Consider the following 57,219-nt stretch of genomic DNA (forward strand, 5'->3'; position numbering starts at 1 on the left):
CTGAATTCAAGATTCGATGTCGAGTCCGCTTCCTGATTTACTTCGTGATCAAAAGATGACTTTTTGAACTACCTCTATCAGTATAGTACAGTTTGCTAAGGCAGGAGTGGTATAAATGGCAATTCGTTTTATCGTTAAAGAACCTGATGAAGTGCTTCATAAAGTGGCTAAGGAAGTTACGAAAATTACGCCCAACGTGCAGAAGCTGCTGGACGATATGGCAGACACGATGTATGACGCGGAGGGGGTCGGTCTGGCCGCCCCTCAGGTCGGTATTCTGAAGCGGCTGATCGTGGTGGACGCCGGCGACGAGCACGGGCTGATCAAAATGATCAATCCGGAAATTGTGGAAACGGAAGGCGAACAGTTCGGACCGGAGGGCTGCCTGAGCATCCCTGGATTAAACGGGGATGTGCGCCGTGCCGAGAAGGTGACAGTCAAAGGTCTTGACCGCGAAGGGAAGCCGCTGACTGTAACGGCTACCGGTCTTCTGTCCCGCGCTTTCCAGCATGAGATCGATCATCTGAATGGCGTTCTGTTTACGGATATTGCGGAAAAGGTGTATGACGCCACGGCAGATGAGGCGGGATCTAACAGCAAGTAAGGAGTGAGCATCCAAATGAAGGATGAAATTCGGATCGTCTTTATGGGCACACCCGGCTTCGCCGTGCCCTCCCTGGAGGCGCTGCTGGAGGATGGTTACAACGTCGTGGGCGTGGTGACCCAACCGGATAAGCCGCAGGGACGCAAAAAAATATTAACACCGCCGCCTGTCAAGGAGGCGGCTGTTAAGCATGGCCTCTCGGTGATGCAGCCCCAGCGGCTGCGTCTGCCGGAGGCTGTAGCCGAGCTGGCGCAATGGAAACCTGACGTCATTGTTACGGCGGCTTACGGGCAGATTCTGCCCAAGGCTGTGTTGGACATGCCTCAATTCGGCTGCCTGAACGTGCATGGCTCCCTGCTCCCGCGTTACCGCGGGGGGGCACCTATCCAGCGCGCCATTATCAACGGGGAGACCGTGACGGGCGTAACGCTGATGTACATGGCAGAGGGCCTTGATACGGGGGATATGATCGCCAAGGTGGAGGTACCCATCGAGCCTGAGGATACATCCGGCACGGTATTTGCCAAGCTGAGCACGGCTGGAGCACAGCTGCTGCGCGAGCAGCTGCCCCTGCTGCTGGCAGGCAAGGCCGGCAGAACGCCGCAGAACGAGGACGAAGCTACATATGCGCCCAACCTGACGCGCGAGGACGAGAAAATTGACTGGCAGCATTCCTCCCAGGCCATTTACAACCGAATTCGCGGGCTGGTTCCTTTTTCCGGCGCATTTACGCTGTGGGACGGAAATGTGTTCAAAATCTGGGCAGCCAAGCGCCCTGAAGCGGGGCGGGGATCAGCAGGCGGCGAATCGCCGGGAACCGTGCTGAAGCTGACGGATGAAGGGATTGAAGTGCGGACAGGTGACGGCTCCATCTGGCTGACCGAAGTTCAGCCCGCCGGCAAGAAGGCGATGGAGGCCGGACAGTTTGCACGTGGCGGCCAAATGAAGCCAGGTACGGTGCTTGCATGAAGGACGGATCGAACACCGGCGGCACGCGCAAATGGACAGCCCGTGAAGTGGCGCTGAATATCCTGACCGGAATCGAGCAGGAGGGGGCTTACAGCAACCTTGAGCTGAATAAAAGCCTGCAGCAGGCCCGGCTGTCGGCGGCGGATGCGGGCCTTGTTACCGAGCTGGTATACGGGGCAACCGCACGCCGCAATACGCTGGATTATTATCTGAACCGTTTCGTGCAAAAAGGAACGGCCAAGCTGCAGCCATGGGTGCGCAGTCTGCTGCGCATGAGCGTGTACCAGATCGTATATCTGGACCGGATCCCGGATCACGCCGTCGTGAGCGAAGCGGTGAAGCTGGCCAAACGGCGGGGGCATCAGGGCATCTCCGGCATGGTGAACGGTGTGCTGCGCAGCATGCTTCGTGAGCCGGAGAAGCTGCACCTGCCGGACAACCTGCCGGCGGCCGAGCGGATTGCGCTGGAGCATTCCCATCCGGAGTGGCTCGTCAAGCGCTGGATTGCGCAGTACGGGGAGGAGACGGCGGAAGCCATCTGCCGTGCCAACAACGAGCCGCCTGCGGTCAGCGTGCGGGTGAACACCACGATGATCAGCCGGGAACGGCTGCTGGAGGAGATGAAGGCCGCCGGACTCGACGCGGTTCCTTCAAGGGTCAGCCCGTACGGGATTATCGTGCGCAGCGGCGGCAACATGGCCCTGACCTCCTGGTACAGGGACGGGCTGCTCTCAGTTCAGGACGAGAGCTCCATGCTGGTCGCCGAGGCCGTTGCACCGGCGCCGGACATGCTTGTGCTGGACTGCTGCGCAGCTCCCGGCGGCAAAACGGCACATATGGGGGAGATCATGAAAGACCGCGGACGCATTGTTGCGAACGATCTCCATCCTCACAAAAAGAATCTGATCCGGGAGCAGGCGGACAGGCTTGGCCTGGAATGCATCGAAACGGTCACCGGCGATGCTTCCGCTCTGCCGGACCGCTATCCTGCGGCATCGTTTGACCGCATTTTACTGGATGCCCCCTGCTCGGGTTTCGGGGTAATCCGCCGCAAGCCTGACTTGCGCTGGAGCAAGTCGCCGGAGGATGTTGAAGCGATCGCCTGCCTGCAGGCGGAGCTGCTTGCCCGTGTATCGGCGCTCCTGAAGCCTGGCGGCCTGCTCGTTTACAGTACCTGTACGATTGAACCGGCCGAAAACGAAGGGCAAATCGAGCGTTTTCTGAAGGGGCATCCGGATTTCAGGCGTGTGGAGGAGCAAGATGCTGAGTGGGGAGGCGCGGCCGCAGAGCTGAGCGAGCGTGGAGCCCTGCAAATTCTGCCCCAGCATTTTCACAGTGACGGCTTTTATATTGCACGGCTGCAGCGCTGCAATAACTAACGGCGATCCTGGATTGTAACGATCTACATTGAATACCCTGCCGCCGGGCTGCAGTCCGGCGGTTTCCTCTTTTTTTGGCCGCCAAACAAGGGGCAGTATGAAAATTTTTTACCCCTTCTTTCATTTGTGCTAAAATAGGAAGAATGAAAAACACTATCCTCATGGTGAATAACATAAAAATGAAGAAAGAACAGGTGCGAAACGAACATGAAACCTTTTATATATGACTATTCTCTGGAGGAGCTGCAGGCTTGGGCCACCGAGAACGGAGAATCCGCTTTTCGCGGCGCTCAGATTTTCGAATGGCTCTATGTGAAGCGGGTCAATGATTTCAGCGAGATGACCAATCTGTCCAAGGCTTTGCGCGAGAAGCTTGACGAGCAGTTCAGCTTCGTAACGCTCCAGGAGATTACAAGGCTTGAATCCAAGGACGGAACCGTTAAGTTCCTGTTCGGTCTCCATGATGATCATGCGATTGAGACCGTCATCATGAAGCATAATTACGGCAACAGCATCTGTGTGACCACCCAGGTCGGCTGCCGCATCGGCTGCACGTTCTGTGCGTCTACGCTTGGAGGGCTCAAGCGGAATCTTACGGCTGGTGAAATTGTGGCTCAGGTCGTACAGGCGCAGAAGATTCTTGACCGCAGCGGCGAGCGGGTCAGCAGCATTGTGATCATGGGCTCGGGTGAGCCGTTTGAGAACTATGAGGCAACGATGAAGTTTTTGCGCATTATGATTCATGAAAAAGGGCTGAATATCGGGCAGCGTCATATCACGGTATCCACCAGCGGTATTGTGCCGAACATCTATAAATTTGCCGATGAGGATACGCAGATCAATCTGGCGATTTCCATCCATGCGCCGAATGATGCGCTGCGATCCAAGCTGATGCCTGTGAACCGGAGATATCCTTTCCAGGATGTTATGGAGGCTCTCCGCTATTATCTGGCCAAAACCGGCCGCCGCATCACGTTTGAATACGCGCTGATCGGCGGTGTAAATGATCAGGAGGAGCATGCCGATGAGCTGGGCGAGGTCCTGAAGGATATGCTGTGTCACGTTAATCTTATTCCGGTCAATCATGTGCCTGAACGCAAATATGTGCGCACTTCCCGGAACGATATTTTCAAATTTCAGCGCAAGCTGGCTGAGAAGGGGATTAACGTGACTATCCGCCGCGAGCAGGGGCATGATATCGCTGCCGCCTGCGGACAGCTGCGTGCAAAGCATATGGAGTTGAGGTGAGATCACTTGATTAAAACAGTTCATGTCAGCCATGTCGGACGCGTGCGTTCGGTCAATGAAGATTCAGCCTGGATCCGTCATCTGGAGCAGGGATATATTCTCGGGATTGTCGCAGATGGTATGGGCGGCCACCTGGCGGGAGATACCGCAAGCCGCCTGGCGGTCGAGACGCTTGCTGCCGATTTGGCTACGCTGGAGACCGGATTGTCAGTGCACTCCTTATCCGCCGCGCTCAGCGACGCTATTTTGCATGCCAACGAAGTTATTTACCAAACAGCGGACCGCAACGACCAGTACCACAATATGGGGACTACGGTCGTCGCTGTGCTGCTGAACGATACGAAAGGCGTCATCGGTCATATTGGCGACAGCAGGGCATATGTCATATCAGGGGGCACAACCACACAGATTACGGAAGATCACACGCTGGTAAACGAGCTGTACAAAAACGGCCAGATCAGCAGAGAAGAGGTCGGCACGCATCCGCGCAGAAATGTGCTCACCCGCGCGCTCGGCACCGATCAGGAAGTAGCTGTGGATTTGGACGCGGTTGAACTGAAAAAAGGCGATGTCCTGCTGCTCTGCAGCGACGGGCTCAGCAATCTGGTCAGCGAGGAGCAGATCAACACGGTGGTGGGCGCATCCGACCTGCCGCTTGAGGAGCGCGCGGACAGGCTGCTTCATCTCGCACTGCTGGCAGGAGGGGATGACAACATTACCGTCGCCCTGTTTGAGTTAACGCAGGAGGCTGCTACTGCGGAGGAAAAGGGGTATGAAGCATGATTGGACATCTGTTGGGCGGAAGGTATGACATTATCGAGCGCATAGGCGGGGGCGGCATGGCTCTTGTCTACAGGGCGCAGGATATTTTGCTGAACCGCAATGTCGCTGTCAAGGTGCTTCGTCAGCAGTTTGTCCATGATGAGGAATTTATCCGCCGCTTCCGGCGGGAGGCGCAGTCTGCAGCTTCATTGTCCCATCCGAATGTCGTCAGCATTTATGATGTGGGCCAGGAAGAGGACATCCATTATATTGTCATGGAGTACGTTGAAGGCAAAAATCTAAATGAAATTATTAAAGAACGGGCACCCTTGCAGGTGGAAGAGGCGGTACGCATTGCCTCACAGATCTGCGACGCGCTTGAGCACGCCCATCATAATCAGATCATTCACAGGGACATCAAGCCACACAACATATTGATCGGGCGCAACGGCCGGGTGAAGGTAACGGACTTCGGGATTGCGCGGGCTGTTACTTCCACCACCATTACCCAAACGGGCTCGGTAGTAGGCTCGGTTCATTATTTTTCTCCAGAGCATGCGAAGGGTGTTACGACTGGTGAAAAATCGGACTTATATTCATTAGGCATTGTAATTTATCAAATGCTGACGGCACAGCTTCCTTTTCTGGGGGAAAGCCCGATCAGCGTTGCCTTGAAGCATCTGCAGGAGGAGTTTGAGGAGCCGCGCAAAGTGAACCCTCTCATTCCGCAAAGTGTGGAGAATATCATTCTTAAATCCATGCGCAAAAACCCGCAGGAGCGGTATCAGTCAGCGGAAGAGATGATGGAGGATCTGGAGACCTGCCTGCTGCCCGATCGGCGAAATGAGCAGAAGATCGTGTTCGAGGATGAAGAGGACGAAGCGCAAACGCGGATTATACCCGCTATCAAACCTCTCCCCAATAACGGAATTTCCAGGGCGTCTGCGGACTGGCAGGATACGCCTGAGATGAAGGAGGAGGCTCCTGCCCGTCCTGCCAGGAGAAACAACAAAAAGCTGTACATCTGGGCGGGGGCTGTAATAGCGCTGCTCGTTGCCATGACGTTGCTGGTGATGTACGTGAACAAGCTTATGGAGGTCCCCGAGGTTACGGTGCCGGGTGTGATCAATATGACGGAGGAGCAGGCGCGGGCGGAGCTGGCCAAGGCTGGCCTGACGGTGAAGGAGCCGGTGCTTGAACAGTATAAGGATGGAGTAAATCCGGGGATTGTATTCAACCAGGATCAGCCGGAAGGCACGGTACTGAAAAAGGGTGCACAGATAGAACTCACGGTCGGAGCGGAGAAGCCTTTGGTCAAAATGCCGGATCTTACGGACGGCAAGACATATGAGCAGGCGGTGGCGGCCCTGGTGGCGGCGGGCGTGACCGAGGACCGGATTGAGAAGGCCGACGATCAGTACAGCGACAAGCCGGTCGGTACGGTCATCGATCAATCGCCGGCGGCGAATACGGATTATAATCCGGATGAGGTTCAGGTTATGCTTACTGTAAGCAAGGGACCGGAAACCGTTGAGATGCCCAACCTGAAGGGCCGTACCCAGGCAGAGGCGGAAAAAATGATCTCTGATGCGGGACTCAAGCTGGAAGAGGTCATTGAGGAGAGCAGCTTTACCGTCGAGAAGGGCAAGGTGATCAGCCAGTGGCCAGGTGAAGAGGGGACCCCGGTGGACCCGGGATCTAAAGTGAAAATCACTGTAAGCACCGGCCAGCCGGCTGAAGCGATCAGCTACTCGTATCAGCTGCCGGTCGTACCGGCGGAGGAAGGCAAAAACAGCGAAATCCGCATTACCTATAGCGATGCGCGCGGGGATGAAATGGAGTGGGGAAAACGGACGATCAACACAACCCAGGTTCTGTCCATTGACCTGCTGCTTGCCCCGAACAAGAATGGTGTTGTTTCCGTCTACAGGGATGGACAGTTTTTCGATACGTACCTTATCCCTTATATTGATGCCAAAAATGGAACCGTGCAGCCGCCTCAGGTTGCTCCGCCGGCCTCTGTCGAAACGGACCCCTCCGCCGGGGATGGATCGGACGGCGATTCGGAAGGGGATGGAGATAGCGGGGCTGCCGATTCCGCTGTGCTGAACGACAGCGGTCAGAGTGGTGAATGGCAAGGCCAATCAGACAATGAAGGCAAGAAGGAAAAACACAACGGGAATGGTCATGGGAAGAATAACAATTGAATCCCTGAATAATGAAGGAGGCCAGCTTATTTATGCCCGAAGGACTGATTGTCAAGGCGCTCAGCGGCTACTATTATGTCGCGCAGCTGGATGAAGAGGGAAAGCCTCTTTCCGGCGAGCAGGCTGTACAGTGCAGGGCACGTGGTATTTTCAAGAAAAGAGGCGAGTCGCCGCTCGTAGGCGACCGTGTGCAGTTCGCTCTCACCGAGAACGGTGAGGGAACCGTGGATCAAATTATGAAAAGGGACTCCGAGCTTGTGCGTCCGCCGGTAGCGAATGTTTCACTGGCTGTGCTGCTGTTCTCGGTCAAAGAGCCGGATCTGAACCTCACGCTGATGGATAAATTTCTGGTTCATATTGAACATGCCGGGCTGGATACGGTCATTTGCTTGACCAAAAGGGACCTGCTGGCAGAGGAGGAAACGGATGCTTCTCTTGAGCAGGTACGCCGCCTGTATGAGAAAGCGGGCTACGAAGTGCTGATCACGAGCTCAAAGACGGGCTTGGGAACAGAGCGTGTAAAGGAACTGCTGGCCGGCCGCATCAGCGTGTTCTCCGGACAGTCGGGGGTTGGCAAGTCTTCCATGCTGAATGCCCTGAAACCGGGTCTTGCACTGGAGACAAGCGCCATCAGTTCCAAGCTCGGGCGCGGACGGCATACGACAAGGCATGTCGAGCTGATCCCGCTCGATAACGGCGGCCTGGTTGCCGATACGCCAGGCTTCAGCCAGCTTGATTTTCTGGAGCTGGGTGTGGAGGAGCTGTCTTCCTGCTTCCGGGAATTTGTCTCGTATGCAGCTGAATGCAAATTCCGCGGCTGCACCCATATTCACGAGCCCGGATGTAAAGTGACAGAAGCTGTGGAGGCAGGGGAAATCGCCCGCAGCAGGTATGAGAACTATGTGCAATTCTTTGAGGAAATGAAAGAAAAGAAGCGGAGGTACTAACGATGATTAAAATCGCACCATCCATTCTGTCCGCGGATTTCGCCAAGCTGGGCAGCGAAGTGGCCGAGGCGGAAGCCGGCGGCGGGGACTGGATTCATGTGGATGTCATGGACGGGCATTTTGTCCCCAACATTACCCTGGGTCCGCCCATTGTGTCTGCCATTCGTCCGCATACAAAGCTTCCGCTTGATGTTCATTTAATGATTGAACAGCCTGAGCGGTATATTGCCGATTTTGTCAAGGCAGGAGCAGACGTCATTACAGTTCACGCCGAAGCGTGTGTGCATCTCCATCGTGTTGTTCACATGATTAAAGAGCAGGGGGTTATGGCCGGTGTTGCACTGAATCCCGGGACGCCCGCTTATGCGGTCAAAGAAGTTCTCTCCGACATCGACATGGTGCTTGTTATGACGGTAAACCCCGGCTTTGGCGGACAATCCTTCATTCCGGGAACCCTGTCCAAAATCAGACAAATCCGCTCGTGGCTGAATGAATTGGGCCGTCCGGATGTACATATTGAAGTGGACGGTGGCATAGCCGAAGAGACAGCCGCAGCGGTCGTGGCAGCGGGCGCGGATGTGCTGGTTGCCGGCAGCGCCGTATACAGCCGTCCTGACCGCGCAGCAGCCATTGCCTCCATCCGCAAGAGCGCGACTCAGCAGGCATGAAGCTGAAGGAATCACTGTGGATGGCACTCGCAGCCTGAGAACAGGCTGCGTCGTCACCGACCCCTTCCGTTTAAACGGCTTTGCCGCGTGCGTGTTGATCTGCTGGAATAGGCAAGGCACGCTATGCATAAACATGGTTACATGAGCAGTATTCTCATGTAACCCTTTTTTTTGTCGGGCACAACGTTAAAACAGGTGCATAGTCTATAGAGAACGGACGCATGAGGATTATGGGGAGGGTGAAGCATGAAGTTTTACACAATCAAGCTGCCGAAATTTCTGGGAGGCTTCGTAAAAGCGATTTTGAATACATTTCAGAAAAGCTAGGAAGCATCCGGTCAGGTGCAGGCTGACAGGCATGTTTCCCGTGCCGATTGCTGAGGGGGTAACCGGGAACGGAAAACGCGGGAGCATGCCGGGGGCTGAACCGAAGAAAATTCAACAAAAAAAGCACCCGTTGTTTAAACGAGGTGCCTTTTGCTTTTGCTTATGGTTATAGAATTTATAAGTTTTCAGCGGAGCTAAACAATTCTATAACCTCAAGAAAAACTTCCGCTAAACGCGGTCTGTCTTCTGTAAATGTACATCGATAGACGTTTGTCTTATTGTACGATTATACGCGAGTCACTTTGCCGGATTTCAGGGCACGAGTGCTGACATAAACACGTTTTGGTTTACCGTTAACGAGGATGCGAACTTTTTGTACATTGACACCCCAAGAACGGCGATTACGGTTGTTAGCGTGAGATACGTGGTTACCGCTGCCAGGCGCTTTACCTGTTACATAACATTTGCGAGACATAGATTCCACCTCCTATCTGGAAATCACCCTTGCCAGCAGGCTAAGGTTGAAACAATCAACTGAACAAAACAATACTTATATATAATATCACAGCCAAAAAAGCGGCGTCAACTGATCCAAAAACTTTATTTATTTCTATTGTTCATTATAGTACAATATCATTAGTTCATTATGCGTTTTTCCGCTGAATGCGGTCCGGCTTCTTTGAAAATACGCCGATAAACGTTTATATTTTATATTAATCATTGGAACATTAACTGATAAGCATACGTATTCATTTAGAAGCAGGAGGTTGAGCTCTATCTGTGTAAAATTGAGTATACCGGCCTGGGCCAGGCATGACCCGGGCTTTCGATGCTGACTTTATCATCTTGCGCCGTCTTTTGCGGAGTTTAAGATTACTGCGGCTTATGGACATGCGTATAAAGCGAGGAAGGGGAATTCTCATTGAGTAAACGTTCTTTGAATGGAACAGATTTTACCGCAATGGTGTTGGCCGGAGCGGAACAATTGCAGCAGCATGCGGAGCACGTCAATTCCCTGAATGTATTCCCGGTGCCTGACGGCGATACGGGAACGAATATGAATTTGACGATGAGTGCGGGCGTAGCCGAGATCAAGAAGGGGGACTTCGCTTCCATTGGCGTTATGTCCGGCATTCTTTCCAAAGGGCTGTTAATGGGAGCCCGCGGCAATTCCGGGGTTATCCTGTCGCAGTTGTTTCGCGGCTTTAGCCGTTACGCTGCCCCATACGAGGAATTAAATACCCTTCAGTTTGCGTCGGCTCTGCAGAGCGGCGTGGATGCAGCATATAAGGCGGTCGTCAAGCCGGTTGAGGGCACGATACTGACCGTGGCCAAGGAAGCGGCCAAACACGCTGTTTATTACGCCCGCCGCGCCAATGATATGACGGAGCTTATGGAAGAAGTGCTGGGCAAAGCGAAGGAAGCACTTGCCATGACCCAGGAGATGCTGCCTGTGTTAAAGCAGGTCGGCGTTGTTGACTCCGGCGGACAGGGACTTGTTTATATTTATGAAGGTTTTGTGCAGTATTTGCGCAGCGGGATATCTTATCCTGCAGCACAGTCGAAGCCGCCGGAGCAGAAGCCTGCCGCGTATATTCCCGGCGGAACAGCGATTCCTGCAGCCGTTATGGTTGCCCCTGACGGGCCGATGTCGGCGCAGGCGAAGCTGGAAACGGAAAACATCGAGTTTTTATACGATATGGAGTTTTTTATTAATCGCCAATTAGGCGAATCCGCCCATTCTGACTTTCATGAGGAACAATTCCGGAAAGCGTTGTCAGCTAACGGGGATTCGATCATTGTCATTGCGGACGATGATATCATCAAAGTGCATGTGCATTCCAAGGCCCCTGGCGAGGTGCTGAATTTGGCTCTGCAGCACGGTGAGATTACACAAATCCGCATTTTGAATATGCGCGAGCAGCATCGCGAGCTGCTGTCGGCAGGCAGGGACGTTGCTCCGGAGCCGGAATGGTTTGCCGACATCCCGGCAGAGCCGGCGCGGGAGGAAGAGCCTTCCGAGCCGCCTGCGCATGAGCTGGCGCCTTTCGGGTTTATCGCCGTGTCGTCAGGTCAGGGCATTACGGATATATTCTCTAGCCTGGGCGTGGACGTTGTGCTGTCCGGGGGACAGACGATGAATCCGAGCACGGAGGATTTTGTCAATGCGGCCCGGGCGATTGCGGCCCAGCATATTTTTATTCTTCCAAACAACTCGAACATCGTGCTGGCTGCCGAGCAGGCCCGCGAGCTGCTGGAGGGAGAACGGCTGGTAACGGTCATTCCGAGCAAGACGATTCCGCAGGGAATCGCGGCCGCTTTTGCCTTTGAGGAGGAAGAAACGGCCGAGATGAACCGTGAAAACATGCTGGACGCCGTCAGCCGGGTCAAATCAGGACAGATTACCAATGCCGTACGGGATACGGTCATTGAAGATATCCAGATTAAAGAAGGTCATTATATCGGTATCCACAATTCGAAGATTGTGGCCTCCGAAGAGGAACTGCTGCCAACCTGCCGCGAGCTGCTCTCCCAGATGATTGTCAGCGGTGACGAAGTCGTCATGATTCTGACCGGGGCTGACAGCAGCGAAGCCGAGACGGAGGCTCTCGTTACCTGGCTGGGCCAGGAATATCCGGATACGGAAGTGGAAGTGCATGAAGGCGGACAACCCATCTATTCTTACCTCTTCTCCGTTGAGAGTTAAGAACGGCATTTACAAGGCCGGAGAGGAGAGTAAAGCATGCGCAGAGCATTCATAGTGACTGACAGTACGGCGGATATACCGAAAGTGCTCGCCGATGAGCTGCACATCCGGATTGTGCCGCTGACGGTGATGTTCGGTGAGGAGGCGTATCTGGACGGGATTGAAATGCCCGCCGAGCGCTTTTATCCGGAGCTGGTAAGGTCGAAGGAGCTTCCGACCACGTCGCAGCCCTCCCCGGCTGAATTTGCCCATGCCTACGAGACGATTCTCAAAGCACAGCCTGATGCCCAGATTGTATCCATACACCTGTCCTCCGGGGTAAGCGGAACGTATCAATCGGCTGTCATCGGCCGCTCCATGCTGGATGATGATCAGCCTGTAACGGTATATGATTCGAAGTCTGCTTCTTACGGATACGGCTATCTGGTAGTGCATGCCGCCCGAATGGCGGCGGCAGGCCGGGAAGCGGCGGAAATTATACGCTCACTGGAGGAGCTTGGCCGTCAGCGGCAGCTGTATTTTCTCGTGGATACGCTGGAATATTTGCAAAAGGGCGGACGGATCGGCAAAGCCGCGGCAGCCATTGGGACGCTGCTGAATATCAAGCCGATTTTGTCCATAGATCAGGATGGGATGATCTATTCTGTAGAAAAGGCAAGAGGCCACAAAAAAGCGATGAACCGTATTGTCGAAATGCTGGAGCAAAAGGTTAAAGGCCAAAGGATCCATGTGGTGCTGGGGCATACGGCTGACCCTTCCACAGTGGCGGGCTTGACGGAGATGCTGCGCAGCCGCTTCGATGTCGCCGATGTGCTGTATACGGAAATCGGGTCCGTGATCGGCACCCATGTTGGCCCCGGTACGATTGCTGTCTTTGTGTGGCCTGCCGGGGATGAGGGATGAATATGAAGCTGGATCATATTGCATTAAAGCAAATCAACGGCGTGAGCGTCCTCAAGGAAGGGGAGCTTCACGCCTTTGGCATCTCTAATGTCAGAGAGCTGCTGGAATATTACCCGTTCCGTTATGAGGATTACAGGCTCCGTTCCTTAACGGAGGTCAAGGATGGGGATAAGATCACCGTTCAGGCGAAAATTATGGGCATTCCTGTACTGCAGCGTTATGGCAAAAAGTCGCGTCTAACCTGCAAGCTTATGGCTGATGAATGGATGTTTACGGCCACCTGGTTTAACCGGCATTTTTTGAAGGATCAGCTTACTGCCGGCAGGGAAATTATCGTGTCAGGCAAATGGGACGGCAAGCGCATGCAGCTTACAGCCTCCGATACTGAATTCCCGGATAAAGGAACGACGCGTTCGGGAACCCTGCAGCCAGTCTATTCCGTCGGGGGTAAAATTACGCAGAGCTGGATGCGCAAAACGATCAACCAGGCCCTGCAGCAGTTTGGTGAGATGATTCCCGAGCTGCTGCCGCAGCAGCTGATCCGCAAATACAATCTGATTGCCCGCAAGCAGGCGATCGCCGCCATTCATCGGCCCCAGGATAACCGGGAAGGGCAGGAGGCCCGGCGCAGGATGGTGTTTGAGGAGCTGTTCCTGTTCCAACTCAAGATGCAGGCGTTTCGCGCGCTGAATCGAGGCAAAATGAACGGGGTTGTACATACAGCAGACAATGCCACCATCCGCGAGTTTGTGCGCAGCCTGCCGTTTGAGCTGACGGATGCCCAGAAGAAGGTGGAGCTGGAAATTCTTCATGATATGCGCTCAGCCTACTGTATGAACAGGCTTTTGCAGGGAGATGTCGGATCGGGCAAAACCGTCATTGCCGCCATTGCGCTGTTCGCCACGGTCCGTTCCGGCTTTCAGGGAGCCCTCATGGTGCCGACGGAAATTTTGGCAGAGCAGCATACCCGCTCATTGCAGAGGCTGTTTGAGCCGTTCGGAATTACGGTTGCCCTGCTGACCGGAAGTGTTACCGGCCGGAAGCGCAAGGATCTGCTGGTCTCCCTGCAGATGGGAATGATCGATATCGTCGTAGGCACGCATGCGCTTATTCAGGAGGACGTCTATTTCCGGCAGCTTGGGCTGGTCGTAACCGACGAGCAGCACCGCTTCGGGGTCAACCAGCGCAGTGTGCTGCGCCGCAAAGGGTATAATCCGGACGTGCTGACCATGACGGCGACTCCCATTCCGCGGACGCTGGCCATTACGGCTTTTGGAGATATGGACGTGTCGACGATTTCGGAGCGGCCCAAAGGGCGGATTCCGATCTCAACGTACTGGGTGAAGCATGACAAGATGGACAGGGTGCTTGGCTTTATTTCACGTGAAGTGAACCAGGGCAGACAAGCCTATCTGATCTGTCCGCTAATCGAGGAATCGGACAAGCTTGATGTACAGAACGCTATTGATCTTCATATCCAGATGCAGCAGGCATTTCCTGATTTCAAGGTAGGTCTGCTGCATGGCCGTATGACCGCGACGGAAAAGGAAGAGGTCATGCGTTCATTTTACGCGAATGAGGTACAGCTGCTCGTTTCGACGACGGTTGTGGAAGTTGGGGTCGATGTGCCCAACGCGACGCTGATGGTCATCATGGATGCCGACCGGTTCGGGCTGTCTCAGCTGCATCAGCTGCGCGGCCGTGTCGGACGGGGGGAGCATGCTTCGTACTGCGTGCTGATCGCCGATCCGAAGTCGGAGGTCGGTCAGGAACGGATGAAGGCCATGACCGAAACGGATGACGGATTCGAGGTCGCGCGCCGTGATTTGGAATTGCGCGGTCCCGGTGACTTTTTCGGCACGAAGCAGAGCGGGCTGCCGGAGTTCCGCCTGGCCGATATGGTAGCGGATTTCGAGGTGTTGGAGCAGGCGCGCGAAGACGCCGTCAGCCTTATTCAGGATTCGTCCTTCTGGACTTCTCGGGCGTATGAAGGGCTGCGTGATTATTTGCAGCAGGAACAAATTTTCCAGGGAGATTTGATCGACTAGGCACATTGGACCGGCTCTCGTCATATATTATAGACGGATGCTTTTGACGGGAGGCTGGTACAAGTGGGCTATCAACAGTACGGAATCAGTCCGCAGCTGGTGGAGCGGGTAAAACTGAAGATGAAAAACCCTGCCGCCAAGGAGCGGGTCAAGAAACTGATTGAAGGCGTTACGAAGGCGGATCTGCAAAACAAGGCGGTCGTGCAGCGGCTGGTGAAATCATCGGCTGCCATTCTCCATGAGAAGCTGTCGCCAGCGCAGGAGGAGCAGCTGGTAGCGTTTGTTATCGGCCAGCGCATCGATCCGAAAAATACGCTTCACCTGATCAAGCTGTGGGGCATGTTCAGGTAAGGAAAACAGGGCGTTTCCCGGCCTTTAGGGCTGAGGAACGCCCTGTTTTGTATTTGTCTGTATCAGGAGTGGTTGGGTGCATTCACCCGTTCGTGTTATGATAATACCTAAACAATTTGTAGGAGCGCCGCAATGGATGAGAAAGACTGCCTGATGTTAATTTATATCGAAGAAGAACGAAGTCTGGCCCGGGCGGCAGAACGGCTTTATATTACACAGCCTGCCCTTACATACCGTCTTAACCAGCTTGAAAAATCGTTTGGCGTTCCCGTGATCGTCCGGGGGGCCAAAGGGGGACGGCTGACCCCCGAGGGAGAGCGGCTGGCGGAGTACGCGAAGCGCCATCTTGCAGAGCTTGCTGAATTAAGGGAGGCTGTGGTTCATCTTCGCAATGAGGTGAGAGGAACGCTGCGTCTGGGAATTTCCAGCTATTTTGGCCTGTACAAGCTGCCTCCGATTCTAAAGACATTTAAGGACAGTTATCCTGATGTGCAATTTTCCGTTACCTGCGGGCTGAGCGCGGAAATTTACACCATGCTGCAGAATGACGAGGTTCATGTAGGTGTGCTCCGCAACGAGTATCCCTGGACTGAAGGCAAGGATATACTGCAGCAGGAAAGCATCTGTGTGATCTCCACCGAGCCGGTAGAGCTGAACAAGCTGCCGTCGCTCCCCATGATCCGTTATAAGGCCCCCAAGACGGCAGGCGCCCTGTATTCCTCGTCATTCAGTGAGGCCGTGCAAGCCTGGTGGAGTGAGAAGCAGGACAAGCCTCCCCTCATTTCGATGGAAGTGGACAGCTATGAAACCTGCAAGGAAATGGTCAGACATGGCCTGGGATATTCCATCGTGCCCCGCATATTTGTATCTCCTGCCGATCAGCTGTATACGATGGATTTGGTGATGGATAACGGAGAACCGATTGTCCGCACAACCTGGATGCTGTATAAAAACAAGTCGATACAGCTCGCGGTCGTCAGCCGCTTTGTGGAATGGATGAAGCAGGCGATGGCTCGCCCGGACGGAATTTAACCAAATAAAGCTTAGCGACAGAGACGGTGTTCTCCATCAAGCATGGAAAGACCGTCCTTTTTATTTTCCGCCATATTTTTCTTACTTAAATAAAATTTAAGAAAATCAATAAAAAACATTAAATTTACTTATTGCAACATTCTCTTTACAATACACCTATCGAATATTTATTCAAATAAACGAATTAACTTACATGTGTGTGTCATGTTTTTCAGTGCATACTGATCAAGCTTTAAGCTTTAGGCATACATTTTTATTCAATTTGGAAGGTGGAAACAGCTTTGAACGAAACATCAATTTTAAATTACAGTGGGGAAGATGCCGGAAAGAAAGCACTCATTCAGGCGGTGGACAAGCATGATCCCGAGCTGCGCATCCTTGCGAAGCAAATCCATAGTCATCCGGAGCTCAGCTTCCATGAGCATCAGGCACAGCAGTGGCTTACCGAGCGGCTTGCTGCCGGCGGTTTTACAGTGGAGAAGGGCATTGCCGGACTGGATACCTCCTTTCGGGCCGTATGGGAAGGCTCAGCGGAAGGGCCGACGGTGGCGCTGTTGGCCGAATATGATGCCCTGCCAGCGATCGGCCATGCCTGCGGTCATAATCTGATCTGTACGGCGGCTGTGGGTGCTGCGCTGGCTCTCAAGGATGGGCTGCCAGAGCTGCCCGGTCGGCTTATTGTGCTTGGCACCCCGGCTGAAGAGGAAGGCGGCGGCAAAATTATCATGTGTGAGCATGGTGTCTTTGATGATGTTGATGCCGTCATGATGGTGCATCCGCAGAACAAAACGATGGTGCTGCGCGGAGCCTTGGCCTGTGTGGATGTCACTTTTACGTTCCACGGAAAACAGGCCCACGCTTCTTCAGCGCCGGAGAAGGGGATCAGCGCCCTGGATGCCATGATCAACGCTTTTGTCGCCATCAATTCCGTTCGCCAGTTCGTGACGAGCGACGTCCGGATTCATGGCATCATTACCAAGGGAGGCGACGCTCCCAACGTTGTGCCTGAGCTGTGTGAGGCGGTATTTATTTTGCGCGCGGAGACGGTGGTCGGCCTGGCTGCCGTGCAGAAAAAGGTGTACCGGGCCGTTCAGGCTGCTGCGGATGGGCTTGGCGCAACCGTGGATATCAAGGAAGGGCTCGTCTACGCAGAGCGTAATACAAACCGTCAGCTGGCTGAGCTGTTCAGACAAAATTTGGAGGACATGGGGCTGGAGGTACATGACCCGCCTGCACAGGGCGGCATCGGCTCCTCGGATATCGGCAATGTCAGCCAGGTAACGGCGGCGATCCATCCTTATATCCGTCTTGGCGATGCCACGACACATACTCCGGAGTTTGCCGCCCTTGCCGGCTCGGAGGAAGGCATGATCGAAATGAATGCCGCTGCCAAAGCACTTGCTTTAACGGCTTATGATCTGTATACAAAACCGGAGGCTTTACAGGCTGTCCGGACGGAGTTTGAACAGTGGAAAAAACAGAGAGACGAGGGGTTACAGCATGAATAGTACCGCAGCACAGAACGGAAAAAAGAAATGGCTGAAGATGCCGCATACGTTTGTTATTCTTATTATTCTTACTTTGATTGCGGGCATCCTGACCTATGCTGTGCCTGCGGGGGAATTTAAGCGGGTAGAGGACGAGGCCAGCGGACGCACCCTGCTCGTACCCGGTTCTTACAGTGCTGTCGACCCCAATCCGGTTACATTGTGGGATATTCCGAAGTCCATTGTCGGCGGGCTGGTGGATTCGGCGGATATTGTTTTTTTCATCCTGATTATCGGCGGTACCTTCCACATTATTAACTCCACGGGAACCATCGAAGCGATTACCGGAAGGGTGGCGCGGGCATTCGCGGATAAAGGGCTGTGGGTCATCCCCGTGTTTATTACGCTGTTCTCTGTGGGCGGCTTTACGATGGGCATGTCAACGGAAGTGATGGTTTTCGTGCCGATCGGCATCGCAATCGCACGGGCGCTGAAGTTCGATGCTTTAACCGGAACGGCGATGATCTCACTCGGTGCTTCCTGCGGTTTTACGGCGGGCCTGCTGAATCCGTTTAATGTCGGGCTCGCACAGGCAATTGCCCAAATTCCTGTTTTCTCCGGCTTATGGTTGCGGGCGATCATTCTTGTCGTCCTGATTGCGGTGACGAGCCTGTATCTCATGAGATATGCAGCCAAAGTGAAGAAGAACCCGGAACAAGGCTTGATCTATGATCTGGAAAAGGGAGCTGAGGAAAAGGAGGTCGATTTCTCCAACCTGCCTCCCATGCAGCTGAAGCATTATTTGACGATCCTGACGATTGCTGCCGGCTTTGCGCTGCTGATCTGGGGTGTATCCAAACAGGACTGGTGGATGGAGGAGCTGGCTGCGCTGTTTCTGTCCATGGGTGTTGTGGCCGGATTCTGCGCAGGCTACGGTCCAAGCCGAATCGCCTCCGAATTTGTCAAAGGCGCAAGCGCCATCACCTATGGTGCGCTAATCATCGGGCTTGCCCGTTCCATCGTTGTTGTGCTGGATCATGGCAATGTCATTGACTCGATTGTATACGGCCTGTCCATGCTGGTGGGCGAGCTGCCGGCTTCTGTTCAAGTGCTGGGCATGTACGTATTCCAGAACATTATGAACGTTTTTATCACCTCCGGCTCGGGAATGGCTGCAACCACGATGCCGATTATGGTGCCGCTGTCCGACCTGCTCGGCATTACACGGCAGACGACCGTACTTGCCTTCCAGCTTGGCGACGGGTTCTCCAACATGATTCTCCCGACCTCCTCGGCGCTGATGGGCAGCCTGGCCGTATCCGGGATTCCTTATCAGAAATGGGTCCGCTTCTTCTGGCCGCTGCTGGCCATCTGGTTCGTATTGGGTGCGGTGTTTGTCGTCATCGCACAGGCGATAGGATATCATTGAATTTAAAAAATGGGACGTCTCTTAAGGCCAATGGCTTTGAGGCGTCCCTTCGCTTTTCTGGACTGTATAAAAATTTTTTAAATTAGTTATTGACTGATCACTATCCAAGAATGTATGATGAAACCAAGTTAGTGATTGATTAATCACAAAATTAAAAAAGAGAGGCTGATACATGATGAAAAAAGCGATTGTCGTAGGTGCAACAGGCGGAACAGGAGCGGTGATTACGGCCGAGTTGGCAAAGCGGGGAATATCTGTCATAGCATTTGGCCGTTCCCGGCAAAAGTTGGAGGAGCTTGCCGCTCGCCTCGGAAATCCAGCACATCTGTCACTTGCCGTGGGCAACGCATCCCGGCCGGATGACATTGCGGCCGCGGCAAAGGATGCCGACGTTTTGTTTCATTGCGCCAATGTCCCTTACCATGAGATGGAGACCAAATTGATTCCGCTGGGTGAGTCCATCATGGAAGCTGCCAACCGGCTGGGTGTAAAGGTCGTCGCGATCGACGGCATTTATCCTTATGGGAAAAGACAAATGGATAAGGTTACCGAGGACCATCCCAAGCAGCCCCACACGAGAAAAGGCAAAACTCGCCTTGCCTTCGAACAGATGATCTTCAGCAGCCGCTGGAATAATGTGAGAGCCATGATTGTCCGTTTGCCGGATTATTACGGGCCGACGGCGAATCAGGCTTCTTATCTTGGCGGCACACTCGAAGCCATCGCTGCAGGGAAAATGGCCTTTTTCATCGGCAACATGAAGGTACCGCGTGAATATGTGTATCTGCCTGATGCGGCAAGTATGGTTGTGGAGCTTGCGCAACATGATCATGCCTACGGGCAGAACTGGAACATTCCCGGCACGGGTATTATTTCCGGACGTGAGATTGTACAGATTGCCCGGCAGGCAAGCGGAACGAAGAAGCCTGTGATCCCGCTCGGCAGAATAGGATTATCGCTGCTTGGATTGTTTGTTCCGGTGATGAAGGAGATTGTTGAAATGCTTTATTTAACGGAAGAGCCTCTGCGCTTGAGCGGTGAAAAATATAAACGTTATATCGGGAAGATTCCTGCTACAAGCTATGCAGACGGGATCACGGCAACAATTCGAGAACTGCAGCAGAGAAAGTAAAGAATTATTTTGCAGCGTATAGTAATTGATTAATCACTAATAATTAAAAAGCTTATTCATGTGCAAGCTGGGTGGAAGGGAGAAGCCGGTTTTGCTTTGTTGGGGATAAGAGATATGAAAAAGAGGACGTCTCAAAGCCAAACGGCCCGGGACGTCCCATGTGTTTTGGAGGCGTCATTTTGCGCAGAATTTATTTATTTTCCCACGGCAAGTTAGTATAGGAAGGAAGATCAACGGCCCAATTGACTTCGGTGAATTTTTTATCGACCACAGTACGTTTTAAAGTCAATTCGGATAATTCGGGGCTTATGCCTTTCATCACAAAATCCATCTCCCACTCGGCGCCGTCTTCATTCTCGCTGCCCATTCCCTCAATCTCAACAGGATATTCTTTGCCGTTTCCGTCTAAGGCTAACCATTCGTCTCTTGTTACTTTATTCTTGTAAAAACCTTTGGCATGCAGCCGGAGAACGTTGTCATTGGATTCCGTATCCTGTTCAACACTGGCGCCCGAGATGGTAATTCGGTCTCCGTTATCTTCAAATTCAACGGGTGCCTGCTTCAGTTTCTTGGTATCAATCTGGACAGTAGCCTCTTCCTTTACAGGAAGGCTGTATCCGTCCAATACGAACCGTATTTTCTTCGTCTCGGGCGGAACTTGGGCAGTGTACCATGTTTCAGACCATGGTAATGTACCATTCTCCTTATTAACACTCTGCAGCATCATGATTTTGGCCATGCTTCTTCCGATTCCGTCCCCAAAATACAATTTTTCCTGGGAAGTATCCGTTTCAAGATGGTACCAAATGTGGAGGTCGCTTCCCCAGTCGGCAGTTGTTTTTTGGGCAAGTTCATCCGTTAATTTAAAGTTCATATCCAGGCGAATACCGTTCGGGGTACGGATCATCTGTTCCATGCTCATCTCTAGCCCATCAGGAGTAGTATACTCCGCTTGCAGAACGTCGCGTGTTTGCAGCTTCTTGGCTCTGGTCATGTCGATCTGAAATTGGAAATTCCAGTTAACCTCGACTTTTTTACGTTCAAAACGGCCGGTCTCCTCATTATTCACCGATTCTCTGATATATTCGGGGTTCCCTGTAACGAGGATCTGGTCAGGTACTGTTTTATCGAATAAAAAGACATATTCCTCCATGCCGTCCATCATGTTGATTCCTCTTGCCAGCGAAGCAACCACATTGCCTTCAAGATCGGTTACCTGGAGACCGCCGTCCTCCAAGGGGCTTTGCAGCTCACTGCCATCCGGACCAAGCTGTTTTGCATTGATTACAAGCCGTGAGCTGTCCAGCATCACATTTACAATTTCAAAGCTGTAGCCTTTGTCTTCCACCTTGATATTCGGTTTTTGTACAAGACCAAGCGGTTTAGATCTTTCATAATCATCGAGCCAGCTCCATTCCTTCCTTTCTTCCCAGGCCTTAAATTCCGGGGGCACAGTCTCTTCATTACCCTGTGGTTGTGGACTGAAGATGCTCATGACATGGTGTATCAGGTGAGGCTGCTTCCAGGCCAGCAGTGAACCGCCAATCACAATCACCGAGGCGGCCGCAGCTGCCGTGAATACCCGTCTTGTCTGTCTGTTTCGTTTCGAACGTTTATGGCTGCTCTGCCTGCTGTAATCCATCTCGACCCCTTCCAGGCCTTGCATGACCCTTTGCGTAAAGTCGGCATCCGTGCCCTGACTGAACAAAATATGCTCCCACATTTGATCTTTCTCATTTGATTTTGGCCTCAAGCAGAATCCCTCCTTTACGCTCGATTCTTTTTTTCAGCATTTTTTTGCCGCGGTACAGGGCATTTTTTACTTGAGAGGTACTCATATTGGCAATGTCGGCTATTTCCTCATAGCTTAGCTCGTTGGTATATTTCAGCAGCAGGACAAGCCGATATTGCTCGGGGAGCTCATCCAATTGATGATAGATTTCCCGTTTCATCTCCTGCTGCAGCAATTGCTGTTCAGGCGTCTTGTCATCAAGCGTTACAGCTTCAGGGGTAACCGATGTCAGAATCGGCTGCTTTTTCCGCAGCTGGTCTCTCATCAAATTCACGGCAATCGTGTACATCCATGAGAAAAAACTGCTGCCTTGACTGTGGCTGGGCAAGCTGCGGTAAACGCGGATAAAGGTCTCCTGCGCCAAATCCTGCGCATCCTGATGAGTGGCCCCCATTCCGCAAAAGATTCCATATATTTTGTTCTTGTAACGGTCAACAAGCACAGCGAATAGCTGCTTGTCCCCGTCAATTATGCGTTCAATTAGCTCCGCGTCCTGCGGCGGTTGAGTCATGTTATTCCTCCTAACTGTCAGAGCTCATGCATGGTCTGTACTCTATAGACGTAAATGGCTGATAAATTTCTCACTTTGACTTTAAAAGAAAATGAATCAAACGGCACACCGATATTACTCATTTTGTAAGAGGTCTGAGCAGAAAGGATGTCATTTGCTTCGAGGTCCTGAAAGAGAGAGAGAGAGATTTTTCCTGAAGATGCCAAGGCTGACTATAGATAACTGAGATTGAAAAAAACAGAGGCTTAAAGGGAAATTAACCCCTTGTTCAGCGCTGCTTTCTTGTAAGATATTCGAAATTGTTCTTTAAGCACTCCCCAGTATCTATCCGGCATAGACATAGAAGGAGGGGATGTACCATAACTCCAGTCTATCCTATGCTTTGGCTATCTTTTTGCGGGGAATAAAAACCGGTTGTTCTATACGTTAGGACCCAAAAAAGCAGAGTGCCCACGCTTACCACAGCTCCAAGCAGGCATACTCCCGTCCATGCTGCCCAGGAGTAAATCAGGGTCGAGGCAACGGCGCCCGCTGCACTTCCACAGGAATAGAAGATCATGTATCCGGCGGTTAACCGGCTCCGCGCCTCCGGACGAACGCTTAAGATCATGCTTTGATTGGTCACGTGTACGGCCTGTACCGCAAAATCCAGCATGACCACCCCTGCAGCAAAAAGCCAGAGCGATGTTCCCAATAAACCGATCGGCAGCCAGGATATGAGTAACAGAAGGAGCGCAATACCGGTCGTCCGCTGTCCCAAACCACGGTCAGCCAGCCGTCCGGCCCGGCCTGCCGCCACCGCGCCCGCTGCGCCTGCCAGTCCGAACAGCCCGACAGCGGTATGACTTAACGAAAGAGGCGGAGCGCTGAGCGGCAGCACCATGGAGGACCATAATATGCTGAAATCGGTAAAGATCAAAAATGCGAGCAGCGCGCGAACTCTTAATAGCGGAATTTGCACAAAGAGGCCTTTAACAGAACGCAGCAGTTCCGTGTAGGAAATTCGCCGGGGCGGGGACGGGGCGGCAGGTGTGACGCGCAGGAATACACAGGCCATGACCAGCATAATTAAAGCGGAGACCAGGTACACCGACCGCCATCCAGCCAAATCCGCAAGAGCACCGGCGAAAGTGCGTGCAAGCAAAATTCCGATGACGATTCCGCTTGTTACAAGACCGATGTTTTGGCCGCGGCGGCTCGCTGAAGAGCGATGGGCGGCAAGTGCTACGAGCACCTGGGCAACTACGGCCAGAAACCCGGTCAAGCCAATCCCGAGAAATAACAGCACAGCATTCGAAGAAAATGCCACAATGCTTAAAGCAGCCGCTGAACCAACCATCATTCCGGTCACGAGGCGGCGCGGGTCCAGTAAATCGCCAAGAGGGACAACGAAAAACAAACCCAAGGCATAACACAGCTGAGTCACTGTGACGACAATCCCGATGACGGCAGGGGAGATGCCGAATTCTTCGGCAATCGCTTCAAGCAATGGCTGGGCAAAATAAACCGTCGCTACAGCAGAGCCGCACACAATTGCATATAACACAGCTGCAAACCGTGGCAGCTCTGTGGGAAGCTCCGCGTTATGCGGTTTAGGCAAGGATGGAAAGCTGGACATGCTGGCAACTCCTTTTTATACTGTTTGGTATTTTATTTTGGATTTATATTACTTTCTATTTTCTCGATTTGTCAACAGATGATTGACATTAAAGGGGGAGTTGGATACTATTGTTTTATACCAATCGGTACGATTAGACCCGATTAATTAGTGGAGGTCATATGGCTAGAATTCGTGAATTTGACGAACAAAAGGCTTTGACAGAGGCCATGCATCTTTTTTGGGAAAAGGGATATGAGGCAACGTCGCTAAGCGACTTGACCACCCGGATGGGGATTCAGAAACCGAGTATATATGCGGCTTTTGGCGATAAGTCCTCTTTGTTCGAAGCGGCGCTGCGCAAATATAATCAGCTTCATGCCATGAATGTCCGTTCGAAGCTGAATAAGACAGCAAGCGTAAAAGAGGCTTTCAAATTGCTGTTTTCAGAGGGGGCGTTTTCAGACAACATGATGATGCAAAACGGCTGCTTTTGTGTCAACACGATGGTGGAGCTGGCACCGCATGATTCCAGATTTGAAGTGTTGACCCGTGAGCATCAGCAATATTTGGCGGTGATTTTTGAAGAAACGATCAAGCGAGGGATTGCTTCCGGCGAACTTCAGACAGGAATCGACTGTAAGGCAACAGCCCATGCCCTTGTAGCTTCGTTTATCGGCATTACTGTTTTGAAAAAATCGAATCCAGGGCCTGTCTGGATGGATAGCTGCATCAGTGCGGCAATGAAGCTGCTCCCTGCAGCCGGCGAAGCCGTGGGCTAATGTCGCCGGTGATCCGGAGCCTGTCTGAAGCTTGTCAGTGCAGGGAGGACAAGTGTTTTTTCAATCGCCACGCTGCGCTACCCGCAGTAAAGCCTGAGATTTTCCTTCAGAATCTCCAGGCCTCTTTTTAACTCCTCCAAAGAATTTGTGGATGAAAGGGCTACTCTCAAGTAGTTGTCCGGTGTGCCAGCGCCGCTTAAAAAGCGGTCGGAGTGAAAGACACGGATTCCCTTGTCCAATAGATAACTCTCCAGCTGTGATCCATTGACCTTGTCCGGCAAGGGAAGCCATCTATAAAAGCTTAATGGATGTCCGGTGTGCAGGGGCTGCGGGAAGAGCTCGGTGTATAAAAGGTTGGCGGACTGCGCCAGCTGCTTCTTTTTCGCCACAATTTCATTTGCTTTTCCGGACAAAATGAGCTCCGTAATGATCTCGGCGTCCAATGAAGAGGTCTTCACATTAATATTAAAAATGGCTCTCATAATCTTTTCTTGAAATGCGTCGCCAAACACCATATATGCCACCCGCAGGCCGGAGCAGATGGATTTGGAGGTGCTGCAAATATAAACGGTTTGATCCGGGAGAAGCTGATACATAGGCTGGCCGTAATCATCTGTAATACCGGCTGAGAGAAAGGCATGAACATCATCTTCAATCAAGATCAAATGATGCTTTCGTATGACAGCAGCCAATTCTTTTTTGCGGTAATCCGGAATCATCACTGTAGTGGGATTGCCACAAGAAGGCATCAGAAATACGCCATGCACCCCCCATTGCAGGCACTGCTGTTCAAGCTCATGAGGCAGCATGCCATGCTCGTCCCCAGGTATGGGGACTAACTTAACCCGCAGTGATTTCGAAATCTCTATAAAATTTGCATATGTGTACTTATCAACCGCGATCCGGTTACCCGGTTCAAACAGCGCGAGCAGCGCAATCGTCAACGCATTCAGTGCCCCGGAAACAATGGCCACATGTTCTGTATTCGCATGGATGCCAAAAGCCCGCATCCAATTCAGCGCAGCCGCTTTTTGATGAACTATTCCTGTAGGCTCATTGTAATTAAAGAGCTGCTCCAGATAGCTTTTCTCCATCACTTTCTTGGCAGCCTCGGCGACAATGCTGTTGGTTTGCTCAAAGGATTCGGCAAAACCCAAATCAATACATTCCTTGGAAATTCGATCCTTGGAAATAGTGATGGAACGTGCCGCATTGGGGGAAACGAATGTGCCGCTTCCCGTAATCGCATAAATTAAACCTTTAAGCTCACATAGCTTGTAAGCACGTGTAATGGTCGTAAAATTGACATCCAGAAAATCGGCCAGCTCCCGTTGGGGCGGAAGCTTGGTACCTGGTGCCAAATATCCATTGATAATGTCATGTTCCAATAATGAGGCAAGCGACAGATAAAATGGCCGTTTCAAAACGTCTCTGTCAGGTTTCCACGACATGGGGTAATCGGTAAAAGAATTGATCGGCATGAACATCCCTCACAATATTGTAATCCATACAATTCTAGCATTGATTGTATGGATTTGCACTGTTAAAATGACGTGGACAAGTTAACGTTTTAAGGAGATGCAAGCCATTCATGATGAACAAACACGAGCTTCAATTGGCATTTCGAACAGCTTTTCCCGCTACACTCCCCATTTTGGCAGGCTTTTTATTTTTGGGCATTGCCTACGGCATCTTTATGAATGTGTCCGGTTTTGGTGTCGGGTACGCCTTCTTTATGAGCCTGCTTATTTTTGCCGGTTCCATGGAATTTGTGGCGGTCAATCTGCTGCTGGGTGCTTTTAATCCATTAGGGGCATTGCTGCTTGCTTTAATGGTATGTGCGCGTCATCTGTTCTATGGAATATCCATGCTGGAAAAGTACAAAGGAACCGGGTTCAAAAAGATATATCTGATTTTCGGCATGTGCGACGAATCCTTCTCCATCAATTACACGGCCAATATACCGCAAGGGGTGAACAAGGGCTGGTACATGTTCTTCGTGACTCTGCTAAACCACGGCTACTGGGTGATCGGGGCTACCATTGGCGGGCTGTTCGGGGCGCTGGTGCAAGTCAATATGGAAGGGCTTGAGTTTGTAATGACTGCTCTGTTTGTTGTTATTTTTATTGAGCAGTGGATGAAAGAGAGTAAACATCACAGCGCATTAATGGGGCTGGGGATCGCGGTTGTGTGTCTTTTTATGTTTGGCAGCGGCAGCTTTATTATCCCGTCCATGATCATCATCCTCATCGCGCTTACTTTGATGAGAAAGCAGCTTGAGAAGAAAACGGGTGAAAGTGCATGTCCATGACGTTATTCGAACAAATGGTCACGATTGCAATGGTTGTTTTGGGAACGATGCTGACCAGATTTCTTCCCTTTCTTATTTTCCCTCCGGGCCGTCCCACTCCGCGTTATGTGCAGTATCTCGGTCAGGTGCTGCCTTCGGCGGCGCTGGGTTTGCTGGTTGTTTACAGTATCAAGGACGCCCAATTTCTATCCGGCAATCACGGCTTGCCCGAATTCATTTCAATTGCCATAGTTGTGTTTCTCCATATATGGAAGAAAAATATGTTTTTATCCATTGCAAGCGGCACGATCGTTTATATGTTTTTAGTTCAGTATGTATTTAGCTGATCCAATTGGAAAAGAGCAATTTGCTTCCTTAATGGGAATGCTATAAAATTTCTGCAAATGCAGGTTAAACGATGAACCTTCAGATGAAGGGTGATGTATGTGCAAATTCAAGCAACTGAGATTCTTGCCAAAAAAATTCTTACAGAAGCAAAGGGTTACCTGGATGTCGGATTCACGCATTCTCTTAATCCGTACAGCGGCTGCGCATTTTCTTGTATATATTGTTACGTGCGGGAAATGCCCATCCAGCGGTTCAAGGAGATTCCTTGGGGGCAATGGTTGGACATCAAAGTCAACGCGGCCGATAATTATCGGAAGGAAATAGGGAAGCTGCGCAAACAAAATAAGACTGTTCATATTTTCATGTCTTCGGCAACAGACCCATATCAGCCAATTGAACGGAAAACGGAAATTACACGCGCCATCCTGCAAGAAATGCTGGACCACCCGCCGGATATGCTGCAAATCCAGACAAGAAGCCCGCTGATTACACGGGATCTGGACCTGCTGATTCAGCTGAAAAGCAAATGCAGGCTGCTGGTATCCATGACCGTCGAAACGGATCGTGAGGATGTAAAACGTATTTTCGCTCCTTATGCGCCCGGAATCCGCTTGCGGATCAAAGCCTTGCGGGACCTCCATGAACAGGGCATCACTACCCAGGCGTCGGTTTCTCCTGTGCTGCCATTTACACCGGAATTCCCGCAAGCATTGATTGGAGCGGCCGATCACATCTGGATCGACACGCTGAACATTGGCGATGGAGCCATGGGGAAACGTTCGAAGAGATTAGGGATGCCGCAACTATTTGCGGAGCAGGATTTTCAAGACTGGTACCGGGAGGATATTCACATCAGGGTCGCCAAATATTTTAAAAAATACTTTGCAGACGAGATGGTACGGGTGTCTAAAGATGAGGCTTTTTTAGTGGACTGAGTTCTTTGGAAAAGAGGGGCTGTATGAAGTTTTTAAATCAATCCCTGGCTCAGGAAATCGTGAACCGAACCATGCAAATTATAAACCGGAATATTAATGTCATGAATGAGGAAGGGCTCATTATTGGCTCAGGGGATCAAAAAAGGATCCATTCTATTCATGAGGGAGCGGTAAAGGTCATAGAAACCCGGTCCGGTTTTGAAATTAATGAATCCGCAGCGGAGCATCTTCATGGAGTTAAAGCCGGCATTAATTTGCCGATTAACTTCCATGATGAAGTCGTGGGAGTCATCGGGATTACGGGGGAGCCTGAGGAGATCCGGAATTACGGAGAATTGGTCAAAATGGCGGCAGAAATGATTCTTCAGCAGGCGGTTCTCATGGAGGAAATGCAATGGGATGAACGGTTAAAAGAAGAATTGACCAACCAGCTGCTGCACGGAGCGGAAAATTTAAATTCATTGTATTTTGAAAGGGTGAAGCGGCTCGGGATTAATTTAGACATTCCGCGGGTTGCTGTCATCCTGACGGTTGAAAGCCATTCAAATGGGTATAAGTGGATTCACAATAAAATGGAAAAAGACGATTTATATGTGATACATCCTGATTATATCGTTATATTAAAAAAAGCGGTTATGTCGGAAACGGAATGGGACTATTCAAAAACCTTACATCAAATGCAAAAATGGGCTGATGAATTGGAAAAATATCAACGGTTGCCATGCAAAATTGCCATCGGCAGCTATCATCCATCTTTCGAAGGGGTTTCCGAGTCTTACCGGGAGGCAGACTACACTTTGAAAGTGGGACAGAAATTGGATCCTCATAAAACTATATATTGTTTTGAGGATTATAAATTACCTGTTTTCCTGGCTCGGGCCAATGAACTTGGAATTGGAGAGGGAGTTGGGCCATATTTCCAACAATTAAAACACCATGATAAAAAAGGGGAATTATTGGATACATTGGCGGCATACGTAGAGGAGAATGGAGATGTCAATAAAGTAGCTGATAGACTCTTCATTCACCGCAATACGCTTCGCTACCGGCTGGATCGGATTGCTAAGTTGACAGGCAAGGACCCTCGTAAAGTTAAGGATTTACTCGAACTTTATCTTTCTATTTTGCAACATCAAATTAAATAGTTTTGTGCAAATACACAAAAAGGCTTGGTCGCTCCAAGTCTTTTTTTGGTGTATGGAACAATGTATTACACTAGGGAAACGCTTACAATAGATGTAGAACAACCAAGGAGAGGGAAAAGATGAAGATTGTCATTGCACCAGACTCATTTAAGGAAAGTTTATCGGCATTAGAGGTGGCTGAGGCTATCGAAAAAGGCTTCAAACGGGTCATTCCCGGTGCTGAATATGTCAAAGTACCCATGGCCGACGGAGGAGAGGGTACGGTCCAGTCTTTGGTGGACGCAACCGGCGGTGAGTTGATTACCAAAACCGTAACAGGGCCCCTGGGTGAACCGGTAGCTGCTTTCTTCGGAATACTTGGCAATAAAACAACAGCCGTCATCGAGATGGCTGCCGCTTCAGGTTTGCATTTGGTACCGGCTGAGAAACGAAACCCCCTCATGACAACGACCAGAGGGACCGGTGAATTAATTGCTGCCGCTCTTGATTACGGTGTCAACCATATCATTATCGGTATAGGCGGGAGCGCTACAAATGACGGCGGTGCAGGAATGGCAAAAGCTCTTGGAGCACTTCTGCTGGATGAGCATGGAAAGGAAATCGGAGAAGGAGGCGGGGCTTTACGCAACCTGGCCTCTATCCAGCTCTCTGAATTAGATTCGCGTCTGGCAAATATTAAAATCGAGGTCGCATGTGATGTCGATAATCCGCTTACCGGGGAAAAGGGAGCATCCGCCATCTTTGGACCACAAAAAGGAGCGACTCCGGAAATGGTATTACAATTGGATCACAATCTTGGCCATTTCGCGGCGATTATTGAACGGGATCTTGGCAAAACCATAAATGATGTGCCCGGTGCCGGTGCTGCAGGCGGCCTTGGGGGAGGATTGCTGGCCTTTTTGCCTTCGGAATTAAAGCGCGGCGTCGAGATTGTGATCGAAGCAACCGGTCTGTCTCAAATTATAGCAGACGCGGATTTGGTGATCACCGGAGAAGGCAGGATTGACGGACAAACCGTCTTTGGCAAAACTCCGGTTGGTGTTGCTAAAACGGCTAAAAAACATGGAGTCCCTGTAATAGCGATTGCCGGAAATGTATCGAAGGATAGTCATGTTGTTTATGAACATGGGATTGATGCCATATTCAGTATTGTCCCTGGGGTGACCACATTGGAGGATGCCTTTGCACATGCGGGGGATTATGTAGAGAGTACTGCTTCAAATATTGCTGCTGTTTGGAAAATGGTAAATTAAAAAATGGACACGCCAAGCTTATCAACATTCTCGCTCATGTATAATCTATTTACACGAACCAGGGAGCAGTTATATGTGCAACTGCTCCTCAACAAATATATTACCCAAGGGGCGCTCCTTCTGACCCGCGATGATTCACCAGAGATTTTTCGAGAGGCAGAGTAAGAGTAAATTTAAAAATGTCTTTTTCATGATTCAGGGTTAAGGTTCCCCCATGCAGCTCAATAATGTTTCTGGCGATAGAGAGGCCTAATCCGGCTCCTGTTTGAATACCTTCGCTGCTTCGTGAATGGTCAACTTTATAAAAACGCTCAAAGAGTTTATGTTCTTGTTCTTGCGTTATGGGCTTGCCTTTATTTTCGACCTCAATATGAATTTGTTCATGACCCGATTTCATTAAAATACGAACGGTTCCCGGTTTTACAGAGTACTTAAGGGCGTTCATCAGCAGATTATCGATCGCCCTGGCGATTTTTCCACTGTCCATGAGGGCTATAACCGGAGAGCTTCCTATCTCTTTTACAATATGGATCCCGTTTTCCTGGGCGATCGGTTCAAATTCAAAAAGCAATTGATCGAGAAGCTGAAATACATCGATCTTCTTCAGATCCAAGCGGGTTTCGATCGAACTAAGGCGGGTATACTCGAACAGATCATCAAGCAATTTTTTTAGGTGAACAGCTTTGTTATAGGTGTTTTGCACAAATCGCGTATATTCCTCTTTATTTTGGAATGAATTTGTTCTTAAAAGCTCCAGATAACCGATAATACTTGTAAGCGGCGTACGCAGGTCGTGCGAAATGCCTGTGATCATTTCCATCTTGGAGTTTTCCAGTTCACGTTCCTTTTCAATCTGCTGCTGTAAGCGTTCCGCCATCAAATTAATGTTATGTGCGACCCTCCCGAGTTCATCCTTTCGCTTCACATTCACCCGGTATTTTAAATCTCCTTCAGAAATCATTTGCAGCCCATGTTCCAATGTGATTAAGTCTTTAACGATTCGTCGTGTCAAAACAAAAAAAGTAAATATAAAGATAACAATAAACAGGGGAGTGAGAAAATAAGGGAAGAAATTGAGAAACCATTGCCATTCCATTGCATTACCAACTTTTGAGAAAAGTAAAATGAGACAATCATTGATAGCAATAGCAATAATTAAACTTAGCACCATTCTGATTAAAATGTTGACCTGGATCTTCTTTTTTCTCTTTGGCTCTTGCAAATGTTCATTCAATTTTATAGCCAACTCCCCAAACCGTTTTAATGTACTTTGGCTCTCTTGGAGATTCCTCTATTTTTTCCCGCAAATTACGAATATGGACCATGACTGTATTATCTGAATATCCGTATGGCTCTTTCCACACGCTTTCGTAAATCTTCTCGGAGCTGAATACTTGCCCGGGGTGGCTTGCAAGCAGCTCCAGAATTGCAAACTCAAGAGGGGTCAGTGAAATGTTGTTTCCTTTCAATGTAACAGAATGTTTGGCCTTATCTATAACAAGATCTTTGATGAGGATCAGGGAATTATATTTTTCTTTTCCTATTAATGATTGCCGCCGCAGTTGAGCTTTTACCCGAGCGAGCAATTCCAGCGGATTAAAGGGTTTGATCATGTAATCGTCCGCTCCGGTCGTAAGACCTGTGATTTTATCAATATCTTCTTCTTTGGCCGATAGCATGATAATGGGTGTGCTCGATATTTCCCTTATTTTAATGCATGCCTGAATACCATCCATTTGTGGCATCATGACATCCAGGATGACCAGCTGGACGGAGGTTGTTTTTATGATTTCCAGCGCTTCCACACCATCTGCAGCTTCGATGACATGGTATCCCTCATTGCGTAAATATACGTGAATGACATCGCGAATTTCCGGATCATCATCTACGACAAGCACTGTATTCATTTCATGCTGCTCCTTTTCTGTTTTTTAATTTGAAGCATTTCCCTTTTTGCGGCAGATATAAACGAAGGCTGGAGGGAAATTGAAGGGTACAAACTCGATTTTTTCAATGATCAGTTCTTCGGCCAATTGTTTTTTCATTTGCAGAGAGTACTGATAGGCGACAAACATTCCTCCTGGTTTGAGTGCCTTCATAATCTGATGAAGTAAAGTTTCCCGCATTTCACTCGTGAAATTAAAGAATGGCAACCCGCTAATAATGCAGTCAAGCTGACCGATGCCTTCCTCATTCATTTTTTTATCCAGGTGGCAGGCGTTTGAATGACATGCGAAGTCCGGATATTCTATCCTCAAATTATTTCTCATTTTCTTATCCATTTCAAACAATAACACTTTTGTTGATCCAGTTGCCTGTGTTTTGATGAAACGTGTAATGGCACCTGTGCCTGACCCGAGCTCTGCGACAGCCTTGACCTCATTCCATGGTACGGCTTGCACCATTTTAGCCGCTAAAAATCGTGAACTTGGAATAACACTTCCCACTCGTTTTGGATTTTTGAGAAAGCCTTGCAAAAAAAGAAAATTTTCATTGATGCTCAACTGTTATTCCCCCTCGTTTTGTTTTCGACATAAACATAGTAACGAAAGAATCTAAGGATTTTGCGGGGATAAAACTAAAGAAAATCTGAAGATAAAACTGCTTAACACAAAAAGTGTTTTGGGATTGTAAAAAGAGGCTCAACCCGTAATGGAAGTTAGTCTATACAGAAATGAGGATTGATACATATGCTCTTTAATATACTCAAAACTAACAAGAGAAGAGGATATGAATGGCTGTCGGCAAAATGAAGAAGTATCGGGAAATGCTGCGGAACCCTGTCTTGCGCCCGCATTTACCTGAAACTCACTGGATGACAGACGCAAGGGCTTTGGGGATGCTGAAAACTTATTCATCCATCTTCATAAAACCCAATCAAGGGAGTGGTGGCAGCGGAATTATACGTGTCAAGAGATTGAAAAGCGGATATGAGGTACGTTGCGGCCCAAGCATGAAGCTTGCAGGGGCATCTTCTGTCTTAAAAGCGATTCATTCATACCGGAAATCAAATGACCGGTATTTGGTGCAAAGAGATCTCCGATTAGCCAAGTATCATGGGGTGATCTTCGATATCCGTGTATACCTGCAAAAGCCAAAGCACAAGTGGATGATTTCGGGGATGACGGCCCGTGTTGCTGCCCCTCATAAGTTTGTGACCAATGTTCATAAAGGGGGACATGCGGCACCTTTGCGGGAAGTTCTCTTAAGCATTTTTCACAACAATTCAGCTAAAGTGGATAACTGTTATCGCAAAATTGAACAACTATCCATTGTCATTGCCAAAACGATTAATAAATGGCATCCGATTCATGAACTGGGTGTTGATCTGGCCATAGATGGAACCGGCCGCATTTGGATCATTGAAGCGAATTCACGTCCAGGCCACATGCTGTTCACCCAACTGCCTGACCGAACCATGATCAGAACCATTCTGGCAAACAAACGAAGCCTTGGGAGAACAACCTCATGATATTTTAACGGGAAGGAGAACAGCCCCAATGAATAAAACAAAGCAGCTCAGAAGCTTGATCGACTCCGGCAAACCGGGGTTTATCATGGAGGCTCACAATGGACTGTCCGCCAAAATTGTTGAGGAGGCAGGCTTTAAAGGAATTTGGGCAAGCGGGTTATCCATCTCGGCGGCGCTGGGGGTAAGGGATAATAACGAAGCCTCCTGGACCCAGGTGCTGGAAGTTCTGGAGTTCATGAGTGACGCAACGTCTATCCCGATTTTACTGGATGGGGATACGGGGTACGGTAATTTCAATAATGCAAGACGCCTGGTGAAAAAACTGGAGCAGCGGGGGATTGCAGGGGTCTGTATTGAAGATAAGCAATTTCCCAAAATGAACTCTTTCATAAACGGTCAACTGCAGCCTTTGGCTGATATCGAAGAATTTTGCGGTAAAATCAAGGCGATGAAGGATACGCAAACAGATGATGATTTTGTAGTTGTAGCCAGGGTGGAGGCATTTATCACCGGCAGAGGACTTGACGAGGCGTTGCGGCGGGCGGAAGCATACCGGAAGGCAGGCGCCGATGCGGTGCTAATTCACAGCAAACGGCCGGATATTATGGAGATTGAGGCATTTATGAAGGAATGGGCGGGAAGATTGCCTGTAGTCATCGTACCCACGAAGTATTATTTAACCCCAACCGCCAAGTTTCGGGATCTCGGGATCAGCCTGGTAATTTGGGCAAATCATAACCTGCGCTCATCCATTGAAGCCATGAAACAAGTATCCCGCACAATTTATCGGGCGGAGAGCCTTGTGCAAGTCGAAGGGGAAGTGGCGACATTGGAAGAGGTGTTCAGGCTTCAAGGGGCAGAAGAGCTGGAAGCTGCAGAACGGCAATATCTCCCGTCATCGAAATCCAATTCGAATCATGAGGGGATATAATGGATACCAGGCTGTTTGGCGAAGAGCTGCGCAAATCAGGATTTGCCTTTTTCAGCGGTGTGCCGTGCTCCTATCTCAAAAATTTAATCAATTATGCTATTAACGAAACGGATTACGTTGCTGCAGCCAACGAAGGAGATGCAGTTGCCATTGCTGCCGCTGCTTCTATTGGAGGACAGAAGTCCGTTGTGCTGATGCAAAATTCAGGGCTAACAAATGCTGTCTCCCCGTTAACCTCCCTGATCTATCCCTTTCGTATTCCGCTGCTCGGGTTTGTCAGCCTGCGTGGAGAGCCCGGTGTCCCCGACGAGCCTCAGCATGAGCTTATGGGCAGAATCACAACACAGCTGCTGGAGCTAATGAACGTGGAGTGGCAGTATCTTTCTCAGGATTTGCAGGAGGCCAAAAGGCAGCTGATCCAGGCCAATGAGCAAATAACCCGGAACCGGCCGTTCTTCTTTGTTGTCAAGAAAGGGACCTTTGACACAGTGCCTTTGCAAAAGCAGCAAAACTCCATTCATGCCAACCAGATCATTCGGCATGCCCATAAAGACAATCAGATGCCTGCCCGGTATGAGGCGTTGTCTGTAATTCATTCATTAAAGGACAGGAATACGATACAGCTTGCGACAACAGGCAAAACGGGACGGGAATTGTATGAAATTGAAGATGCGGATAACAACCTGTATATGGTCGGATCGATGGGATGTGTGGGCTCTTTCGGACTTGGGCTAGCTTTAAGCCAGCCCGGCAAGAACATTGTTGTGATTGACGGAGACGGGTCCCTGCTGATGCGCATGGGAAGCCTTGCGACGAACGGGTATTATAACCCTGGCAATATGATTCATATTCTGCTTGATAATAATGCCCATGAATCCACAGGAGGGCAGAGCACCGTTTCACATAATACGGATTTCGTAAGCATTGCTGCCTCCTGCGGGTATACAATGTCGATTCACGTCCATGATCTTCAGGAACTGAAGACTTGTTTACAAGAATGGAAAGAGACCAAAGGGCTTACTTTTCTGTATATGAAAATATCCATGCAATCCAGGGAGAAGCTGGCCCGCCCCGCCATAAAACCTCACGAGGTTAGAGAGCGCTTGCAGGAATTCATTCAAAACCATCCGTGAAGAGCAAGGAAGTGAACAGCTTATGTATCCTGCCGTAAAGAGGAATATCTTGCTTACTCCAGGACCGACAACCACTACAGACAGTGTAAAATGGGCACAGGTGGTTCCGGATATATGCCCGCGTGAAGCCGAGTTTGGTGCGGTCATGGAGCATATTTCCACAGAGCTGACCCGTCTGGTGGCCGAGCCGGAGTACTATCAGACCATATTGTTTGGCGGATCAGGAACTGCGGCCGTTGAAGCCATGATCAGTTCCGTCCCTGGCAGCGAAGCCGTGGTTATTGTCAATAACGGTGCCTACGGTAAACGGATGTGTGAAATCGCCGCGGTGTATGGAATCGATTATTTGGAATTCAAAAGCCCCTTTGACGATGCGATTGATATCGCAGAATTGGAGAGATATATCCAGGCTTCCGGCCGAGAGATATCTCATCTTGCGGTAGTGCATCATGAGACAACAACCGGTCTGCTTAACAAAGTGAAGGAAATCGGAAAATTATGCAAAAGGTATCACATCGACATGCTGGTCGATGCCATGAGTTCATTTGCTGCCATTCCGATGGACATGAAGGAAATGAACATTTCCTTTCTGGCCTCCAGCTCCAACAAGAACCTGCAGGGCATGCCCGGGGTTTCGTTCGTCATCGCCAAGAAAAGCAAACTCGAGAAGCTGAAAGACCGGAAACCAAGAAATTATTATTTGAATCTGTACGCCCAATATCAATATTTTGTGGAACATGCGCAAATGCGGTTTACACCGCCTGTACAGACCTTATACGCGCTAAGGCAAGCCATAGAGGAATTAAAGCAGGAAAGTATAAGCAAACGCTACGACAGATACACAACATCCTGGAAAACTTTGATCAGCGGTCTGAAAAGGCTGGGATTAACCCATATCGTTCCTGAAGAGCATCATTCCAGGATCATTACCTCCATTCATGAACCACATACAGATTTTGATTTCCAATCTATGCATGATTATTTCTACAGTAAAGGCATGATGATCTACCCCGGTAAATTAGAGGGGCTGAAGACGTTCCGGATTGCCAATATCGGGGACATTACGGCAAAGGATATGGAGCTTTTCCTGGAATTGCTTGAGGAGTATATCTCGCGGTTATGAATTCAACATGAGAAAGGTGGGTTTCCATGGGAACGGTAGCCAAAAATAAATGGGTAAAGTATGTGTTTATGAAAAAGAGTACCGCCTTGTCGCCCTATTTACCGGAAACTAGGATGATGAGCCAGCAATCGCTTTGGGGTCTTCTGGAAAGACACCGGCATGTCATGGTTAAACCGGTTTGGGGGAGCCGCGGCAGGGGAGTTATTCAAGTTTCGGATCTGGGGCATGACAGGTATGCCATACATTATGAGAGCATGAAAACGGTGATACAGGGTAGAGAGAATACCTATCGTTATATTAAAAGTAAAACCGGATCTGCCCAATATATGGTTCAACAGAGAATTGACAGGCCGACGATACACAAACAGCCCTTTGATCTGAGAGTGATCGTGCAGCGGAAAAAGAATTCATCCAGGTGGACAGTGACGGGAAAGGTGATCAAAGTTGCAGGCAAAGGTTATATTGTTTCCAACAATACACGCAGCAGCGGAAAACTGCTTAAGTTTAATCCGGGTATAAAGAGTTCAACGATCAGCTACTTGCCAGCTGCCGCATTGGAAGCGGAAATAGATAAAGTTTCACTTCTTTCTGTCAGAAGATTAGAAGCGTTGTTCCCCGAACATCGTATTTATGGCCTGGATGTTGCAGCAGACAGGCAAGGGCGTGTTTCTATTATTGAAGCCAATCTTTTTCCGGCAATGTCCCATTTCCGCAAGCTGAAGGATGAAAAGACGTATCGCCGCATACTCTCCTATAAAAGAGGTTAAGAAAAAGCGACCACTTTATAAATGCTCTACTTATAATGTCCCCCGATCTTCAAAGATCTTTCCATGGCCTGCCCGGCGTGGGTAAGAGAGGAGGCTCTTACGATGGCCGCACTGCCGTAGCGTTCCTTGATGCTGTCCGTGGTTTTTTCCAGAGAGCGGGCCCGTTCCTCATCCTCAAAGAAGGAGAGCTGGTATGTCTCCGCATCCGTCAAGCCGCTCAGGCTGACGCCCAGGCGCCTTACCGGCATATGATTCCAGAACTTATAAAAAATCTCCTTCACGGTTTTGTAAACTTTATTCGTATTGTTGGTTGGATCGGGCAGCTTCATCTGGCGTGAAAATCCGGTCGGCGCTTCGTAGGGGCTGCACATGCAGCCGACGGTCACGACAGATCCCATATAGCCCTTGCGGCGGGTGTCGCGGCATACTTCCTCCGTGAGCTCCAGCAGAATGGTCTCGACCTCATTCGGCTCCAGATAGTCCTTGGGCAGGGTCATCATATGGCCGATCGATTTCTGCTGTGTGCTGAACGTATGCGGGGCGACAGGACTGTCGTCCAGACCGTTGGCCGTTCTCCACATGACTTCGGCCTGAATATCCGACTGCTTGCCAAAATGGGCGCGGAATTTGCGCTTCAGTTCCGGCAAGGGCGTTCTGGCGATATCCCCGATGGTGGTCATGCCAAGCTTCGCAAAATGGGCCGTCATGCGCGAGCCCACCCCGAACATTTTGTTGACCGGCTGCGGCCACAGCAGAGGTTCGATCTCGCTCCTGGGCAGGGTAAAGAGGCCGCTCTCGTTTTTCTTGGCCCAGATATCTGTTGCGATTTTGGCCAGGATCTTGTTGGAGCTGACGCCAATCCGCACCCATACCCCGGTCTGCAGCAGAACCTCTTGCTGAATCTTCCGGGCCATGGCCATAGGATCGCCGCCGAATATGTGCATGCTTTTGGACACATCCAGGAACTGCTCGTCTACGCTGAAAACCTCCACCAAGTCCGTATATTCCCTGTATATCTCGGTGATGCTGAGAGAAACATCAATATAGTATTTCATGCGGGGACGTACAACGACCAGATCAGGGCACTTCTTGAGCGCCTCGCCAAGACGTTCTGCGGTAGTTACGCCGTGTTTTTTTGCTATAGGACATGCTGCTAAAATAATCCCCGATCTGCGTGCGGGGTCTCCCGCCACAGCAAGCGGTTTATTTTCGTACTCCGGATGCGAAGCCTTTTCCACACTTGCGTAAAAGCTCTGACAATCCGCTAAAAAAATTGTCCGCTCATTTGTCTTAGCCATCTTGCTCCCTCCAACTCAAGGAAAGAATGCGAACGTGTGTTCCTATACATTATAGATCAAACATTTGTTCTGTATACAAGGTAATTGTTGGTTTCTAAAAATGAACAGCTATACCACTTGACTAAATACGCATATGTAACTAAAATGATGACATGTAACTAATAAAGTTACAATTGATTCGAATAATAATCACTACGAAAGAGGGCAGATTTTTAATGAAAACATTAGTTATTGTGGCGCATCCCCATTTGGAGCAATCCCGTATCAACAAACGGTGGGTCGAAGAGCTTCAAGGCAAGCCAAACGTGACCGTACATAATCTGTATGAGGAATATCCGTCCGAACAGATTGATGTGGAGCGAGAGCAGCAGCTGCTGGAAGAACATGACCGTATTGTTTTCCAATTCCCGTTTTATTGGTACAGCACGCCGCCACTTTTGAAAAAATGGGAGGATATGGTCCTGACTTATGGTTGGGAATTTGCGAGGGCGGAACAAAGCTGCACGGCAAAGAGCTGCAGTTGGCTGTTTCCACAGGCAGCCCGAAGGAAAACTATCAGCCTGAAGGCTTGACCAAATATACAATGGAGGAGCTCTTAAGACCTTTGGAAGCCACCAGTAACCTGATTGGCACCAAGCTCAAGCCATACTTTATTTTAAATGGCATCAGAACGGTAACGGACGGGGAGCTTGAAGCTTCAGCAAAGGAATATGCGAAGGTCGTGACAGAGTAATCATCCATTTTAATAGAGCGGGTATTGGCGGGAACCAGTCCCCCGATATCCGCTCTTTTTGTCATTGCCATGCTTTATAGAAAAAATGATGTAATGGCTGACCTGCCGTTTACGGCAGATTTAACGCGGTCTCCGCGTACTTCAATCCAGCCGCAGCTGCTCATTTACGCTGTACGGATGATAGAAGCCCCTCTTCATCATATAGTTCGTAATCTGCTCATGAGTCGTAATGGCTTCTTCCAGCTGCCGGCGCAGTATCGCTTTGATTTCCGGGGTGGCGCACTCGGTAACGGCTGCCGCATAATTTCTGATTCCCGCCTTGGCGGTGATCAGAAAGTCGCCGGCGATCACCTGATCGGTCATATCGCCCATGCCTGTTAAATTTTTTATGATCGAGTTCATAGGTTCCTCCTATTGCAGCCTGGAAGACAGAATGCCGGACAGCTCCTGAAGCTGTCGGGTGGCAAGCTGCACATCCTGCTGCAAAATTTGCTTGAGTTCCGGGTCTGCGGCAAGCATCTGCATCGTCTTGGATTTGGTCATGCACAGGCTTTTGAATACCGTCATTTCATGAACTTCAAGCGTTTCGTGAAGACCATAGGTCGGATACTGCATAAAAAATACCTCCTTCATCCCGTGGATGCCGATACTGAATTTACACAGATTTTGACGCTAAGGTTTGAGCACCACTTTGATGCAGTTGTCCGTTTTTGTATCAAATATTTCGTAACCCCGCTTAGCCTCATCGAGGGGCAGGACATGTGTAATAATATCGCCGGGATCCACTTTGCCGGAGGAAACCAGCTCATACATATGCGGCATGTAGTGAATGACGGGAGCCTGTCCTGTACGCAGATTGACGTTGCGCTGAAAAATATCACCAAGCGGGAACGCATTGTATCTCGTCCCGTAAACGCCTGTAATTTGAATGGTTCCTCCCTTGCGCACCGCCTGCGCCGCGGCGACCAAAGCGCCCATGGCTCCTCCCTGGAGCTTGAGTCCTGTCGCCAGAAATTCCATCGGCGTCATTTTTCCGTCCATTCCCACGCAGTCAATGACGATATCCGCGCCGCCCTTGGTCATTTCTTTCAGATGGCTGCCGATGTTATCTTCTTTTTCAAAATTGACGGTTTCAACCTTATTATGTTTATGTGCATGTTCCAGACGGTAATCAATGTAATCCACCGCAATTACGCGTTTGGCCCCTTTGAGCCATGCGAATTTCTGGGCCAGCAGACCGACGGGGCCGCAGCCCATTACAATTACCGTATCCCCTTCCTTGACGCCGGCATTGTCCACGCTCCAGAAGGCGGTCGTCATGGCGTCAGCGATCAGCACCAGCTTTTCATCCTCCACCTCACTGTCCTCGGGAATTTTGAAGGAGGTAAAGTTGGCGTAAGGCACACGCATATATTCGGCCTGTCCGCCCGGATATCCGCCTGTCGTCTCCGAGTAGCCGAAATAAGCGCCCATATCGCCGTTAGCATTGGAATTATCGCATTGGCTTTCCAGGTGATTTTTGCAGTAATAGCATTCTCCGCAGCTGATGTTAAACGGGATAATGACCCGGTCGCCCTTCTTCAGCTTGGAGACAGCTGACCCCACTTCTTCAACAATGCCCAGCGGTTCGTGGCCAATGATGTAATTTGTCGGCAGATTTGGAATCATCCCGTGGATGAGATGAAGGTCTGAGCCGCAAATGGCCGTGGAGGTCAATTTGACAATCATATCATCCGGTTTGACGATGGTGGGGGCTTCGACTTCCTTGACCTGCACGTTCTTAATTCCTTGGTAGGTGACGGCCTTCATTCAAATTCCTCTTTCTCATTTATTGGGTGTGGCAAAATTGCCCAGCCGGTCTGTGTCCCTCGGATACAGCTGCATGTCGGCAATTTGGGTGATCATGTCTGCGGCTTTCTCGTCCAGCTGCACCTGCTGGCTGAGCTCATACGGATTGAGCCATTCGTTTTTGATCATGAGACCCGCGATTTCTTCATGCAGATTGATAGCCTGGGTAAGCTGCTTGCGCAGTACGGCCCTGACTTCGGGCGATGCTGTTTCGGACAGGGCGTAGGCGCAATTGCGCACGCTGTTTTTGGCTGCCAGCAGAAAATCTATCGCAAACAGGCTGTCTGCCATATGCGGCATGCCTTCCGCCTGGATCGGGTCCAAATCATCCTTTTGCTTCATGCTCAGGTTTCCTCCATTTAATGTATAGGGGCGTGTTCGTACAGAGCCTGCAATTCACGGATGTCCAGCAGGGACTGCTGAATGTCCTTTTCCATTAATGCTTTCAGCTCGTTATCGAACACAATGCCCTGCATCAGCTTCGTTTTCGCCAGACAGACGGTTTTAAAGTTCAGCATTTCATGAATTTCCAGCGATTCATGAGGCGCCAGACGTTGTTCTTGCATTCGTTTCACCTCCTGTCAAAATTGGCGGCAAGTGCTTGATCCCGGCTATTTTTCCTCGTGGCTGCAGCAGCTATGCACTTCCGGGCGAAAAACTCTTTTGTCATGCTTACCTTAACGCTGCGTCAATGTTCTATAATATATGGACAAGGAAAGGGGAGCGGAGCATGCAGGGAATGAAAATTAACGAGCTGGCCCGCCAGCTGAATATATCCGCGCGGGCGATCCGGTTTTATGAGGAAAAAGGGATGATCCGGCCCGGCAAGGACCCGGGAAACGGCTACCGGCTGTTCAGCCAGCGGGATGCGCTGCGTCTGCGCATCATTGTGACGCTGCGTGAATTCGGCATGGGGGTGGGAGAGGTTAAAAGGCTGCTGGAGCTGCTGGATCGCGGACTGCGTGAGGAGGCGGTCTATGCGCTAGAGCAGCAGCGCTCCGCCATGTTTGACCGCTGGATGGAAGGCAAGCGCAATCTGGATGCGGCTGATTTTATGATCCGGCAGCTCCAGGAAGAACGCGGTCCCGAATGGGAGGATCTGTTCGAGCTGGCTGGAGGCCTGAAGCGGCGCCGCCAGCTGCGCGACGGCTGGCGGGACGCATGGGATTTCGACAGCCGCGCCGCCGTGCATGACGAGCTGGTCAAGGGTACGGACAGCAGCGGGGGACGGCACCCGGCCTATACGACGACGCTGCGGATGATGGTGGAACGCGTGCTTCCCGCCCCGGGAGAGCGGGGGCTGGATGCCGGTACCGGTACGGGCAACCTGGCAGGCTTGTTTGCGGAGGCCGGCGCTTTCATGGCCGGGATCGACCAGTCCATGGAGATGCTGAAGCAGTGCCGCCGCAAATTCCCGCAGGTGGAGACGAGATTGGGCAATCTGCTGTCCATTCCTTATATGGATGGCAGCTTCGACTTTGTGGCGAGCAGCTATGCGCTGCGCCATCTGACGCACGAGCAGAAGCAGGTAGCGCTATCCGAAATGAAGCGGGTGCTGAAGCCTCACGGCCGAATCTGCATCGCGGATTTGATGTATGGGGAAGAGGGCAGTCCGGGAGACGGGCTGCCGGAGATAGATGCGGCCGGCACTGTGACCGATTCCTTGGACATGTCCGTATATTATGCACATTGTCGGGAGCTGCTGGAATGGTTCGGGCGGAACGGTTATTTGGCGGCAGTCCACCATATCAGCGGGGCTGTGCACATGATTTACGCGGTTCCCGTGCAGCGCGGGCCGCTGCCTGCAGAGGCAGGCGAGTTTCAGACTTGACCTTCACGCAGGGACATCCTGTAGCCTGTCGGTGTAAACCAAACACGACAGGAGGCTGTTTTATGTCAGCAATCAAAATCAAGGGTGCGACGATCTTCACCATGGTCCGGGGGGAGGCGCCGTATGAGGGAGATATTTTCATTAGGGACAGCCGCATTGCAAGCATAGGCCCGTCCATTGCCGAAGAGGCAGAGGAGACGCTGGACGGCCGCGGCATGCTCGCCATGCCCGGGCTCGTGAATGCCCATCAGCATTCACCCATGAGCCTGCTGCGGGCCTTCAGCGATGATCTGAAGCTGATGGACTGGCTGGAACGAAAAATGCTGCCCGCGGAAAACCGCATGACCCCGGAGGATATTTATTGGGGCGCGAAGCTGGGCATCGCGGAAATGATCAAATCCGGCACCACCGCTTTTGCGGATATGTATATTCATATGAACGAGATTGCCGAAGCGGTAAAGGAGACGGGAATCCGCGCTTCCCTCACCCGCGGTGTCATCGGGCTTGAAGACGACGGAGGACGGAGAATGGGGGAAGCGGCCGACCTGATCGACCGCTGGCACGGGCAGGCGGACGGCAGAATCACAACGATGGTAGGGCCGCATGCGCCTTATACCTGTCCTCCGCATTTTATGAAAGAAGCGCTTGCGCTGGCCGCAGACAAGGGTGTGCCCGTACATACCCATCTTGCGGAAACGGTGGAGGAGACTGCGAAAATCCGCGAGAAATATAACCGCACTCCAACCGAGTATTTGGCCGATACGGGGCTGCTGTCCCACGACCATATCCTTCTTGCCCATGGCGTTCATTTAACGCCGGAAGACATCAAGCTGCTGGGCGGAATCAAGGGGGGAATGGCCCATAACCCGGTCAGCAACCTGAAGCTGGCCTGCGGCATTGCGCCTGTAGCGGAGCTGCTGAAGCAGGGCACAACGGTTGGACTCGGTACGGACGGGGCGGGCAGCGCAACAACGCTTGATATGTTCGAGGAAATCAAGGCCACCGCCTGGCTGCAGAAGCTGCGGTCCGGCAATCCCGCTTCGTTTACGGCAGGAGAAGCATTGGCCATGGCAACGGCCGGCGGGGCCGAGCTGCTCGGGCTGCGTGGAGAGATCGGCACGCTGGAGGCAGGCAAAAAGGCGGATATCATTCTGATCGACCTGCGCAAGCCGCATTTGCAGCCTGTTCATCATGCCGAGTCGCTGCTTGCCTACAGTGTGGGCGGAGCCGATGTGGACACCACAATTGTTAATGGGTGTATTTTGATGCAGGGCCGGCGGCTGCTGACGATGGATGAAGAGGAAATTTTGCGTGAGACGGCTGTTCGTGCCCGACGGATTACGGCAGGAATTTGACCTGCCAAGCTCCCGCTACGGCGGGAGGGATGCTTGCAAGCAAGGCGCGGGTGGAGGGCGGTTCACTCCGTCAGGGTCAGGTCAAGGCCAAGGAATGCCCCCAGCTCCCGCCGCACCTCGCTTCTGGCAAAGGAAGGGAGCATAAAGAGGCGTCGGTGATAGCCGCGGCAGACATAGAGCGCCTCAAGCCCTTTCCGGCTGCGGTTTTCCTCATAGACCTTGATGCCGCTGCGTCTCATTTGCCTTTTGACATCGGCCAGCTGTTGGGTGATGCGCCGCTGAACGTCGGACAGGCTGAGAATATATAAATCAGGCATTTTCAGCGGGGCTTGCCGCAGCTGGCGAATATCCCTTTCCAGCACATCGAGCGCGAGGGTATGAAGCACGTAGCTCTTCACGAGCCGCGAATCTTCCTCTGAGGGAACAGGGGGGGATACGGTCGGTTCCATACGTTCTTCCACTTCCTTCTTGACAGTAAAACTTGGGATGCTTCAAGCGAGAGAACACATGTTCCTAGCATTCCCCATCATAAATCCATTGATACCATAAGGCAACGGATATTATCTGGAAGTCATATAAAGGCTTTTTCCTTTGCGGGAATGAGCCTTTTTTATTGGACAGGGGTTTTCACAACGGCAGAAAAGGAGTATTCTTTTAGTCTTGAGGATACTGTACAAAGGGATACATATTTAAAAATCAGGGAAAGAAGGAATGCCGTTGTCTCGTTCATTGTACACAGCTCTGATTCTGCTCAGTCTGATTTGGGGAGGCTCCTTCCTGTTTATTAAGGTGCTGCTGCAGCATGATCTCGGCCCGTGGACGATTGCCAGTCTGCGTTCCTTATTCGGTCTGGTATTCATCCTGCTCGTTATGCTGGTTCTGCGCAAGCCTTTTTCCTTCAAGCAAATATCATGGGGCGGGGCTGTCATTGTATCACTGGTGAATATGGCCCTCCCCTGGGGACTGATCGCATTCAGCGAAACCCGGCTGACCAGCAGCATGGCCTCGGTGCTGAACGCCACAACACCAATCTGGACGATGCTGGTCGGGCTGCTGTTTTTCGGGGCTGCCTTCACCCGGATGCAGTGGACGGGGATGCTGATAGCTTTTGCAGGCATTATTGTACTGCTCGGCATTAATCCCGTTACTATGATTTCGGTGGACCCGGTCGGCTTTGTCTGCATGCTGGCGGCCACGCTTTGCTACGGGTTTGGGACGCAGCTGTCCAGACGCCTGCTCGGCGGGCTCAGCATGTATCAAATGACTTTTGCGACGCTTGCCGGCGCCGCTGTAGGGAGCGGGCTCGTCGCTGTCTTTACGGAACAGGCGCCCGTCCTGACAGAGCCCGCCGTTATCGGCTCCTTTATCGGACTTGGCGTCCTCGGCTCGGGGGTGGCTTATATTTTGTTCAACTATATGATTATGAAGGGAAGTCCGGAGTTTGCAACCTCGGTAACCTATCTCGTTCCGGCGAGCGCTATGGTCTGGGGATATACACTGCTGGGCGAGCATATCGGGTGGAATCTGCTTGCAGGGCTGGTTCTGATTCTTGGCGGCGTGTTTGCGGCAAACCGCAAAATAGGAACAAATCCCGGGAAGAAAGCAAGCAAAAGGGCCGATCTTCGATCATAATGCCGCCTGGGGCCGCATATTAATCAAGATGTGCGGAAATATCCGCACAAGCAAGCTGTTTGGCACATGGCGCTGTGTGGTATAATAGATTAGGAGGAGCCGTTCATCGGCATGCGGGAACCGTTCCTTCAAACCAAAATAGAAAGGATCAGGATACCATGAGTCCCCGAAGGATGATTCCCCAAAGGACGATTTGGAAACGTTATGATCTATCCTATACTTAGCTCTTCCGTAAGTGTACGTCGGTGACCGACTACTGCGGAAGAGGGGATTATAATGCGAAGGACCAAGTCCTCCAGGCGAATGTTGCGCCCGAGCTTCCGTGAGTACCGGTTGATGATAAACCAACTTGCGAGAAACCGGGGGAGCCTGTATGAGGATAACGAACAAGAAGAAGCTTTTTAACAGAACGGCGGAACAAACAGCTGTCATGCTGCTTGGAACCTGCATTCTGGCATTTGCCTATTATCATATTAACTTTGCGAATCATTTGTCTGAGGGCGGTTTCGTAGGGCTGGCCCTGCTGGGCAAGTACGCATTCGGACTGTCGCCGGCATGGAGTGTGCTGCTGCTTGATATACCGGTTCTGATCGTCGCCTGGATGGTCAAGGGCTGGCGCTTTGGGGCCCGCGCACTGGTGGGGGCGGCTGCGTTCTCCATATTTTACAGCGGCTTTGAATGGCTTTCACCGCCGTTAATGAATTTGCGGGACAATCTGGCTGTTGCTTCCGTGCTGTCCGGGGTGTTGACCGGGCTGGGTGCAGGCATCGTTATGCGCAGCGGTGGAGCTACAGGCGGAGACGATATTCTGTCCATTATGATCAGTGAGCGGAAGGGCTGGAAGCTGGGCAGCGTATTTTTTGTAAGCGACTGTATCGTGCTGCTGCTGTCTCTCTTTTATTTGCCTTTCAAAGAAACGATGTATACCATTTTTGCGGTATGGATTGCCGGCCAAATGATTACGCTGACCGTTGGATTCAGGCTCAAGTCTGCTGCCAAGGCCAATATCAAGGCTAAGGGGAAGGGCCAGCCTGCCGCCGGTACGGCATTGACCAGAGTACAAAGCGTACGGCAATCATCATGATAAAATGTCTAAAAACCGTCCGGTAATTCATGCCGAACGGTTTTTTGGCGTTGTTTATCAATCACGGTGCTTTGAGGTTTTCGTCTTTCCATCACTGGAAGGATGGTTGTCGGCCCATTCCTCCGCCTGCGAGGTTGCAATGGCGATGGCCCGCCCTTCCTCGTAGCCGTCCCGCAGCAGCGCATTGGCAATTTCCACTGCTTTCTCGCGGACGCGCTCGTCCAGATTTTTCATGGATGGGGGATAATCATTTTTACTCCAAGGCATTCAAGATACCTCCTTTGTCATGCTGAGTATTTAATATCTATTACCCCTGCCGGACATCCCCAAACGGAAGAACAGAAACATGGATACTGTCAATTACCCTGGTGTCCCTTGCAGAAGAGGCAGGAAGACATCAAGGAAAGAAAAGGATATAATCGATAGGGTAAAAAACACGGATCGTGGAATGTAAAGGATTGAAACGGGAAGAGGAGGTGTGGAATTAAATGCTCGTGCTTGCGTGTACGCTTTTGTTCACCATGATCATTCATACGACGGACAGCCTGTCTTATGCACTGCGGCTGGGAGGCCTGCGGGCGCGTCGTATCGGATTGGCGTTAACAGTGGCAGGGATGCTGCTGCTTGTATCGCGAACCTCGAATATGATTCAGGGACCGATGCTGGGCAGCATAGCGGATCAGGCCAGACTGACAGCACAGGACCCGCTGGAATGGAAGCTTCATGCCATCCTGGGGGCCGCGACGATCGGGACGCTGCTTGCGGTCCTGCTGTTTCCGGCTGTGGTCCGGATTTCGGCAAGGCTCGTTGTGCATCTGGAAGCCGCCGGATCGGTCGGCGGCATGATCAGACGGCTCGTGCAGCAGGCGCGCTGGAGACATATTGGATATTATGTCAAGCGGCCCAACCGTACCATGGTCCACACTCTGCTTCGCGGTTCCTTTCCGAAGCGGCTTGTGTTGTTGAACCTGCTCGTTACTGCGGTGTATACAGTAGGCGTTCTGGCGGCTGTATATGCCTCGTATTTGTGGCCGGAGCACGCGACATCCATGTCGATGTCTTCCGGTTTGATCAACGGCGGCGCCACCATTCTGCTGACGTTGCTGATTGATCCGCGGCTGGCGCTCCTGTCGGAGCGCGCAGTGAGAGGGGATTTGCGACTGGAAGGCATGAGCCGGATTTACGGCTGGATGCTGCTGTCCCGACTGGGCGGCACGCTGCTGGCACAGCTGCTGCTGGTGCCGTTTGCGTACTGGATCGGCTGGGTTATCGGATAACGGTACTCGTAGAAATGAAGAAGAAAAAGGTCGAGAATCAGGAAAACTAGTTCCTGTTCTCGACCTCTTTTGTAACCCTTGATGATAAACAAGCGCTTTACCGGGATTCCTGACCGTCCTCAAACAGGTAGGCGTACTCGCCGTATCCTTCCTTGACGAGATCCTCCTTCGGCACGAAACGCAAGGCCGCGGAATTAATGCAATAGCGCAGCCCGTCAGGTCCCGGCCCGTCGTCAAACACATGCCCCAGGTGCGAGTCGGCCTCACGGCTGCGGACCTCGGTGCGGATCATGAAATGGCTCAGATCGGTCTTCTCCTTAATGCTGTAGCTTCGAAGCGGACGGGTAAAACTTGGCCAGCCACAGCCTGCATCGTACTTGTCGCGCGAGCTGAATAGCGGTTCGCCGGAGACGATGTCAACGTAAATGCCGTCCTCATTATGATCCCAGAACTCATTTTGGAACGGTCGCTCGGTCGCATTGTTTTGCGTCACCTCATACTGCAGTGGGGTTAGCCGCGATTTCAGGTCGGATTTGTTGAAGTTGCCGGACCAATGTTGTTCGATGAAATCTTCCCGTCCGGAGCCTTTACGGTACCGTTTATAATGGCCGGGGTTTTTCTTGTGATAATCCTGATGATACTCTTCCGCTTCATAGAACGTCGAGGCTGGAAGAATAGGGGTGACAATCGGCTTGTCAAAGCGTCCGCTCTTGCCAAGCGCTTCTTTGGAGGCTTCGGCCTTTACGCGCTGCTCCTCATTGTGGTAAAAGATCGCCGTTTTGTAGGATTCGCCGCGGTCATGGAACTGCCCGCCCGCGTCGGTCGGGTCGATTTGCTGCCAAAACAGCTCCAGCAGCTTCTCATATGGGAAAATTTGCGGATCAAACGTAATCTGCACAGCCTCCACGTGACCCGTTGTATCGGAGCACACTTCTTCATAAGTAGGATTTTCTTTATGTCCGCCTGTGTAGCCGGAACGCACCTTCTTAATGCCGGGAAGTTCCTCAAAGGGGGAAACCATGCACCAGAAACACCCTCCTGCAAAGGTAGCGAGCTCTGTCTGTTTTGGATTTTTGATGCTGTCCATATCGTCACTCCATTCCAATGGGATGTAATTAATTTAATCAATGTGATTTCAATCGTTTGCAATTAAATTATAATCTACTTTGTTGCGGAGGCCAACTGGTAAAGAAAATGGAAGCCAACCGGTTGTAACGGCCAGTGCGTTAACGGTCAGTACCGGCTTTGAACCGGCTTAGCCATAATACAGCCCCCGCAAGCGCCGTATAGGCAGTGAACAGCAGCACTCCGGCCAGCGGTCTGTCTGTCAGCAGGCTGCCTGCGTACGCATAAACGAAAATGCCGGGCAGCTTGCCGATGCCTGTTGCGAGCATAAAAGCCCGGAACGGGAAGCCCGCGACGCCTGCATAGATATTGACGGCCGCCTGCGGAATGACAGGCATCAGGCGGGCGGCCAGCACGGCAGCGAACGGACGGCGCTCCAAGGCCGACGTAAAAGAGTGCAGGGCAGGGATGCGTTCCAGATAAGCTTTGCCCCGTTCGCGGAAAAGAGAGTTTGCAGCCCAGTAAACGGCCGCCGCCGCGAGTGTTGTACCAGCCCAGCATATGGCGGCCGCCTGCCATGCCCCAATGAGGTAGGCTGCGGTCGTAATGACCAGTTTGTACGGAACGAAGGGAATGAGCGCGAACCCGAAGGCCAGGCCTAAAAGCACGGGAAAGGAGCCGTGCTGCCGGGTCCATTCCAGCAAATCATATCTGTACATAAACACGAAGCCGAACAGCGAAACATAGGCCGCAATGGCAATCCATTTTTTCATTGAATAACCTTTCAGGCAGGACTACAGCGTACAGGAACCCCCGTTCATGCAGGGAAGTCCAATTCTGAACATTTTTGTGTTCACTTCTTTGAAAATGTATGCTATACTTGCCATTAATAAGAATAGTTCCCAAAGGGGAGTAGCTCTAAGCGGTAAAGTCGTCATTACGGGATTGTTTCCCCGGCTTTATTGGCAACGCCTGCGTTGTAGCGAGACCTTTGCCTGATTTCTTTTTCAATTCGGGTGAAGGTCTTTTTTGGTGCCTAAATCAGGAAAGCGCCGTTCCGAATTGAAAAGGAATGGGCGCTTTTTTGTGCATGAATGCGGGCAACTATGTCAATTATACCAAATTAAACAGAGAAAGTGGGGAAACGGGATGGATTTTTTCGGCGTGGAATTTTGGATGGCGCTGCTGTCAATCGTTGTTATCGATCTCGTGCTTGCGGGGGACAATGCCATTGTCATCGGACTGGCGGCACGGAATGTAAAGAAGGAGGACCAGAAGAAGGTCATCTTCTGGGGGACTGTCGGGGCCGTCGTCATCCGTGTAATTGCAACTCTGTTGGTTACGTATCTGCTCATGATCCCGGGGCTTCGTTTAATCGGAGGGCTGCTGCTTGTCTGGATCGCTTATAAGCTGCTGGTGGAGGATAAAAAGCACGAAATCTCGGCAGGCAACCAGATGTGGGCTGCGATCCGCACCATTATCATCGCAGATGCGATGATGGGACTGGATAATGTGCTTGCGGTGGCAGGTGCCGCTCATGGCGACATGTTCCTTGTTATTCTGGGCCTCGCCATTTCCGTTCCGATCATGGTATGGGGAAGCACGATCATTCTGAAACTGACAGACCGTTTTCCGATGGTCATCGCGATTGGAGCGGCTGTGCTTGCATACACCGCAGCCAAAATGATTGTGGCTGAGCCAATGATTCACTCCTGGTTCTTTAACCCTGTATTAAAATACGGTTTTGAGCTGATCGTTGTGGCGGCGGTCGTGCTGCTCGGCTGGCAGGTGAAAAAGAAGAAGGAGAAGCAGGCCGCTGCCCATCCGAAGCAAGTCAAAATGTACGAATAAATCAGGTCTATTTCCAAAAATGAAACATGCACAGCCTTAAGACGGTTCCGAATCTGGAGCCGTCTTTTTGCGGAAAAGATGCCCGGCAAAGGGCGTATCTGCCGAATGGAATTGCCCTCGGACCCCGCAGACGGTACACTGTAACGTAGAAAGCCAAGGCCTTAAAAGAGAAATGGGGAAGCAGGGATGAGCGAGATGGAGAAAATTAAAATAGCGGTCGCCGGACTGGGGGATATCGCCCGCAAGGTGTATCTGCCTTTGCTGTCTGCCCATGATGGCGTGGAAGTCGTGGGCATACACAGCCGGTCTCCAGAGCCGGTGCGGCAGATGCTGCAAAAATACCGGTTCCAACAGGGGACGACGGATTTGAAGGAGCTGCTAAGCTGGGAACCGGACGCCGTATTTATTCACAGCGCGACAGAAGCCCACTACGATATGGTTATGGCATGCATTGAACAAGGAAAGGCCGTATATGTGGACAAGCCGCTCTCTTATCATTTGCGGGAGTCTGTGGAAATGGCTGCCTTTGCGGAAGCGCAGGGAGTTCTGCTGGCTGTGGGCTTTAACCGCCGCTTTGCTCCGCAATACGTTCAGGCCAAGTCATGGCTTGAGGAAGCCGGCGGCTTCAGTCACTGCTCTGCAGTAAAGCACCGTACGGGACTGCAGCAGCGGCCGGCGCGGGAAACGGTGTATGATGACTTGATCCATATGCTGGATCTTCTGCTTTGGCTGGGCAGGGACAGCCATGAGCTGCTGCAGGCAAGCCTGGACCAGGACAGCGAAGGGCGAATGACCCGTGCGTTCGGCACGCTGAGGATCGGAGAAGCAGCGGGAACATTCAGCATGGACAGACAGGCGGGCGTTGATTACGAAAGAGTGGAGCTGCACGGCAGCGGCCGCTCGGCCGAAATCACGCAGATGGAGCAGGCCGTGCTGTACGAGAAAGGACGGCTGCCGCAGACAGGCGGCTTCGGCAGCTGGGATACGATTCTGCAGCGGCGAGGCTTTGCAGGTGCGGTTGACCATTTTCTGCACAACATCGCTACACCGGAGCAATGCAGCATCCGGGCCGGAGAGGTTTTGGAAGCGCATGAATTGGCCGAACGGCTGCTCGGATAAATAGAAAGATCAGCAGGGAGAGAAGCAGAAATGAATGAGAGAAATCGTCCGCAATCGGTGGAGGACATGGTGGTCGAAAGCTACAGGCAGGAAGAGGACATGATGATCCTTGTATTTGCCCAGTGGTGTGTCAATGAAGGATTGGACCCGCTGGAGCTGTACAGGCAGGCTTACCCGGAGCAGGAGCAGAATGAGCGGCTGCTGCGGGTGCTGGAGCTGACAGTGCCGAAGGAAGAAGCGGGGCCGATCCCGGATGATACGGTGCTCGGCGTCCTGTCCATGTTCGGAAATGACGATCTTGCGATGGTCGTCTCGGAACGTATTCAGGAAAAGTCCAGGAAAAGATAGATCAGCCGTATATAATAAAGCGTATGAGGTTACTGTACCAAATGGGACAGGCTGTCATACGCTTTTTTATCATGACATAAGAATAATATCAGAGCGAGTTCAAAAAGTTGGCTTTTCAGCACCGAGAAGATTGGATGAAGATAGGGACTGAGGAACGGAGCGTACATGGGGTACGTGAGCACCTGAAATGTTTCCGCAGGAAACATGCTTCGGAAGCATCTACTTAGTCCCGGCTGAATTCAAGATTCGATGTCGAATCCGCTTCCTGACTTACTTCGTGATCAAAAGACGACTTTTTGAACCACCTCTATCAGAGCTGCTCTCTGTGGATGCTGCGGAACTCCTTGGGCGACATTCTGAACCGGGAGCGGAAAACGCGGTGAAAATACGTATAGTTGGCGAACCCGGAGGATTCGGCCGCCTGCTCCAGCGACATGGGACTGAAAATGATGCGCTCCCGCGCCATGTTGAGCCGGACGTCAAGCGTATACTGCATAATGCTCGTTCCGAATGTTTCCTTGAAAAGATGAACGGCGCGCGATACGCTGATGCCGATATGGGCGGCGACATCCTCAAGCTTGAAGGCGGAAGAGGCATTCTCTTCAATATAGTTCTTGATTTGGTAGGCGAGATAGCTTTGATGGGACGATGCCGGGTGCTCCGCGAGAAGCCTGTCGATTTCCAGGCAAAGAATTTTCATATAATATTCCGAAATTTCCGGGTACGGATTGGATATGCGGCGCTGCTCCATGACGATCTGGCGGAATAATCCCAGCAGCGACTCTGTAAGCTGGACTTTGATTTTGGTTGGCCGCTTATGGCGGTCCCACCATTCATCCACCCACGCTCCCGCAAAAAAGATATGGTAATCGCCGCTTTCGATCGTTTGCTCACCCATAGGATTGAGCTCGGAGTCGATTTTCAATTCGTAAGGCTCAATCGGATTAAACAGCAGTAGATCCCCTGGCTCGATTTTTACCATTTCGTCACCGATGCGGGCCCGGCATCTTCCATCCGTCTGCAGGCGGAAAAGATAATTTTTGATTCCTTCCGGCTGATTTTGATAAAAGGGCTTGCGGTGAAAAGAGAACCCTGCGGTCAAAACCTGACACGGTTCAGTGGTGGACATATGCTACGTCTCCTTACTAATCAAATTCTTCTACAATTATCAGAGGTAGTTCAAAAAGTCATCTTTTGATCACGAAGTAAATCAGGAAGCGGACTCGACATCGAATCTTGAATTCAGCCGGTCCTTCCGGTGCTCACGTACCCTAAGTACGCTCCGCTCCTCAGTCCCAGTTTCATCCAATCTTCTCGGTGCTGAAAACCTGACTTTTTGAACACGCACTATAACGTCTGAACCAGCGTAAAAGTTTTTTAAATAATGACCAGATTGTTCATGTTTTAATCATATTATTCATTTTAATTGAAACGGATTAGGAATACTATAACAACTAGATTGAACCTGTTTTTAATCGCAGCTTAAGGAGTGAGCGTATCGTGGAGAAAGTTAAGGCAGGTATTATCGGGTGCGGTAATATCAGTGCCGTGTATCTGGCGAACCTCAAGAAAAGCCCATTGATTGAAGTTGTGGCGGTAGCTGACTTGCTGGCAGATCGCGCAGAAGAAAGGGCGAATCAATTTGGTATTGGAAGCGTATACACAGTAGATGAGCTCATTCACAGCGAGGAAATCGAATTGGTGTTCAACCTGACGGTACCCGGCAGTCATGCCCTGACCGATCTGGCGGTTCTGGAAGCCGGCAAACATGTATATAGTGAAAAGCCGCTTGCAGTATCGTTGGAGGACGGGAAGAAGGTCGTCGATCTGGCCAGTGAGAAGGGGCTCAGAGTGGGCTGTGCGCCCGATACCTTCCTGGGAGCCGGCATTCAGACGGCAAGATATGCGATCAAGGAAGGCTTGATCGGCCAGCCGATTGCCGCCACCGCCTTCTTCATGGGCAGAGGTCCGGAATGGTGGCATCATGATCCGGAGTTTTTCTATGCCTCCGGAGGCGGTCCGATGTTCGATATGGGACCTTATTATTTGACCGCTCTCGTTAATTTGCTGGGCCCGATCCGGCGCATCAGCGCATCGGCCGGAATCCAGATTCCGGACCGCAAGATTCACAGCGGACCGAAGAGCGGAACCCTGTTGCAGGTACAGACACCAACGCATCTGTCCGGCACGCTGGATTTTGTAAATGGAGCTATTGCAACCATGATTACGAGCTTCGACATCCGGGGAGCCTCCGATCTCCCGCGGATTGAAATATATGGTACCGAGGGGACGCTAAGTGTCCCTGACCCTAATGAATTCAATGGTGAGGTCAGATTGCGAAAATTCGGCGAGGAAGAGTGGCAGACCGTTGAACCCCTGTTCGAATGCTCAAGCAATGAGCGGGGGCTGGGAGCGGGCGAGATGATCACGGCCATGCGGGCAGGCCGGGCCCATCGCGCCAGCGCGGAGCTGGGTTACCATGTACTCGAAGCTATGCATGCGTTCCAGCGTTCATCTATGGAGGGCAAACATATCATTCTGGAGAGCGCATACGAGCCCGATGAAGAGCTGTACTACGGAACGGAAGTAATGCCTGTGGAACAATCATAACGATGCGGGAGGATGCAGAAAATGGCAAAAGTAGGCTTGCAGCTGTACACAGTAAGGGATCAGCTTGAACAGGATTTTGAAGGAACGATCCGTCAGGTAGCCGCGCTCGGCTACCAGGGAGTGGAGTTTCATGCCTTCTTCGGCCGCAGCGCGGAGGAAGTCAAGGCTCTGCTTGACGAGTTGGGGCTTGAGGTCGTTGGGACGCATATCGGCTATCAAAGGCTGGTGGATCATCTGGATGAGGAAATTGCTTATCATAAGGCCATCGGCAACAAATATTTGATCGTCCCTTACCTGACTGAAGAGCAAAGACAGTGGGGGGATATTTTTGACAACCTGGCCAAAATCGGGACTGCCGTCAAAGAAGCTGGCCTCGTGCTCTGCTACCATAACCATGATTTCGAACTGACGGAGAAGCTTAACGGCAAGCCTGTTTTTGACGCTATGTTCGAGAGTGTGCCGGCTGATCTTCTTCAAGTGGAAATGGATACCTGCTGGGTACATTACGGAGGATACGATCCCGTTGAATATATAGAACGATACGCCGGACGTCTACCACTTGTTCATCTGAAGGATATGAGCAGGGATGGAGACGGCAAAGCCGTTACCGTAGAGCTCGGCAAGGGTGAAGTCAATCTGTCCGCCATCGCTGATGCGGCTGTCGAAGCGGACGTGGAATGGGTTATCGTGGAGCAGGATTTCTGTGCCAATCCTCCAATTCAAAGCATCGAAACAAGCATACAATGGATTAAGGAATACACTAACCAGGGAGGGCAACTAAATGTCTAATACAGTAAAAATCGCAATTGTCGGATGCGGAGGCATCGCAAACGGCAAACATATGCCAAGCTTGGCCAAACAAGCAAACGCCGAAATGATCGCATTCTGT

At 51.1% G+C, this 57,219-nt stretch carries 57 protein-coding genes and 2 pseudogenes (1 of these 59 only partly in view); 40 read left to right on the plus strand and 19 right to left on the minus strand.

All coding sequences use genetic code 11. The features are described 5' to 3' along the window. The first annotated feature begins 115 nt into the window (after positions 1-115). From def to spoVM, 9 genes are all read left to right on the plus strand, one after another. Entirely contained in the window at positions 116-604 is a 489-nt protein-coding gene (def, locus tag ACE5KN_RS29375; protein WP_375524159.1) for a peptide deformylase, read from the plus strand. A gap of 15 nt (positions 605-619) precedes the next feature. Next, a complete protein-coding gene (gene fmt, locus ACE5KN_RS29380; RefSeq protein WP_375524160.1) occupies positions 620-1,573 on the plus strand; it encodes a methionyl-tRNA formyltransferase in 954 nt (317 codons plus the stop codon). Beyond that, entirely contained in the window at positions 1,570-2,952 is a 1,383-nt protein-coding gene (gene rsmB / locus ACE5KN_RS29385; RefSeq protein WP_375524161.1) for a 16S rRNA (cytosine(967)-C(5))-methyltransferase RsmB, read from the plus strand. Before fmt ends, rsmB begins: the two co-directional genes overlap by 4 nt. Before the next feature lie 207 nt (positions 2,953-3,159). Next, entirely contained in the window at positions 3,160-4,200 is a 1,041-nt protein-coding gene (gene rlmN / locus ACE5KN_RS29390) for a dual-specificity RNA methyltransferase RlmN (RefSeq protein WP_375524162.1), read from the plus strand. Between the two features lie 6 nt (positions 4,201-4,206). Beyond that, the gene (locus ACE5KN_RS29395) at positions 4,207-4,983 is read left to right on the plus strand and encodes a Stp1/IreP family PP2C-type Ser/Thr phosphatase (RefSeq protein ID WP_355319390.1); all 777 of its coding nucleotides are present in this window, start codon (positions 4,207-4,209) and stop codon (positions 4,981-4,983) included. Beyond that, entirely contained in the window at positions 4,980-7,169 is a 2,190-nt protein-coding gene (gene pknB / locus ACE5KN_RS29400) for a Stk1 family PASTA domain-containing Ser/Thr kinase (RefSeq protein WP_375524163.1), read from the plus strand. Before ACE5KN_RS29395 ends, pknB begins: the two co-directional genes overlap by 4 nt. Before the next feature lie 32 nt (positions 7,170-7,201). Next, complete coding sequence (gene rsgA, locus ACE5KN_RS29405) at positions 7,202-8,116, plus strand: ribosome small subunit-dependent GTPase A (RefSeq protein ID WP_375524164.1); 915 nt, start codon at positions 7,202-7,204, stop codon at positions 8,114-8,116. Between the two features lie 2 nt (positions 8,117-8,118). Next, entirely contained in the window at positions 8,119-8,784 is a 666-nt protein-coding gene (rpe, locus tag ACE5KN_RS29410) for a ribulose-phosphate 3-epimerase (RefSeq protein WP_375524165.1), read from the plus strand. A gap of 246 nt (positions 8,785-9,030) precedes the next feature. Further along, positions 9,031-9,111, plus strand: coding sequence for a stage V sporulation protein SpoVM (gene spoVM, locus ACE5KN_RS29415; RefSeq protein ID WP_040711006.1), 81 nt, complete (start codon positions 9,031-9,033; stop codon positions 9,109-9,111). Positions 9,112-9,397: 286 nt separating this feature from the next. Here spoVM and rpmB read toward each other — a convergent pair whose 3' ends face one another. After that, positions 9,398-9,586 carry a 50S ribosomal protein L28 gene (rpmB, locus tag ACE5KN_RS29420; RefSeq protein ID WP_355319400.1) on the minus strand — a complete coding sequence of 63 codons (189 nt, stop codon included), beginning with the start codon at positions 9,584-9,586 and terminating at the stop codon, positions 9,398-9,400. Between the two features lie 447 nt (positions 9,587-10,033). Here rpmB and fakA point away from each other — a divergent pair, with 447 nt between their 5' ends. From fakA to ACE5KN_RS29460, 8 genes are all read left to right on the plus strand, one after another. Then, complete coding sequence (gene fakA, locus ACE5KN_RS29425; protein ID WP_375524166.1) at positions 10,034-11,818, plus strand: fatty acid kinase ATP-binding subunit FakA; 1,785 nt, start codon at positions 10,034-10,036, stop codon at positions 11,816-11,818. A 36-nt stretch (positions 11,819-11,854) separates the two neighbouring features. Continuing rightward, complete coding sequence (fakB, locus tag ACE5KN_RS29430; RefSeq protein ID WP_375524167.1) at positions 11,855-12,721, plus strand: fatty acid kinase binding subunit FakB; 867 nt, start codon at positions 11,855-11,857, stop codon at positions 12,719-12,721. Beyond that, positions 12,718-14,769 (plus strand): ATP-dependent DNA helicase RecG, encoded by a 2,052-nt coding sequence (recG, locus tag ACE5KN_RS29435; RefSeq protein WP_375524168.1) that lies wholly within the window; start codon positions 12,718-12,720, stop codon positions 14,767-14,769. Before fakB ends, recG begins: the two co-directional genes overlap by 4 nt. A gap of 63 nt (positions 14,770-14,832) precedes the next feature. Next, positions 14,833-15,120, plus strand: a complete 288-nt coding sequence (locus tag ACE5KN_RS29440) for a stage VI sporulation protein F (protein WP_375524169.1) — start codon at positions 14,833-14,835, stop codon at positions 15,118-15,120. Positions 15,121-15,252: 132 nt separating this feature from the next. Beyond that, entirely contained in the window at positions 15,253-16,152 is a 900-nt protein-coding gene (locus tag ACE5KN_RS29445; protein ID WP_375524170.1) for a LysR family transcriptional regulator, read from the plus strand. A 281-nt stretch (positions 16,153-16,433) separates the two neighbouring features. Beyond that, positions 16,434-17,660, plus strand: coding sequence for a M20 family metallopeptidase (locus ACE5KN_RS29450; RefSeq protein ID WP_375524171.1), 1,227 nt, complete (start codon positions 16,434-16,436; stop codon positions 17,658-17,660). Continuing rightward, the gene (locus tag ACE5KN_RS29455; protein WP_375524172.1) at positions 17,653-19,068 is read left to right on the plus strand and encodes a YfcC family protein; all 1,416 of its coding nucleotides are present in this window, start codon (positions 17,653-17,655) and stop codon (positions 19,066-19,068) included. Before ACE5KN_RS29450 ends, ACE5KN_RS29455 begins: the two co-directional genes overlap by 8 nt. Positions 19,069-19,243: 175 nt before the next feature. Beyond that, on the plus strand, positions 19,244-20,200 hold the full coding sequence (locus ACE5KN_RS29460; RefSeq protein ID WP_375524228.1) for an SDR family NAD(P)-dependent oxidoreductase: 957 nt from the start codon (positions 19,244-19,246) through the stop codon (positions 20,198-20,200). Positions 20,201-20,390: 190 nt separating this feature from the next. On the opposite strand, the gene ACE5KN_RS29465 is transcribed toward ACE5KN_RS29460, so the two are convergent. The 3 genes from ACE5KN_RS29465 to ACE5KN_RS29475 all read right to left on the minus strand — a co-directional run bounded on the left by ACE5KN_RS29465 (position 20,391) and on the right by ACE5KN_RS29475 (position 24,121). Further along, the gene (locus ACE5KN_RS29465) at positions 20,391-21,953 is read right to left on the minus strand and encodes a hypothetical protein (protein WP_375524173.1); all 1,563 of its coding nucleotides are present in this window, start codon (positions 21,951-21,953) and stop codon (positions 20,391-20,393) included. Further along, positions 21,934-22,503, minus strand: coding sequence for an RNA polymerase sigma factor (locus ACE5KN_RS29470; RefSeq protein WP_375524174.1), 570 nt, complete (start codon positions 22,501-22,503; stop codon positions 21,934-21,936). The genes ACE5KN_RS29465 and ACE5KN_RS29470 overlap by 20 nt, the downstream gene beginning before the upstream one ends. Positions 22,504-22,873: 370 nt before the next feature. After that, the gene (locus ACE5KN_RS29475; protein WP_375524175.1) at positions 22,874-24,121 is read right to left on the minus strand and encodes an MFS transporter; all 1,248 of its coding nucleotides are present in this window, start codon (positions 24,119-24,121) and stop codon (positions 22,874-22,876) included. Between the two features lie 161 nt (positions 24,122-24,282). Here ACE5KN_RS29475 and ACE5KN_RS29480 point away from each other — a divergent pair, with 161 nt between their 5' ends. Then, a complete protein-coding gene (locus ACE5KN_RS29480; RefSeq protein WP_375524176.1) occupies positions 24,283-24,882 on the plus strand; it encodes a TetR/AcrR family transcriptional regulator in 600 nt (199 codons plus the stop codon). 77 nt (positions 24,883-24,959) lie between these two features. On the opposite strand, the gene ACE5KN_RS29485 is transcribed toward ACE5KN_RS29480, so the two are convergent. Next, the gene (locus ACE5KN_RS29485; protein WP_375524177.1) at positions 24,960-26,363 is read right to left on the minus strand and encodes an aminotransferase-like domain-containing protein; all 1,404 of its coding nucleotides are present in this window, start codon (positions 26,361-26,363) and stop codon (positions 24,960-24,962) included. A gap of 110 nt (positions 26,364-26,473) precedes the next feature. Between ACE5KN_RS29485 and azlC the strand changes: the two genes are divergently transcribed. From azlC to ACE5KN_RS29510, 5 genes are all read left to right on the plus strand, one after another. Continuing rightward, on the plus strand, positions 26,474-27,193 hold the full coding sequence (gene azlC, locus ACE5KN_RS29490; RefSeq protein WP_375524178.1) for an azaleucine resistance protein AzlC: 720 nt from the start codon (positions 26,474-26,476) through the stop codon (positions 27,191-27,193). Beyond that, a complete protein-coding gene (locus ACE5KN_RS29495) occupies positions 27,184-27,519 on the plus strand; it encodes a branched-chain amino acid transport AzlD family protein (RefSeq protein ID WP_375524179.1) in 336 nt (111 codons plus the stop codon). Before azlC ends, ACE5KN_RS29495 begins: the two co-directional genes overlap by 10 nt. A 93-nt stretch (positions 27,520-27,612) precedes the next feature. After that, a complete protein-coding gene (locus ACE5KN_RS29500) occupies positions 27,613-28,455 on the plus strand; it encodes an SPL family radical SAM protein (RefSeq protein ID WP_375533313.1) in 843 nt (280 codons plus the stop codon). Between the two features lie 23 nt (positions 28,456-28,478). Then, a complete protein-coding gene (locus tag ACE5KN_RS29505) occupies positions 28,479-29,600 on the plus strand; it encodes a sugar diacid recognition domain-containing protein (protein WP_375524181.1) in 1,122 nt (373 codons plus the stop codon). Positions 29,601-29,719: 119 nt separating this feature from the next. Then, positions 29,720-30,853: a glycerate kinase gene (locus ACE5KN_RS29510; RefSeq protein ID WP_375524182.1), complete on the plus strand. Its 1,134-nt coding sequence runs from the start codon at positions 29,720-29,722 to the stop codon at positions 30,851-30,853. Between the two features lie 100 nt (positions 30,854-30,953). Here ACE5KN_RS29510 and ACE5KN_RS29515 read toward each other — a convergent pair whose 3' ends face one another. The 3 genes from ACE5KN_RS29515 to ACE5KN_RS29525 are packed head-to-tail and all read right to left on the minus strand — an operon-like array spanning position 30,954 to position 33,357. Then, the gene (locus ACE5KN_RS29515) at positions 30,954-32,087 is read right to left on the minus strand and encodes a sensor histidine kinase (RefSeq protein ID WP_375524183.1); all 1,134 of its coding nucleotides are present in this window, start codon (positions 32,085-32,087) and stop codon (positions 30,954-30,956) included. Beyond that, a complete protein-coding gene (locus ACE5KN_RS29520; RefSeq protein ID WP_375524184.1) occupies positions 32,080-32,760 on the minus strand; it encodes a response regulator in 681 nt (226 codons plus the stop codon). The genes ACE5KN_RS29515 and ACE5KN_RS29520 overlap by 8 nt, the downstream gene beginning before the upstream one ends. Before the next feature lie 24 nt (positions 32,761-32,784). Then, entirely contained in the window at positions 32,785-33,357 is a 573-nt protein-coding gene (locus tag ACE5KN_RS29525; protein WP_375524185.1) for a class I SAM-dependent methyltransferase, read from the minus strand. A 230-nt stretch (positions 33,358-33,587) separates the two neighbouring features. Here ACE5KN_RS29525 and ACE5KN_RS29530 point away from each other — a divergent pair, with 230 nt between their 5' ends. From ACE5KN_RS29530 to ACE5KN_RS29550, 5 genes are read left to right on the plus strand one after another with little or no spacing between them, the layout of a single operon-like run. Beyond that, complete coding sequence (locus ACE5KN_RS29530) at positions 33,588-34,325, plus strand: YheC/YheD family protein (RefSeq protein ID WP_375524186.1); 738 nt, start codon at positions 33,588-33,590, stop codon at positions 34,323-34,325. A 28-nt stretch (positions 34,326-34,353) separates the two neighbouring features. Beyond that, a complete protein-coding gene (gene aepX, locus ACE5KN_RS29535) occupies positions 34,354-35,256 on the plus strand; it encodes a phosphoenolpyruvate mutase (RefSeq protein WP_375524187.1) in 903 nt (300 codons plus the stop codon). Further along, complete coding sequence (aepY, locus tag ACE5KN_RS29540) at positions 35,256-36,389, plus strand: phosphonopyruvate decarboxylase (RefSeq protein ID WP_375524188.1); 1,134 nt, start codon at positions 35,256-35,258, stop codon at positions 36,387-36,389. Before aepX ends, aepY begins: the two co-directional genes overlap by 1 nt. Before the next feature lie 22 nt (positions 36,390-36,411). Continuing rightward, the gene (locus tag ACE5KN_RS29545; RefSeq protein WP_375524189.1) at positions 36,412-37,512 is read left to right on the plus strand and encodes a 2-aminoethylphosphonate aminotransferase; all 1,101 of its coding nucleotides are present in this window, start codon (positions 36,412-36,414) and stop codon (positions 37,510-37,512) included. 26 nt (positions 37,513-37,538) lie between these two features. Next, positions 37,539-38,279: a YheC/YheD family protein gene (locus ACE5KN_RS29550; protein ID WP_375524190.1), complete on the plus strand. Its 741-nt coding sequence runs from the start codon at positions 37,539-37,541 to the stop codon at positions 38,277-38,279. 26 nt (positions 38,280-38,305) lie between these two features. Here the strand turns inward: ACE5KN_RS29550 and ACE5KN_RS29555 are convergent, their stop codons facing one another. Continuing rightward, the gene (locus ACE5KN_RS29555; protein ID WP_375524191.1) at positions 38,306-39,577 is read right to left on the minus strand and encodes a DNA polymerase IV; all 1,272 of its coding nucleotides are present in this window, start codon (positions 39,575-39,577) and stop codon (positions 38,306-38,308) included. A 215-nt stretch (positions 39,578-39,792) separates the two neighbouring features. Here ACE5KN_RS29555 and ACE5KN_RS29560 point away from each other — a divergent pair. Then, a pseudogene (locus ACE5KN_RS29560) lies at positions 39,793-40,310 on the plus strand (NAD(P)H-dependent oxidoreductase). A 109-nt stretch (positions 40,311-40,419) separates the two neighbouring features. Here the strand turns inward: ACE5KN_RS29560 and ACE5KN_RS29565 are convergent. From ACE5KN_RS29565 to ACE5KN_RS29585, 5 genes and pseudogenes are all read right to left on the minus strand, one after another. Beyond that, positions 40,420-40,712 (minus strand): annotated as a pseudogene (locus tag ACE5KN_RS29565) (spore coat protein). Between the two features lie 9 nt (positions 40,713-40,721). Next, on the minus strand, positions 40,722-40,925 hold the full coding sequence (locus ACE5KN_RS29570) for a hypothetical protein (protein WP_375524192.1): 204 nt from the start codon (positions 40,923-40,925) through the stop codon (positions 40,722-40,724). 57 nt (positions 40,926-40,982) lie between these two features. Then, positions 40,983-42,119 (minus strand): zinc-dependent alcohol dehydrogenase, encoded by a 1,137-nt coding sequence (locus ACE5KN_RS29575; protein ID WP_375524193.1) that lies wholly within the window; start codon positions 42,117-42,119, stop codon positions 40,983-40,985. Between the two features lie 15 nt (positions 42,120-42,134). Next, on the minus strand, positions 42,135-42,500 hold the full coding sequence (locus ACE5KN_RS29580; protein WP_375524194.1) for a spore coat protein: 366 nt from the start codon (positions 42,498-42,500) through the stop codon (positions 42,135-42,137). A 17-nt stretch (positions 42,501-42,517) separates the two neighbouring features. Beyond that, positions 42,518-42,724 (minus strand): spore coat protein, encoded by a 207-nt coding sequence (locus ACE5KN_RS29585; RefSeq protein ID WP_375524195.1) that lies wholly within the window; start codon positions 42,722-42,724, stop codon positions 42,518-42,520. Positions 42,725-42,888: 164 nt separating this feature from the next. Between ACE5KN_RS29585 and ACE5KN_RS29590 the strand changes: the two genes are divergently transcribed. Both ACE5KN_RS29590 and ACE5KN_RS29595 read left to right on the plus strand, forming a co-directional pair. After that, positions 42,889-43,989: a MerR family transcriptional regulator gene (locus tag ACE5KN_RS29590; RefSeq protein ID WP_375524196.1), complete on the plus strand. Its 1,101-nt coding sequence runs from the start codon at positions 42,889-42,891 to the stop codon at positions 43,987-43,989. Between the two features lie 62 nt (positions 43,990-44,051). Then, positions 44,052-45,344 (plus strand): amidohydrolase, encoded by a 1,293-nt coding sequence (locus ACE5KN_RS29595; RefSeq protein WP_375524197.1) that lies wholly within the window; start codon positions 44,052-44,054, stop codon positions 45,342-45,344. Positions 45,345-45,406: 62 nt separating this feature from the next. Here the strand turns inward: ACE5KN_RS29595 and ACE5KN_RS29600 are convergent, their stop codons facing one another. Further along, positions 45,407-45,793, minus strand: a complete 387-nt coding sequence (locus ACE5KN_RS29600; RefSeq protein ID WP_375524229.1) for a YhjD family protein — start codon at positions 45,791-45,793, stop codon at positions 45,407-45,409. Between the two features lie 268 nt (positions 45,794-46,061). On the opposite strand from ACE5KN_RS29600, the gene ACE5KN_RS29605 reads away from it, so the two are divergent. Both ACE5KN_RS29605 and ACE5KN_RS29610 read left to right on the plus strand, forming a co-directional pair. Further along, positions 46,062-46,976 (plus strand): DMT family transporter, encoded by a 915-nt coding sequence (locus ACE5KN_RS29605; RefSeq protein ID WP_375524198.1) that lies wholly within the window; start codon positions 46,062-46,064, stop codon positions 46,974-46,976. A 373-nt stretch (positions 46,977-47,349) separates the two neighbouring features. Beyond that, entirely contained in the window at positions 47,350-48,060 is a 711-nt protein-coding gene (locus ACE5KN_RS29610) for a YitT family protein (RefSeq protein ID WP_375524199.1), read from the plus strand. Between the two features lie 57 nt (positions 48,061-48,117). On the opposite strand, the gene ACE5KN_RS29615 is transcribed toward ACE5KN_RS29610, so the two are convergent. After that, entirely contained in the window at positions 48,118-48,327 is a 210-nt protein-coding gene (locus ACE5KN_RS29615; protein ID WP_375524200.1) for a DUF2188 domain-containing protein, read from the minus strand. Between the two features lie 221 nt (positions 48,328-48,548). On the opposite strand from ACE5KN_RS29615, the gene ACE5KN_RS29620 reads away from it, so the two are divergent. Further along, entirely contained in the window at positions 48,549-49,337 is a 789-nt protein-coding gene (locus tag ACE5KN_RS29620; RefSeq protein WP_375524201.1) for a lipid II flippase Amj family protein, read from the plus strand. Between the two features lie 97 nt (positions 49,338-49,434). On the opposite strand, the gene msrA is transcribed toward ACE5KN_RS29620, so the two are convergent. After that, on the minus strand, positions 49,435-50,424 hold the full coding sequence (gene msrA / locus ACE5KN_RS29625; RefSeq protein ID WP_375524202.1) for a peptide-methionine (S)-S-oxide reductase MsrA: 990 nt from the start codon (positions 50,422-50,424) through the stop codon (positions 49,435-49,437). Between the two features lie 139 nt (positions 50,425-50,563). Further along, entirely contained in the window at positions 50,564-51,175 is a 612-nt protein-coding gene (locus tag ACE5KN_RS29630; RefSeq protein WP_375524203.1) for a TVP38/TMEM64 family protein, read from the minus strand. 376 nt (positions 51,176-51,551) lie between these two features. On the opposite strand from ACE5KN_RS29630, the gene ACE5KN_RS29635 reads away from it, so the two are divergent. The 3 genes from ACE5KN_RS29635 to yxiS all read left to right on the plus strand — a co-directional run bounded on the left by ACE5KN_RS29635 (position 51,552) and on the right by yxiS (position 53,720). After that, entirely contained in the window at positions 51,552-52,253 is a 702-nt protein-coding gene (locus ACE5KN_RS29635; protein WP_375524204.1) for a TerC family protein, read from the plus strand. 186 nt (positions 52,254-52,439) lie between these two features. Then, entirely contained in the window at positions 52,440-53,372 is a 933-nt protein-coding gene (locus ACE5KN_RS29640) for a Gfo/Idh/MocA family protein (protein ID WP_375524205.1), read from the plus strand. Between the two features lie 30 nt (positions 53,373-53,402). Then, positions 53,403-53,720 carry a protein YxiS gene (gene yxiS, locus ACE5KN_RS29645; protein WP_375524206.1) on the plus strand — a complete coding sequence of 106 codons (318 nt, stop codon included), beginning with the start codon at positions 53,403-53,405 and terminating at the stop codon, positions 53,718-53,720. Positions 53,721-54,030: 310 nt separating this feature from the next. Here the strand turns inward: yxiS and ACE5KN_RS29650 are convergent, their stop codons facing one another. Further along, positions 54,031-54,849, minus strand: a complete 819-nt coding sequence (locus ACE5KN_RS29650; RefSeq protein ID WP_375524207.1) for a helix-turn-helix domain-containing protein — start codon at positions 54,847-54,849, stop codon at positions 54,031-54,033. A 371-nt stretch (positions 54,850-55,220) separates the two neighbouring features. On the opposite strand from ACE5KN_RS29650, the gene ACE5KN_RS29655 reads away from it, so the two are divergent. The 3 genes in view from ACE5KN_RS29655 to ACE5KN_RS29665 are tightly spaced (at most 21 nt apart) and all read left to right on the plus strand, a layout consistent with a single transcriptional unit that may run on beyond the window. Beyond that, the gene (locus ACE5KN_RS29655) at positions 55,221-56,330 is read left to right on the plus strand and encodes a Gfo/Idh/MocA family protein (RefSeq protein ID WP_375524208.1); all 1,110 of its coding nucleotides are present in this window, start codon (positions 55,221-55,223) and stop codon (positions 56,328-56,330) included. A 21-nt stretch (positions 56,331-56,351) separates the two neighbouring features. Then, positions 56,352-57,119 (plus strand): sugar phosphate isomerase/epimerase family protein, encoded by a 768-nt coding sequence (locus ACE5KN_RS29660; protein WP_375524209.1) that lies wholly within the window; start codon positions 56,352-56,354, stop codon positions 57,117-57,119. Continuing rightward, a protein-coding gene (locus ACE5KN_RS29665; RefSeq protein WP_375524210.1) for a Gfo/Idh/MocA family protein crosses the window boundary here: on the plus strand, positions 57,112-57,219 show its beginning. The gene runs 975 nt beyond the window's last position; 108 of the gene's 1,083 nt are visible here — the first part of the coding sequence; the start codon lies at positions 57,112-57,114; its stop codon lies beyond the right edge, outside the window. Before ACE5KN_RS29660 ends, ACE5KN_RS29665 begins: the two co-directional genes overlap by 8 nt.

Origin of the sequence: Paenibacillus terreus, assembly GCF_042138595.1 — a bacterium.
Taxonomy (GTDB): Bacteria; Bacillota; Bacilli; order Paenibacillales; family Paenibacillaceae; genus Paenibacillus; species Paenibacillus terreus.

Coding starts and splice junctions, on each gene's coding strand:
- def (WP_375524159.1), top strand. CDS start 116: ATGGCAATTCGTTTTATCGTTAAAGAACCTGATGAAGTGCTTCATAAA.
- fmt (WP_375524160.1), top strand. CDS start 620: ATGAAGGATGAAATTCGGATCGTCTTTATGGGCACACCCGGCTTCGCC.
- rsmB (WP_375524161.1), top strand. CDS start 1,570: ATGAAGGACGGATCGAACACCGGCGGCACGCGCAAATGGACAGCCCGT.
- rlmN (WP_375524162.1), top strand. CDS start 3,160: ATGAAACCTTTTATATATGACTATTCTCTGGAGGAGCTGCAGGCTTGG.
- pknB (WP_375524163.1), top strand. CDS start 4,980: ATGATTGGACATCTGTTGGGCGGAAGGTATGACATTATCGAGCGCATA.
- rsgA (WP_375524164.1), top strand. CDS start 7,202: ATGCCCGAAGGACTGATTGTCAAGGCGCTCAGCGGCTACTATTATGTC.
- rpe (WP_375524165.1), top strand. CDS start 8,119: ATGATTAAAATCGCACCATCCATTCTGTCCGCGGATTTCGCCAAGCTG.
- spoVM (WP_040711006.1), top strand. CDS start 9,031: ATGAAGTTTTACACAATCAAGCTGCCGAAATTTCTGGGAGGCTTCGTA.
- rpmB (WP_355319400.1), bottom strand. CDS start 9,586: ATGTCTCGCAAATGTTATGTAACAGGTAAAGCGCCTGGCAGCGGTAAC.
- fakB (WP_375524167.1), top strand. CDS start 11,855: ATGCGCAGAGCATTCATAGTGACTGACAGTACGGCGGATATACCGAAA.
- recG (WP_375524168.1), top strand. CDS start 12,718: ATGAATATGAAGCTGGATCATATTGCATTAAAGCAAATCAACGGCGTG.
- ACE5KN_RS29445 (WP_375524170.1), top strand. CDS start 15,253: ATGGATGAGAAAGACTGCCTGATGTTAATTTATATCGAAGAAGAACGA.
- ACE5KN_RS29455 (WP_375524172.1), top strand. CDS start 17,653: ATGAATAGTACCGCAGCACAGAACGGAAAAAAGAAATGGCTGAAGATG.
- ACE5KN_RS29460 (WP_375524228.1), top strand. CDS start 19,244: ATGAAAAAAGCGATTGTCGTAGGTGCAACAGGCGGAACAGGAGCGGTG.
- ACE5KN_RS29470 (WP_375524174.1), bottom strand. CDS start 22,503: ATGACTCAACCGCCGCAGGACGCGGAGCTAATTGAACGCATAATTGAC.
- ACE5KN_RS29475 (WP_375524175.1), bottom strand. CDS start 24,121: ATGTCCAGCTTTCCATCCTTGCCTAAACCGCATAACGCGGAGCTTCCC.
- ACE5KN_RS29480 (WP_375524176.1), top strand. CDS start 24,283: ATGGCTAGAATTCGTGAATTTGACGAACAAAAGGCTTTGACAGAGGCC.
- ACE5KN_RS29485 (WP_375524177.1), bottom strand. CDS start 26,363: ATGCCGATCAATTCTTTTACCGATTACCCCATGTCGTGGAAACCTGAC.
- azlC (WP_375524178.1), top strand. CDS start 26,474: ATGATGAACAAACACGAGCTTCAATTGGCATTTCGAACAGCTTTTCCC.
- ACE5KN_RS29495 (WP_375524179.1), top strand. CDS start 27,184: ATGTCCATGACGTTATTCGAACAAATGGTCACGATTGCAATGGTTGTT.
- ACE5KN_RS29500 (WP_375533313.1), top strand. CDS start 27,613: ATGTATGTGCAAATTCAAGCAACTGAGATTCTTGCCAAAAAAATTCTT.
- ACE5KN_RS29505 (WP_375524181.1), top strand. CDS start 28,479: ATGAAGTTTTTAAATCAATCCCTGGCTCAGGAAATCGTGAACCGAACC.
- ACE5KN_RS29510 (WP_375524182.1), top strand. CDS start 29,720: ATGAAGATTGTCATTGCACCAGACTCATTTAAGGAAAGTTTATCGGCA.
- ACE5KN_RS29520 (WP_375524184.1), bottom strand. CDS start 32,760: ATGAATACAGTGCTTGTCGTAGATGATGATCCGGAAATTCGCGATGTC.
- ACE5KN_RS29530 (WP_375524186.1), top strand. CDS start 33,588: ATGGCTGTCGGCAAAATGAAGAAGTATCGGGAAATGCTGCGGAACCCT.
- aepX (WP_375524187.1), top strand. CDS start 34,354: ATGAATAAAACAAAGCAGCTCAGAAGCTTGATCGACTCCGGCAAACCG.
- aepY (WP_375524188.1), top strand. CDS start 35,256: ATGGATACCAGGCTGTTTGGCGAAGAGCTGCGCAAATCAGGATTTGCC.
- ACE5KN_RS29545 (WP_375524189.1), top strand. CDS start 36,412: ATGTATCCTGCCGTAAAGAGGAATATCTTGCTTACTCCAGGACCGACA.
- ACE5KN_RS29550 (WP_375524190.1), top strand. CDS start 37,539: ATGGGAACGGTAGCCAAAAATAAATGGGTAAAGTATGTGTTTATGAAA.
- ACE5KN_RS29555 (WP_375524191.1), bottom strand. CDS start 39,577: ATGGCTAAGACAAATGAGCGGACAATTTTTTTAGCGGATTGTCAGAGC.
- ACE5KN_RS29570 (WP_375524192.1), bottom strand. CDS start 40,925: ATGCAGTATCCGACCTATGGTCTTCACGAAACGCTTGAAGTTCATGAA.
- ACE5KN_RS29575 (WP_375524193.1), bottom strand. CDS start 42,119: ATGAAGGCCGTCACCTACCAAGGAATTAAGAACGTGCAGGTCAAGGAA.
- ACE5KN_RS29580 (WP_375524194.1), bottom strand. CDS start 42,500: ATGAAGCAAAAGGATGATTTGGACCCGATCCAGGCGGAAGGCATGCCG.
- ACE5KN_RS29585 (WP_375524195.1), bottom strand. CDS start 42,724: ATGCAAGAACAACGTCTGGCGCCTCATGAATCGCTGGAAATTCATGAA.
- ACE5KN_RS29590 (WP_375524196.1), top strand. CDS start 42,889: ATGCAGGGAATGAAAATTAACGAGCTGGCCCGCCAGCTGAATATATCC.
- ACE5KN_RS29595 (WP_375524197.1), top strand. CDS start 44,052: ATGTCAGCAATCAAAATCAAGGGTGCGACGATCTTCACCATGGTCCGG.
- ACE5KN_RS29600 (WP_375524229.1), bottom strand. CDS start 45,793: ATGGAACCGACCGTATCCCCCCCTGTTCCCTCAGAGGAAGATTCGCGG.
- ACE5KN_RS29610 (WP_375524199.1), top strand. CDS start 47,350: ATGAGGATAACGAACAAGAAGAAGCTTTTTAACAGAACGGCGGAACAA.
- ACE5KN_RS29615 (WP_375524200.1), bottom strand. CDS start 48,327: ATGCCTTGGAGTAAAAATGATTATCCCCCATCCATGAAAAATCTGGAC.
- ACE5KN_RS29620 (WP_375524201.1), top strand. CDS start 48,549: ATGCTCGTGCTTGCGTGTACGCTTTTGTTCACCATGATCATTCATACG.
- msrA (WP_375524202.1), bottom strand. CDS start 50,424: ATGGACAGCATCAAAAATCCAAAACAGACAGAGCTCGCTACCTTTGCA.
- ACE5KN_RS29630 (WP_375524203.1), bottom strand. CDS start 51,175: ATGAAAAAATGGATTGCCATTGCGGCCTATGTTTCGCTGTTCGGCTTC.
- ACE5KN_RS29635 (WP_375524204.1), top strand. CDS start 51,552: ATGGATTTTTTCGGCGTGGAATTTTGGATGGCGCTGCTGTCAATCGTT.
- ACE5KN_RS29640 (WP_375524205.1), top strand. CDS start 52,440: ATGAGCGAGATGGAGAAAATTAAAATAGCGGTCGCCGGACTGGGGGAT.
- yxiS (WP_375524206.1), top strand. CDS start 53,403: ATGAATGAGAGAAATCGTCCGCAATCGGTGGAGGACATGGTGGTCGAA.
- ACE5KN_RS29650 (WP_375524207.1), bottom strand. CDS start 54,849: ATGTCCACCACTGAACCGTGTCAGGTTTTGACCGCAGGGTTCTCTTTT.
- ACE5KN_RS29660 (WP_375524209.1), top strand. CDS start 56,352: ATGGCAAAAGTAGGCTTGCAGCTGTACACAGTAAGGGATCAGCTTGAA.